Annotated in this window: 56 protein-coding genes and 1 pseudogene (2 of these 57 only partly in view); 34 read left to right on the forward strand and 23 right to left on the reverse strand. The window is 59.0% G+C overall.

The features are described from left to right. On the forward strand, positions 1-980 hold the 3' portion of the coding sequence (locus DKK66_RS11925) for an amino acid permease (protein ID WP_045847572.1). Its footprint begins 418 nt before the window's first position; only the last 980 of its 1398 coding nucleotides appear in the window; its start codon lies beyond the left edge, outside the window; the stop codon is at positions 978-980. Between the two features lie 78 nt (positions 981-1058). Here DKK66_RS11925 and DKK66_RS11930 read toward each other — a convergent pair whose 3' ends face one another. Beyond that, a complete protein-coding gene (locus DKK66_RS11930) occupies positions 1059-1613 on the reverse strand; it encodes a flavodoxin family protein (protein ID WP_045847571.1) in 555 nt (184 codons plus the stop codon). A 234-nt stretch (positions 1614-1847) separates the two neighbouring features. Continuing rightward, the gene (gene aceA, locus DKK66_RS11935; protein WP_045847570.1) at positions 1848-3146 is read right to left on the reverse strand and encodes an isocitrate lyase; all 1299 of its coding nucleotides are present in this window, start codon (positions 3144-3146) and stop codon (positions 1848-1850) included. Positions 3147-3600: 454 nt separating this feature from the next. On the opposite strand from aceA, the gene grpE reads away from it, so the two are divergent. The 3 genes from grpE (at position 3601) to dnaJ (ending at position 7457) form a co-directional block, all read left to right on the forward strand. Beyond that, a complete protein-coding gene (grpE, locus tag DKK66_RS11940; protein WP_045847569.1) occupies positions 3601-4146 on the forward strand; it encodes a nucleotide exchange factor GrpE in 546 nt (181 codons plus the stop codon). Positions 4147-4279: 133 nt separating this feature from the next. Next, on the forward strand, positions 4280-6199 hold the full coding sequence (gene dnaK / locus DKK66_RS11945) for a molecular chaperone DnaK (RefSeq protein WP_131358320.1): 1920 nt from the start codon (positions 4280-4282) through the stop codon (positions 6197-6199). A gap of 130 nt (positions 6200-6329) precedes the next feature. Then, positions 6330-7457 (forward strand): molecular chaperone DnaJ, encoded by a 1128-nt coding sequence (dnaJ, locus tag DKK66_RS11950; protein ID WP_062787550.1) that lies wholly within the window; start codon positions 6330-6332, stop codon positions 7455-7457. A gap of 144 nt (positions 7458-7601) precedes the next feature. Here the strand turns inward: dnaJ and DKK66_RS11955 are convergent, their stop codons facing one another. Next, positions 7602-8711, reverse strand: coding sequence for a porin (locus DKK66_RS11955; protein ID WP_131358323.1), 1110 nt, complete (start codon positions 8709-8711; stop codon positions 7602-7604). Between the two features lie 608 nt (positions 8712-9319). Here DKK66_RS11955 and hemB point away from each other — a divergent pair. Together hemB and DKK66_RS11965 are read left to right on the forward strand one after the other, a co-directional pair. Continuing rightward, complete coding sequence (gene hemB, locus DKK66_RS11960; RefSeq protein WP_131358326.1) at positions 9320-10324, forward strand: porphobilinogen synthase; 1005 nt, start codon at positions 9320-9322, stop codon at positions 10322-10324. Positions 10325-10389: 65 nt separating this feature from the next. Next, on the forward strand, positions 10390-10599 hold the full coding sequence (locus DKK66_RS11965; RefSeq protein ID WP_045847565.1) for a hypothetical protein: 210 nt from the start codon (positions 10390-10392) through the stop codon (positions 10597-10599). A gap of 32 nt (positions 10600-10631) precedes the next feature. On the opposite strand, the gene DKK66_RS11970 is transcribed toward DKK66_RS11965, so the two are convergent. Then, on the reverse strand, positions 10632-11537 hold the full coding sequence (locus tag DKK66_RS11970; RefSeq protein ID WP_045847564.1) for a LysR substrate-binding domain-containing protein: 906 nt from the start codon (positions 11535-11537) through the stop codon (positions 10632-10634). Between the two features lie 202 nt (positions 11538-11739). Here DKK66_RS11970 and DKK66_RS11975 point away from each other — a divergent pair, with 202 nt between their 5' ends. From DKK66_RS11975 to DKK66_RS12045, 15 genes are all read left to right on the forward strand, one after another. Further along, the gene (locus DKK66_RS11975; protein ID WP_305014944.1) at positions 11740-13308 is read left to right on the forward strand and encodes a BCCT family transporter; all 1569 of its coding nucleotides are present in this window, start codon (positions 11740-11742) and stop codon (positions 13306-13308) included. Further along, complete coding sequence (locus DKK66_RS11980) at positions 13305-14270, forward strand: alpha/beta hydrolase (protein WP_131358332.1); 966 nt, start codon at positions 13305-13307, stop codon at positions 14268-14270. Before DKK66_RS11975 ends, DKK66_RS11980 begins: the two co-directional genes overlap by 4 nt. Before the next feature lie 153 nt (positions 14271-14423). Further along, positions 14424-15542, forward strand: coding sequence for an aromatic ring-hydroxylating dioxygenase subunit alpha (locus tag DKK66_RS11985; protein ID WP_131358335.1), 1119 nt, complete (start codon positions 14424-14426; stop codon positions 15540-15542). 173 nt (positions 15543-15715) lie between these two features. Beyond that, entirely contained in the window at positions 15716-16681 is a 966-nt protein-coding gene (locus DKK66_RS11990; protein ID WP_131358338.1) for a PDR/VanB family oxidoreductase, read from the forward strand. Positions 16682-16901: 220 nt separating this feature from the next. Continuing rightward, positions 16902-18101: a glycine C-acetyltransferase gene (locus DKK66_RS11995; RefSeq protein WP_131358341.1), complete on the forward strand. Its 1200-nt coding sequence runs from the start codon at positions 16902-16904 to the stop codon at positions 18099-18101. 62 nt (positions 18102-18163) lie between these two features. Further along, positions 18164-19189: an L-threonine 3-dehydrogenase gene (gene tdh / locus DKK66_RS12000; protein WP_045847559.1), complete on the forward strand. Its 1026-nt coding sequence runs from the start codon at positions 18164-18166 to the stop codon at positions 19187-19189. A 252-nt stretch (positions 19190-19441) separates the two neighbouring features. Further along, entirely contained in the window at positions 19442-20185 is a 744-nt protein-coding gene (locus tag DKK66_RS12005; protein WP_165494161.1) for an ABC transporter substrate-binding protein, read from the forward strand. Between the two features lie 116 nt (positions 20186-20301). Beyond that, positions 20302-21192 (forward strand): glycine--tRNA ligase subunit alpha, encoded by an 891-nt coding sequence (gene glyQ / locus DKK66_RS12010; RefSeq protein ID WP_045847557.1) that lies wholly within the window; start codon positions 20302-20304, stop codon positions 21190-21192. 6 nt (positions 21193-21198) lie between these two features. Further along, positions 21199-21633: a surface-adhesin E family protein gene (locus DKK66_RS12015; RefSeq protein WP_045847556.1), complete on the forward strand. Its 435-nt coding sequence runs from the start codon at positions 21199-21201 to the stop codon at positions 21631-21633. 3 nt (positions 21634-21636) lie between these two features. After that, on the forward strand, positions 21637-23697 hold the full coding sequence (gene glyS, locus DKK66_RS12020) for a glycine--tRNA ligase subunit beta (protein ID WP_062787562.1): 2061 nt from the start codon (positions 21637-21639) through the stop codon (positions 23695-23697). A gap of 107 nt (positions 23698-23804) precedes the next feature. Further along, complete coding sequence (gene gmhB, locus DKK66_RS12025) at positions 23805-24341, forward strand: D-glycero-beta-D-manno-heptose 1,7-bisphosphate 7-phosphatase (protein ID WP_045847554.1); 537 nt, start codon at positions 23805-23807, stop codon at positions 24339-24341. Positions 24342-24370: 29 nt separating this feature from the next. Further along, a complete protein-coding gene (locus tag DKK66_RS12030; RefSeq protein WP_045847553.1) occupies positions 24371-25141 on the forward strand; it encodes a 1-acyl-sn-glycerol-3-phosphate acyltransferase in 771 nt (256 codons plus the stop codon). Next, on the forward strand, positions 25101-25811 hold the full coding sequence (locus DKK66_RS12035; protein ID WP_062787564.1) for a M48 family metallopeptidase: 711 nt from the start codon (positions 25101-25103) through the stop codon (positions 25809-25811). The genes DKK66_RS12030 and DKK66_RS12035 overlap by 41 nt, the downstream gene beginning before the upstream one ends. A 70-nt stretch (positions 25812-25881) precedes the next feature. Further along, on the forward strand, positions 25882-26271 hold the full coding sequence (gene gloA, locus DKK66_RS12040) for a lactoylglutathione lyase (protein WP_131358347.1): 390 nt from the start codon (positions 25882-25884) through the stop codon (positions 26269-26271). A 95-nt stretch (positions 26272-26366) separates the two neighbouring features. Further along, on the forward strand, positions 26367-27767 hold the full coding sequence (locus DKK66_RS12045) for a sodium:proton antiporter (protein ID WP_131358350.1): 1401 nt from the start codon (positions 26367-26369) through the stop codon (positions 27765-27767). Positions 27768-27809: 42 nt separating this feature from the next. Here the strand turns inward: DKK66_RS12045 and ypfH are convergent, their stop codons facing one another. Continuing rightward, positions 27810-28496, reverse strand: coding sequence for an esterase (ypfH, locus tag DKK66_RS12050; protein WP_131358353.1), 687 nt, complete (start codon positions 28494-28496; stop codon positions 27810-27812). Positions 28497-28643: 147 nt separating this feature from the next. Here ypfH and mpl point away from each other — a divergent pair, with 147 nt between their 5' ends. Then, positions 28644-30029, forward strand: coding sequence for a UDP-N-acetylmuramate:L-alanyl-gamma-D-glutamyl-meso-diaminopimelate ligase (gene mpl / locus DKK66_RS12055; protein WP_131358356.1), 1386 nt, complete (start codon positions 28644-28646; stop codon positions 30027-30029). Positions 30030-30056: 27 nt separating this feature from the next. Here mpl and DKK66_RS12060 read toward each other — a convergent pair whose 3' ends face one another. The 12 genes and pseudogenes from DKK66_RS12060 to queC form a co-directional block, all read right to left on the reverse strand. Next, on the reverse strand, positions 30057-30980 hold the full coding sequence (locus tag DKK66_RS12060) for a PAS domain-containing protein (RefSeq protein ID WP_165494162.1): 924 nt from the start codon (positions 30978-30980) through the stop codon (positions 30057-30059). Positions 30981-31081: 101 nt separating this feature from the next. Further along, positions 31082-31594: a PilZ domain-containing protein gene (locus DKK66_RS12065; protein WP_045847498.1), complete on the reverse strand. Its 513-nt coding sequence runs from the start codon at positions 31592-31594 to the stop codon at positions 31082-31084. Positions 31595-31617: 23 nt separating this feature from the next. Beyond that, positions 31618-32460: a phosphoserine phosphatase SerB gene (gene serB, locus DKK66_RS12070; RefSeq protein WP_131358361.1), complete on the reverse strand. Its 843-nt coding sequence runs from the start codon at positions 32458-32460 to the stop codon at positions 31618-31620. 93 nt (positions 32461-32553) lie between these two features. Continuing rightward, positions 32554-33018 (reverse strand): DoxX family protein, encoded by a 465-nt coding sequence (locus DKK66_RS12075; RefSeq protein ID WP_131358364.1) that lies wholly within the window; start codon positions 33016-33018, stop codon positions 32554-32556. Between the two features lie 70 nt (positions 33019-33088). Further along, positions 33089-33838: a DNA-binding domain-containing protein gene (locus tag DKK66_RS12080; RefSeq protein WP_045847496.1), complete on the reverse strand. Its 750-nt coding sequence runs from the start codon at positions 33836-33838 to the stop codon at positions 33089-33091. Then, positions 33828-34658, reverse strand: a complete 831-nt coding sequence (locus tag DKK66_RS12085; protein WP_131358367.1) for a DUF692 domain-containing protein — start codon at positions 34656-34658, stop codon at positions 33828-33830. Before DKK66_RS12085 ends, DKK66_RS12080 begins: the two co-directional genes overlap by 11 nt. 43 nt (positions 34659-34701) lie before the next feature. Next, the gene (locus tag DKK66_RS12090; protein WP_045847494.1) at positions 34702-34950 is read right to left on the reverse strand and encodes a DUF2282 domain-containing protein; all 249 of its coding nucleotides are present in this window, start codon (positions 34948-34950) and stop codon (positions 34702-34704) included. 109 nt (positions 34951-35059) lie between these two features. Then, a complete protein-coding gene (locus DKK66_RS12095) occupies positions 35060-35326 on the reverse strand; it encodes a DUF2282 domain-containing protein (RefSeq protein ID WP_045847493.1) in 267 nt (88 codons plus the stop codon). Between the two features lie 253 nt (positions 35327-35579). Continuing rightward, positions 35580-36209: a 7-carboxy-7-deazaguanine synthase gene (gene queE / locus DKK66_RS12100; RefSeq protein WP_131358370.1), complete on the reverse strand. Its 630-nt coding sequence runs from the start codon at positions 36207-36209 to the stop codon at positions 35580-35582. 2 nt (positions 36210-36211) lie between these two features. Then, positions 36212-36577, reverse strand: coding sequence for a 6-carboxytetrahydropterin synthase (locus DKK66_RS20670; RefSeq protein WP_269429349.1), 366 nt, complete (start codon positions 36575-36577; stop codon positions 36212-36214). A gap of 9 nt (positions 36578-36586) precedes the next feature. Beyond that, positions 36587-36940: pseudogene (locus DKK66_RS20675) on the reverse strand (6-pyruvoyl tetrahydropterin synthase family protein); the annotation flags it as partial. Between the two features lie 304 nt (positions 36941-37244). After that, positions 37245-37949 carry a 7-cyano-7-deazaguanine synthase QueC gene (gene queC, locus DKK66_RS12110; RefSeq protein ID WP_131358377.1) on the reverse strand — a complete coding sequence of 235 codons (705 nt, stop codon included), beginning with the start codon at positions 37947-37949 and terminating at the stop codon, positions 37245-37247. Between the two features lie 171 nt (positions 37950-38120). Between queC and DKK66_RS20170 the strand changes: the two genes are divergently transcribed. Together DKK66_RS20170 and DKK66_RS12115 are read left to right on the forward strand one after the other, a co-directional pair. Continuing rightward, positions 38121-38258: a hypothetical protein gene (locus DKK66_RS20170; protein ID WP_165494163.1), complete on the forward strand. Its 138-nt coding sequence runs from the start codon at positions 38121-38123 to the stop codon at positions 38256-38258. A gap of 7 nt (positions 38259-38265) precedes the next feature. Further along, positions 38266-39180, forward strand: coding sequence for a diacylglycerol kinase family protein (locus DKK66_RS12115; RefSeq protein WP_165494164.1), 915 nt, complete (start codon positions 38266-38268; stop codon positions 39178-39180). 7 nt (positions 39181-39187) lie between these two features. Here the strand turns inward: DKK66_RS12115 and DKK66_RS12120 are convergent, their stop codons facing one another. The 4 genes from DKK66_RS12120 to DKK66_RS12135 all read right to left on the reverse strand — a co-directional run bounded on the left by DKK66_RS12120 (position 39188) and on the right by DKK66_RS12135 (position 42533). Then, positions 39188-39871 (reverse strand): type 1 glutamine amidotransferase domain-containing protein, encoded by a 684-nt coding sequence (locus tag DKK66_RS12120; protein ID WP_131358383.1) that lies wholly within the window; start codon positions 39869-39871, stop codon positions 39188-39190. 75 nt (positions 39872-39946) lie between these two features. Next, complete coding sequence (nemA, locus tag DKK66_RS12125; RefSeq protein ID WP_131358386.1) at positions 39947-41041, reverse strand: N-ethylmaleimide reductase; 1095 nt, start codon at positions 41039-41041, stop codon at positions 39947-39949. A gap of 33 nt (positions 41042-41074) precedes the next feature. Further along, positions 41075-41815, reverse strand: coding sequence for an NADPH-dependent oxidoreductase (locus DKK66_RS12130; RefSeq protein WP_131358389.1), 741 nt, complete (start codon positions 41813-41815; stop codon positions 41075-41077). A 103-nt stretch (positions 41816-41918) separates the two neighbouring features. After that, positions 41919-42533 (reverse strand): TetR/AcrR family transcriptional regulator, encoded by a 615-nt coding sequence (locus DKK66_RS12135; protein ID WP_131358392.1) that lies wholly within the window; start codon positions 42531-42533, stop codon positions 41919-41921. A 549-nt stretch (positions 42534-43082) separates the two neighbouring features. On the opposite strand from DKK66_RS12135, the gene DKK66_RS12140 reads away from it, so the two are divergent. Genes DKK66_RS12140 through DKK66_RS20490 form a run of 6 tightly spaced genes read left to right on the forward strand, consistent with a single transcriptional unit; the run spans position 43083 to position 49352 of the window. After that, positions 43083-43718 carry a GspH/FimT family pseudopilin gene (locus DKK66_RS12140; RefSeq protein WP_165494247.1) on the forward strand — a complete coding sequence of 212 codons (636 nt, stop codon included), beginning with the start codon at positions 43083-43085 and terminating at the stop codon, positions 43716-43718. Further along, positions 43715-44329 carry a type IV pilus modification protein PilV gene (pilV, locus tag DKK66_RS12145; protein WP_131358399.1) on the forward strand — a complete coding sequence of 205 codons (615 nt, stop codon included), beginning with the start codon at positions 43715-43717 and terminating at the stop codon, positions 44327-44329. The genes DKK66_RS12140 and pilV overlap by 4 nt, the downstream gene beginning before the upstream one ends. Positions 44330-44337: 8 nt before the next feature. After that, a complete protein-coding gene (locus DKK66_RS12150) occupies positions 44338-45303 on the forward strand; it encodes a PilW family protein (protein ID WP_165494165.1) in 966 nt (321 codons plus the stop codon). Continuing rightward, positions 45285-45830, forward strand: coding sequence for a PilX N-terminal domain-containing pilus assembly protein (locus DKK66_RS12155; RefSeq protein WP_131358402.1), 546 nt, complete (start codon positions 45285-45287; stop codon positions 45828-45830). The genes DKK66_RS12150 and DKK66_RS12155 overlap by 19 nt, the downstream gene beginning before the upstream one ends. A gap of 11 nt (positions 45831-45841) precedes the next feature. Next, entirely contained in the window at positions 45842-48946 is a 3105-nt protein-coding gene (locus DKK66_RS12160) for a pilus assembly protein (RefSeq protein WP_165494166.1), read from the forward strand. 7 nt (positions 48947-48953) lie between these two features. Next, on the forward strand, positions 48954-49352 hold the full coding sequence (locus tag DKK66_RS20490; protein ID WP_131358408.1) for a type IV pilin protein: 399 nt from the start codon (positions 48954-48956) through the stop codon (positions 49350-49352). Positions 49353-49475: 123 nt separating this feature from the next. Here the strand turns inward: DKK66_RS20490 and yiaY are convergent, their stop codons facing one another. Next, entirely contained in the window at positions 49476-50627 is a 1152-nt protein-coding gene (gene yiaY / locus DKK66_RS12170) for an L-threonine dehydrogenase (RefSeq protein WP_082086495.1), read from the reverse strand. Between the two features lie 641 nt (positions 50628-51268). On the opposite strand from yiaY, the gene gabT reads away from it, so the two are divergent. The 3 genes from gabT (at position 51269) to DKK66_RS12185 (ending at position 55200) form a co-directional block, all read left to right on the forward strand. Next, positions 51269-52534, forward strand: a complete 1266-nt coding sequence (gabT, locus tag DKK66_RS12175) for a 4-aminobutyrate--2-oxoglutarate transaminase (RefSeq protein ID WP_131358411.1) — start codon at positions 51269-51271, stop codon at positions 52532-52534. 211 nt (positions 52535-52745) lie between these two features. Then, positions 52746-54146, forward strand: coding sequence for a GABA permease (gene gabP / locus DKK66_RS12180; protein WP_045847475.1), 1401 nt, complete (start codon positions 52746-52748; stop codon positions 54144-54146). 388 nt (positions 54147-54534) lie between these two features. Next, the gene (locus DKK66_RS12185; RefSeq protein ID WP_131358414.1) at positions 54535-55200 is read left to right on the forward strand and encodes an OmpA family protein; all 666 of its coding nucleotides are present in this window, start codon (positions 54535-54537) and stop codon (positions 55198-55200) included. A gap of 79 nt (positions 55201-55279) precedes the next feature. Here DKK66_RS12185 and DKK66_RS12190 read toward each other — a convergent pair whose 3' ends face one another. After that, positions 55280-56200 carry a LysR family transcriptional regulator gene (locus DKK66_RS12190; RefSeq protein ID WP_062787629.1) on the reverse strand — a complete coding sequence of 307 codons (921 nt, stop codon included), beginning with the start codon at positions 56198-56200 and terminating at the stop codon, positions 55280-55282. A 3-nt stretch (positions 56201-56203) separates the two neighbouring features. Here DKK66_RS12190 and DKK66_RS12195 point away from each other — a divergent pair, with 3 nt between their 5' ends. Then, positions 56204-56431: the 5' portion of a hypothetical protein gene (locus DKK66_RS12195; protein ID WP_131358417.1), read on the forward strand. The gene runs 18 nt beyond the window's last position; the window shows 228 of its 246 coding nt (coding positions 1-228); its start codon is at positions 56204-56206; its stop codon lies off the right edge, out of view.

Here is a 56431-nt window from a genome sequence, read left to right on the forward strand (position 1 = left end):
TGCCCGATGCGCTGACAGCTGCAGCCGGAGCGGTTCCGGGCAAGGATACCTTGTTCAATCTGCCTGCCTTCACCATCGCGATGCTGATTACTGCCTTGCTGGCCTTTGGCATCAAGGAATCCAAACGCGTCAACAATATCGTGGTGCTGATCAAGGTGGCCGTGGTGCTGATGTTCATTGCCATCGGCGTGTGGCATGTCAAACCGGCCAACTGGAGCCCGGCCCTGCCTTACGGCATGAATGGCGTATTCCATGGCGCGGCCATCGTGTTCTTCAGCTTCCTGGGTTTTGACGCAGTGACTTGTGCGGCGGAAGAAGTGAAAGACCCGGCGCGCGACATTCCCAAGGGTGTGATCTGGTCGCTGGCCATCTGCTCCATCCTGTACGTGATCGTGTCCGCCATCATGACCGGCATCGTGCCTTACGCGCATTTCGCCGGTATCGACCACCCGGTATCGCTGGCGCTGCAAGTGGCCAAGCTGGACTGGTTTGCCGGTTTTGTCGATCTGGGTGCCATTCTGGGCATGCTGACCGTGATTCTGGTGATGACCTACGGCCAGACCCGCATCCTGTTTGCCATGAGCCGCGACGGTTTGCTGCCGAAAATCTTCTCCGAAGTGAACCCGAAATACGGCACGCCGTACAAGGCCACCTGGCTGATCGGCACCATCATCGCCCTGATTGCCGGCTTCATTCCGCTGCATACCCTGGCCGAACTGGTGAACATCGGTACGCTGGCTGCCTTCTCGCTGATTGCCATTGCCATCATCAAGCTGCGCAAGACCGAGCCTAACCTGCCGCGCAAATTCCTGTGCCCGGGTGTGCCTTATGTTCCGGCACTGGCCGTCATCTTCTGCGTATTCCTGATGGCGCAACTGTCCATGCTGACCTGGCTGTGCTTTGTGGTGTGGCTGGTGATTGGTCTGGTGGTGTACTTCGGTTACTCGCGCAAGAACTCCCACTTGCACAAGCAGGCCTGATTCCGTACTTGCTTCGGTACCTGCCAAAGAAAAAGCCACCTCGTGAGGTGGCTTTTTTGCATCTGCAGCGCTGAAAAATCAGCCGCGCAGTTTGGCGGCGATGGCAGCCACGCGTGCGCCGTATTGCTTGGCGGTGTCCAGGTCACCCTGCGGGATTTCATCCACGCTGGCATCAGCCGGGGACTGTACCAAGAGGCCAACCGAACCACCCAGATTGTTGATGTCAGTACGCTGGGCGGCCTTGGTATTGCTCGGCAGCAGACCCAGGCTGACCCAGATGCCACCGTGTTGCGAAGCCAGGGTTTGCAGGGTGATCAGGGCAACCTGCTTGTCGCCGTTCAGGCTGGCACTGTTGGTGAAGCCGCCGAATACCTTGTCTTGCCAGGCGCGGGTGAACCAGGCCTTGGAAGTGGCATCGGCAAATTTCTTGAACTGCCAGCTCGGGCTGCCCATATAAGTGGGCGCGCCAAAGATGATGGCGTCGGCTGCTGCCAGCTGGTCCCAGGCGCTGTCCGGCACATTGCCTTCGGCGTCGATGGCAACAAGCTCGGCATTGGCACCGGCAGCCACTTGCTGGGCAACACGTTGGGTATGGCCGTAGCCGGAATGATAGACAACGACAACCTTGGTCATGGTGAATCCCTTTGCTGGAGATGAAGCGGGAAGGGCTGGCTTGCCGTGACCGACAGTCCAGCCAATGAAGAATAGCAGCGTCCAGTATAGTGATTGTTCGTGTCAGGACTAGTCGCTTTTGATGAATTGATTGTTTAGCCAGATTTAATAAATGGCTGCAGGAAAACAAAACGCCCGCGAGCGCAAGGCTGGCGGGCGTGGAGGGCAGAGCTGGCATGCAGCTCCTGTCACTGCTTAGTGGAACTGCTCTTCTTCGGTGGAGCCGGTCAGCGCGGTTACGCTGGATTGGCCGCCTTGAATCACGGTGGTGATATCGTCGAAGTAGCCGGTGCCCACTTCTTGCTGGTGGGATACGAAGGTGTAACCACGTTCGCGGGCGGCGAATTCCGGTTCTTGTACCTTCTCAACATAAGCCGACATGCCGCGGGCAACGTAGTCTTGTGCCAGGTCGTACATGTTGTACCACATGTTGTGGATACCAGCCAAAGTGATGAACTGGTATTTGTAGCCCATGGCACCCAGTTCGCGCTGGAACTTGGCGATGGTAGCATCGTCCAGGTTCTTCTTCCAGTTGAAGGACGGCGAGCAGTTATAGGCCAGCAGCTTGCCCGGATGCTTGGCGTGAACGGCTTCGGCAAACTTGCGGGCAAATTCCAGATCCGGGGTGCCGGTTTCGCACCATACCAAGTCGGCATAGTCAGCGTAGGCCACGGCGCGGCTGATGGCTTGTTCCAGACCCTTCTTGGTCTTGTAGAAGCCTTCTGCAGTGCGCTCGCCAGTCAGGAAAGGCTTGTCGTTGGCATCGTAGTCGCTGGTGATCAGGTCGGCAGCTTCCGCATCGGTACGGGCAATCACCAGGGTCGGCACGCCGTATACGTCAGCAGCCATACGGGCTGCGATCAGCTTCTGGATGGCTTCCTGGGTCGGAACCAGCACCTTGCCGCCCATGTGGCCGCATTTCTTGACAGAAGCCAGCTGGTCTTCGAAGTGAACGCCACCGGCACCGGCGCGGATCATGGCCTTCATCAGTTCGTAGGCGTTGAGCACGCCGCCGAAACCGGCTTCGGCATCGGCCACGATGGGAGCGTAGTAGTCAACAAAGCCAGGCTGGCCTTTTTCAACGCCCTTGGAGTGCTGGATTTCATCGGCACGGGTGAAGGCGTTGTTGATGCGCTCTACCACCTTCGGCACGGAGTCCACCGGGTACAGGGACTGGTCCGGGTACATGGCGGAGTATTCGTTGTTGTCAGCAGCCACTTGCCAGCCGGACAGGTAGATGGCCTTGATGCCGGCTTTTACCTGCTGCATGGCCTGACCACCGGTCAGCGCGCCCAGACAGTTGATGTAGGGTTCGTTGTTGACCAGGTTCCACAGTTTCTCGGCGCCTTGGCGGGCCAGGGTGTGTTCCACTTGTACCGAACCGCGCAGACGCTCTACGTCGGCAGCGGTGTAACCACGCTTGATACCTTTCCAGCGCGGGTTGGTGTCCCAGTCATGTTGAATGGCGGCGATACGTTGTTCGCGAGTAGTCATGTTCAAACCCTTCTCGAATAGTTTTCTCTGCAGAGCCGGTAAATTCCGGCAGTCCTCTGGCCAAATGACATTCCGGTTTTTCCGGACTGATTTTGTTGACAACGGTTTATGTCCATTGCCCCTTATGACCACCGGATGCCCGTGGCTGACGGCTCTTCCGGGTGGGTCACTTAGCATGTGTGAGCCATTATATGCACAAAAAAAATCGCTTGTGTGCAGTGCAACACCGAAAAAAAACCGATGTTCAGAAGATAACAATCATGGCTAAAACCGAAGGTGATAATGCGCGCATTTTGTTGCAGTTGCGAAAACAAAAGTCCGAAAACGCGCAGGCTGGTGAGGCCCGGTAACAGGCGCTGTTACCGGGGGGCAAGACAAAAGACTTGAATTCCTCGCGATAGACCTTATCTGAGGTCGGGACATTGTTAAAAGCCGACTTTTTTGAGGTCTTGCCATGCAGGAAAACCAGAACAACACGAACAACGAAGCCGTCGTTGAAGACGTGAACAACGCCGCTGCCAGCGAACAGCAAACAGAGCAAACCGTGGAACAGCGCATTGCCGAACTGGAAGCCCAGGTGGCCGATCTGCAGGATCAACTGCTGCGCAGCCGTGCAGACCAGGAAAACCTGCGTCGCCGCAATGCCGAAGAACTGCTGAACACCCAGAAATACGCCATCAACAAGTTTGCCCAGGAACTGGTTCCGGTAAAGGACTACCTGGAAATGGCGCTGCTGGACCAAAGCGGTCAGATCGACACCCTGAAGATGGGCGTGGACATGACGCTCAAGCAGCTGGTGGCTGCCTTTGACAAGGCACAAATCAAGGAAATCAGCCCGGCTGTGGGCGACAAGCTGGATCCGCATCAACATCAGGCGATGAGCGCGGAAGAGTCCGACGCAGAAGCCAATACGGTGTTACGGGTGCTGCAAAAAGGTTATCAACTGGCTGAGCGCACGCTGCGTCCGGCCATGGTGATCGTGGCCAAAGCCAAAGGCTGACACGAAAACCATAAAAAGGTTCTTGGCCGGCTCTTGAAAAAGACCACATAGCCAATACCTATGAACGCAACAGGCCTCGGCTATCAGCTTGCTGGCCGTAGTCGCAACGAATTCAGATATAAAGGAATAGAAGATGGGCAAAATCATTGGTATTGACCTGGGTACGACCAACTCCTGCGTAGCCGTAGTTGAAGGTGGCAACCCGAAAGTAATTGAAAACGCCGAAGGTGCACGCACCACGCCTTCCATCATTGCTTACATGGAAGATGGCGAAATCCTGGTGGGTGCACCGGCCAAGCGTCAGGCAGTCACCAACCCGAAGAACACCCTGTACGCAGCCAAGCGCCTGATCGGCCGCCGCTTCGAAGACAAGGAAGTACAAAAAGACATCGACCTGATGCCTTTCCAGATCATGAAGGCCTCCAATGGCGACGCCTGGGTGAAGGTACGTGACCAGGAACTGGCTCCGCCGCAAATCTCCGCAGAAGTACTGCGCAAGATGAAGAAGGCTGCCGAAGACTACCTGGGTGAAGAAGTGACCGAAGCGGTAATTACCGTACCGGCTTACTTCAACGACAGCCAGCGTCAGGCCACCAAGGATGCCGGCCGTATTGCCGGTCTGGAAGTAAAGCGCATCATCAACGAACCGACGGCTGCTGCGCTGGCCTTTGGCCTGGCCAAGCAGGAAGGTGACCGCAAGATTGCCGTATACGACCTGGGTGGTGGTACGTTCGACGTGTCCATCATCGAAATCGCCGACGTTGACGGTGAGCACCAGTTCGAAGTGCTGTCCACCAACGGTGACACCTTCCTGGGCGGTGAAGACTTCGACCAGCGCATCATCGATTACATCGTGACCGAGTTCCAGCGCGAACAGGGCGTGAACCTGAAGAACGACGTAATGGCTCTGCAACGTCTGAAGGAAGCTGCTGAAAAGGCCAAGATCGAGCTGTCCAGCGCCACCCAGACCGAAGTGAACCTGCCGTACATCACCATGGATGCCACCGGTCCGAAGCACCTGGCGATGAAGATTACCCGCGCCAAGTTCGAAAGCCTGGTTGACGACCTGATCACCCGCTCCATCGAGCCGTGCCGTGTTGCGCTGAAGGACGCTGGTGTATCGCTGTCCGATATCACCGACGTGATTCTGGTAGGTGGCCAGACCCGTATGCCGAAGGTACAGGATGCGGTGAAGGAATTCTTTGGCAAGGAACCGCGCAAGGACGTGAACCCGGACGAAGCCGTGGCCGTTGGTGCTGCCATTCAAGGTTCGGTACTGTCCGGCGATCGCAAGGACGTGCTGCTGCTGGACGTGACGCCGCTGTCGCTGGGTATCGAAACCCTGGGTGGCGTGATGACCAAGCTGATCCAGAAGAACACCACCATTCCGACCAAGGCATCGCAAACCTTCTCCACTGCGGATGACAACCAGACTGCGGTGACCATCCACGTGCTGCAAGGCGAGCGTGAAAAGGCTGCGGCCAACAAGAGCCTGGGTCAGTTCAACCTGGGTGACATTCCGCCGGCTCCGCGTGGCATTCCGCAGATCGAAGTGGAATTCAACATCGACGCCAACGGTATCCTGCACGTATCGGCCAAGGACAAGGCCAGCGGCAAGCAGGCCAACATCACCATCCAGGCTTCTTCCGGTCTGTCGGAAGAGGAAATCCAGCGCATGGTGAAGGATGCCGAAGCCAATGCCGAGGAAGACAAGAAGCTGCACGAACTGGTGACCGCGCGTAACCAGGCTGAAGGCCTGATCCACAGCGTGAAGAAGTCCCTGTCCGAGCATGGCGACAAGATCGACGCTGCTGAAAAGGCCAAGATCGAAGACGCTGTCAAAGCTGCTGAAGAAGTGGTGAAGGGCGAAGACAAGGCAGTCATCGAAGCCAAGACCGAAGAACTGGCCAAGGCCAGCCAGAAACTGGGCGAAATCATGTATGCCCAGGCACAGCAGGCTGAAGCTGGTCAGGGTGCTGCCGATGCCGGCAAGGCCAAGGACGAAGGCGACGTGGTGGATGCCGAGTTCGAAGAAGTAAAAGACAAGAAGTAAGCCTGCGGCTTGCTGATTGAACGAGGCACAGGGAATGGCGGAGACTGCTCCACCGGCCTCTGTGCCTTTGCCATGTTAAGAAGATCATTGCCTGCCGTACCGGTTGGTCACGGCCAGAGAGTGAAACACCATGTCCAAAAGAGATTTTTATGATGTACTCGGCGTCAATCGCGATGCTTCCGAGGATGACATCAAAAAGGCTTACCGCAAGCTGGCGATGAAATATCACCCGGACCGCAATCCGGACAGCAAGGAAGCCGAAGAAAAGTTCAAGGAAGTCAAAGAGGCGTATGAAATCCTCTCTGACAGCCAGAAGCGCAGCGCCTACGACCAGTTCGGCCATGCCGGGGTAGACCCGCAGGCCGGTGCAGGCGGTGGTGGTGCCGGCTTTGGTGGTTTTGGCGATTTTGCCGATATTTTCAGCGACATCTTCGGCGGCGGCCGTGGTGGCGCTGGTGGTGGTCGTTCCAATGTCTATCGTGGCGCAGACCTGCGCTACAACCTGGACATCACGCTGGAAGAAGCCGCCCGCGGCTGCGAAAAGCAGATCCGCATTCCTTCGCATGAAGACTGCGAAGTATGCCATGGCACCGGTGCCAAGCCGGGCACCCAGCCCAAGACCTGCTCCACCTGCGGTGGTCATGGTCAGGTACGCATGAGCCAGGGCTTCTTCTCCATCCAGCAAACCTGCCCGACCTGCCATGGTACCGGCAAGCAGATTACCGACCCTTGCACCAGCTGCCATGGCGCGGGTCAGAAGAAGACCAACAAGACGCTGAACGTGAAGATTCCGGCTGGCGTGGACGAGGGCGACCGCATTCGTCTGTCCGGCGAAGGCGAGCCTGGTCAGAACGGTGGCCCGTCCGGTGACTTGTATGTGGTGACCCACATCAAGCAGCACGCGGTGTTCCAGCGTGACGGCATGGACCTGCACTGCGAGATGCCGATTTCCTTTGCCACGGCAGCGCTGGGCGGCGAAATCGAGATTCCCACGCTGGATGGCATGGCCAAGGTGAAGATTGCCGCCGAAACGCAAAGCGGCCGGGTATACCGTCTGCGTGGCAAGGGTGTGAAAGCGGTACGTGGCACCGATTATGGCGATCTGCACTGCCATGTGGTGGTGGAAACCCCGGTCAAGCTGACCGAGCGTCAGAAAGAGCTGCTGCGCGAATTCGATGCCATCAGCCAGGGCGATGTGGCGACTCACAATCCGCGTTCCAAATCCTTCATGGACAAGCTGCGCGATTTCTTCGAATAAGTGCTGCCAATGATGGAAAAACAGACGGAGCCTGCGGGCTCCGTTTTTTATTGGCTGCGCACTATTCGGCCAGAATGAAAAAAGCCACCGCGGCAGGGCGGTGGCAAATGACTTTCTTCAAAGGAACCAGCCAGTGGGCAGTGCTTAGAAGTTGTGCTTCAGCATCACCCAGGTAATGGTGGCCTTGTCCTGAGCCCAGCCCATTGCGGTTTGCGCGCCCTTGTCTTCCTTCACCTGGCCGTAACCGGCTTCAAACATGGTGCGCTTGCTCAGGCTGTAATCCAGAGCGGCAGCCCATTGCGTAGCACCCCAGTCCTGCGACTGGCCGTCAACCTTGACGCTGCTGCGCTTGGAGTAGACGAAGGACGGCTTGAAGGCACCGATGGTGTAGGCAACATTCACGGCCCAGACATTGCTGGTCAGCTTGTTGGCACCGGTATTGGCAACGGTGGTACTGGCGATGCCGGCAACGGCCTGGCTGCCATCGCTATTGGTTGCCCAGGCATTGCCCCACAGGCTGCTGCGTTGCAGGGTGGCAGCCAGATACAGATTGTTGGCGTCGTAGCCGAATTCAACGCGGTGAATGCCGCTGTTGTGGTCTGCCACGGTGTTGTACTTGGCCATGTAGGCGTAAGCACCGAAGAAACCGGAATTGGCGTAGGCCAGACGGGTACCCAGGGTGTTGCCGGTTTTCTTGCCACCGGAAACCTGTGCTTCGCCGGAGCCAAGCTGAACCATGGCATTGAATCCGTTCAGGTCCGGGCTGTCGTAGCGCACGCCGTTTTTCACGCGGCCATCACCATAGGCACCGAATACATCCGTACCTTCGTACAGCGGGAAGGCAATGCCGGTGCTCGCATCGCGACGCGGGCCGTACAGGTTGTCGGTGGACTCGGTTTCAGCCAGTACGTCGTCGATGTAGCCCAGACGCAGCTTACCGAAGTTGCCCTCAACACCAACAAAGCTGGTGCGGTTGGCGAAGGTGCCGGCACCGGTGCCGCTGGTGGCAACGCCATCCACGTTCATGCCGGTTTCAACCTGCCAGATGGCTTTCAGGCCATTGCCCAGGTCTTCGTTACCCTTGAAGCCGATACGGCTGGCGAAGTCGTCCACACCAGTGCTCGACTTGAAGCTGGTGTCGGTGCTCTTCATGCTGTCCAGGCCAGCACGGATTGAACCGTAGATGGTGACGTCGGCATGAGCCAATACCGGCATGGCTGCAGCAATGGCGGCAGCGAGTACGAGTTTTTTCATTCCTCTAAATCCTTTAATAGTAATTTCTGTGTCCGCCTGATCTGTTGGCAGGCTGGCTGCGGTTCTGGTCAAGCCATGTAAAAACTTGATTTCACCGACGGGGCTGAGTGTGCGAAACGGCTGAGAGGGCGTCAACGAACATTTATTAACAAAGCAGCGGGGTGTCCGTGCTTGCTGGCGGGCTGCTGTGTCTATTCAGCAATGTTTTTTCTTGTAAAAACCTTTAAAAAACATATTGTTAAAAATATTTGATGAAGTTTCATCCTGTCGCAAATATTTGTTTCCAATCATTGATCCACGATTGAAACATCTGTTTCATCGTGGTTTTTCCCTGTTGCATTTTGGCAAATCGGACAGTTTTTTCATGAAAAATGCAGCTTTTGCACAACAAATATTACGGCTTGCCATGAGTCCGCAGAATGATTGATATGATTTTTATGCATGGCTATTCTGCGAGGTTCGATCAGCCAGGCGGAAATGGGAAGGTAGCCCTTGTTGCGGACGGATACCCGCCAGTGCCGACGGCAAAATGGCGAATGGCGCTGCCAGTCCGCAGCAACAGGCGTACAATTCCGCCCATCGCCATTGTCCCTTGTGATGGAAACACCATGATTTTTGCCAACCGCTATTTCCCGGCCACCCGCATGCGTCGCATGCGCAAGGATGATTTCTCTCGTCGCCTGATGCGTGAAAACGTGCTCACCACCAATGATCTGATCTACCCGGTATTCGTGCTGGAAGGTGAGAACCGTGAACAGGCCGTGGCGTCGATGCCGGGGGTGGTACGGCAAAGTCTGGACAAGCTGCTGTATACCGCCGAACAGGCGGTGGAGCTGGGTGTTCCGATGCTGTCGCTGTTTCCGGTGATTGAAACCGGCAAGGATAATGCGGCGCAGGAGGCTTACAACCCGGATGGCCTGGTGCCCACCGTGGTGCGCGCACTCAAGCAGCGCTTTCCCGAGCTGGGGGTGATGACCGACGGTGCGCTGGACCCGTATACCGTACATGGTCAGGATGGCCTGATTGATGACAGCGGCTATGTCCTGAACGACGAAACCACCGAAGTGCTGATTCGTCAGGGCCTGTGCCATGCCGAAGCCGGGGTGGATGTGTTCGGCCCGTCCGACATGATGGATGGCCGTATTGGTGCGCTGCGCGATGCGTTTGAAGAAGCCGGTTTCATTCACACCAAGATCCTGGCTTACTCGGCCAAGTATGCATCGGCTTTCTACGGCCCCTTCCGCGATGCGGTTGGTTCGGCAGGTAATCTGGGCAAGGCCGACAAGTACAGCTACCAGATGGATCCGGCCAATCTGGACGAAGCCATCCAGGAAGTGGCGATGGATCTGGAAGAGGGTGCCGACATGGTGATGATCAAGCCGGGCATGCCGTATCTGGACGTGATTCGCCGCGTGAAAGACACCTTCCGCGTGCCAACCTACGCTTACCAGGTATCCGGTGAGTACGCGATGTTGAAGGCCGCATTCCAGAATGGCTGGCTGGACGAGGAAAAGTGCATGATGGAGAGCCTGATGGCCTTCAAGCGTGCCGGGGCCGATGGCATTCTGACTTACTTTGCGCTGGATGCAGCGCGTGTGCTGCGTCGCGGCTGACTTTTGCTTGCCACCGTCCGGATGCCTGCCGGACGGTGGCAAGTGAACCCCTGAAGGAAGAGGCCATGGATATTCTGCACTCCACCTGGTTCTGGCTGTTTGTCATCGTGGCACTGGTGATGTCCACCATCGGCTCGCTGGCACGTCTGTCCAAGGCCCCGCCACCGGTTGATTTGCCCGGCGTCAAACCGCAGCCTTATGCGGATGATGACGAGGAGCAAGACGCGGACACTCCTGCCGGGCATACGCCGCCCAGCTTGCGCAAGCCCAAGTAGTGCTGCTCCCCATCGGACATGGCTGGCTGTCATCAGGCCAGCTTGCCCTGCCCGAAATAGTGCTGGAAGAATTCCACACACACCCGCAGCTTGGCCGAACTGGCCAGCTTGTCCGGATACACCGCCCAGATGTCTGCCTGCAGGTAGTAGTCGGGTAACACCTGCACCAGTTCACCCCGTTCCAGTTCGCCTGCCACGTCCCATAGCGAACGCAGCATGATGCCGTGCCCCTGCAAGGCCCATTGGTGCACCACCTCGCCATGGTTGGCGGCCAGGGCACCTTGCACGCGGATGCTGTGCTCGCCGTGCGGACCGGTCAGCCGCCATACCCCGAAGGGATGATCCCTTTCCTTGATCACCAGGCAGTTGTGCTGCATCAGTGCTTCCAGTCCGGTCGGGTGGCCGTGTCGCAACAGGTAGTCCGGTGAAGCGCACAGGATGCGCCGGTTTTCCACCAGCTTGCGGGCCAGCAGTTGCGGGGCAATTTCGTTGCCCACCCGGATGTCCAGATCAATGCCTTCCTGTGCCAGGTCGATCAGGCAATCGGCCAGTTCCAGCCGTATGCTCAGCTCAGGGTAATGTCGTGCCAGCTCGCCCAGTGCCGGTGCCAGGTGAACCCTGCCAAAGCCGAAGCTGCTGCTGATGCGGATAATGCCGCGCGGCTGCTGTTGGGCGCTGCCAATCTCCACGCTCATCTGTTCTACATCCTGCAGTATCTTTCCCGCCCAGCCGTGGATGCGTTCTCCTTGTTCTGTCAGTGCTATGCGCCGGGTGGTGCGGTTGATCAGGCGACAGCCCAGGCTTTGTTCCAGCACGCGGATGCGCTTGCTGACATAGGCCGGTGAGGCAGCCATGGCTTCGGCCGCCGCAGTAAATCCGCCCTTGCGTACCACCAGGCAAAAAACACGCAAATCTTCCAGCTGCAGCAAATCCTTCATGTTTCGTGTCTTCTGTATGCACAGAGCTGCCAATTATCCCGGCTTGCTTTTCCGCCATGCTAGCGCTCGGTGTCACCTTGCATTACGGCGAAAGAACAGAGGAGGGCGGGATGAAGGCTTACGGGATTGCAGTCATTACGGCGGATGGCAGCGGGCAAGTACTGCTGCCGGCAGGATTGCACTGGCAGGAGGCGTCATGAACATGAGCAAACCAAACCGGCGGGACATGCCACTGGCTCTGGTCAGCCTGGTGATTGTTTTTGCGATGGTGATGGTCATGATCTTCATGCCGCAGGCATCCATCGCAGTTGCAGACCGGTTGATGTACTGGTGTACCACGCTGTTTGCCTCGCCCATCCTGTTGTTTGCCTTTTGTTCGGTCCTGTTTGTCATCTGGCTGGGGATGAGCAAGTACGGGCTGATCCGGCTGGGTGAAGGCGGGCCCGACTATTCCACCTTGTCGTGGATTTTCATGTTTATCATGTCCGGCATGGGTTCGTCGGCCTTGTACTGGGGCTTTCTGGACTGGGCGTATTACTACCAGACCCCCGGCCTGAACCTGCCCCCGGCGTCACCGCAAGCGCTGAAATACAGTGTGGCGTATTCCCTGTTTCATTCCGGCCTGAGTGCCTGGGCCATGTATGCCGTGGGCTCGGTTGCCATGTGCTACTACTTTCATGTGCGCAAGAACAAGGGACTGAGCCTGGCTGCCATTGTCGGCAGCATTACCGGTCGCAAGCCTGATGGTGCCTTGGGCCGGCTGGTGGATTTGCTGTTCATGCTGTGCATGTTTGGCGCATTGACCATTTCCCTGGTACTGACTGCCACCACCTTTACCCGTCTGTTGTCCACCCTTACCGGCATCCCGGACAATTTTGTCACGCAGCTGGTGGTGATTCTGTCGGTTGCCGTGCTGTTCACCCTGTCATCCTGGGTGGGCATGGATGGTGGCATGAAGCGTCTTAGCCAGATGGTGTGCTGGGGCGTGCTGGCGCTGGCTGCTTATGTGTATCTGCTGGGGCCTACCCATTTCATTACCAGTAATGTGTTGTCCAGCCTGGGCCTGATGCTCAGCAGCTTTATCGACATGAGCTTGTTTACCGACCCCTTGGGCGACGGCAAGTTTACCCGTGAGTGGACCGTATTTTACTGGCTGTGGTGGATTTCCTATGCGCCGGGCGTAGCCTTGTTTGTCACCCGGGTATCCCGTGGCCGAACCATCCGTGAGGTGTTGCTGGCCATGATGTTGGGTGGCTGTGCCGGTATCTGGTTTGTTTACGGCGTGCTGGAAAGCTATAGCGTGCACAGTTTCATCACCGGCCTGGTGGCGGTGCCGCAGGTATTGCAGGATCAGGGAGGGGAATCGGCCATTGCACAGTTGCTGGCGTTGTTGCCGGCTGGCCGTGTGGTGATCGCATTTTTCCTGGCCGTGATGGCGATCTTTCTGGCTGCACACATGGATGCGGTAGGTTACGCCGTTTCCGCTACCTGTACCCGCAATCTGGCTGAAGGCGAAGACCCGTCCCCTGTCGATCGCTTGTTCTGGTGCGTCATGCTCACCCTGGTACCGCTGGCCATGATTTTTGCCAAGGCACCACTCAATACCATGAAGACCACGGTGATTGTGACGGCCATTCCCTTTGCCATCATCACCCTGGTCAAGGTGTATGGCCTGCTCAAGTGGCTGCGTGAAGATTACGGCGATGTTCCGGCACATCGGATAGGCGAACAGCCTCCTCCTGAAGTGGCCAGCCAGCAATCCGGTTCATGAGTGTGGCCATGGCGCGTGCTTATCAGCTTTCTGCAGAAATGCAGTCTTTTGTAAACCAGAGTGCCCTGTTTCAACCCGTCGATGACAGCCTGATGCAGATGCGTGTGGCCTACGACGCCCTGTGTCGGCATTTCACGCCGCCGCTGCCGGATGGCGTGCAGCTTGAAGACCATGTTCTGCCGGTGGATGGACGGCATATTCCGTTGCGCTTGTACCGGCCAGCTACAGCCACACCGCCAGCCGGCTGGCCCTGTGTGCTGTACCTGCATGGCGGTGGCTGGGTACTGGGCGGTCTGGATTCACACGCCTTTATCGCAGCATTGCTGGCGCAGGAATGTGCTGCAAGCGTGCTGGTGGTGGACTACCGCCTGGCACCCGAGCATGTCTTTCCCGCCGCTTTCGACGACTGCCTGGCCGTGTGGGACTGCTTGCGCGTGGAAGGCCGGGCACTGGGCATCAACCCCGCTCGTGTTGTCGTGGCCGGGGATAGTGCCGGTGGTAATCTGGCGGCTGCGCTATGCCTGGCGACACGTGGCCGGCAAGGGCCGCCGTTATGCGGGCAGGCACTGATTTATCCCGCACTGGCGGCCGTACCGACTGAGCCAGCAGCAAGCGAACATGCGGATGCCCCGTTGCTTGGCCGTGATGACATGGCCTACTACCTGGCGCAATACGCGCCGGATCCGGCCACACATGCCGACCCCCGTCTGACACCGCTGGCGGTCGCCAACCTGCAAGGCATGCCCCCCGCCTTTGTAGCAGTGGCGGAATACGACCCGCTTCGTGACGATGGCCTGCTCTACGTCCGGCGCCTGCAGGCTATTGGTGTTGCGGCGCAGTGCCACCTGGGCCGTGGCCTGCTGCATGGTTGCCTGCGCTTCTGGCAGCAGGGGCCGGAGACCGCCCGCATGGTCCGCGCACTGTCAGCGGCCATCACTCGCATGCTTGCTGACCAGACATGACATGGACAGTCATGACATGGGCTGCAGCGCGTTGCCATGTGGCGCTGCGCCACCATCCCCTGGCCTTGCCATGCTGATTCGCAAGGCATGACCGGACAAGAAAAGGGCAGGTATTCACAGCCCTGTGACGACCCCAAGCAGAGGAGAACATCCATGAATGACTACACCACATTAAGCCCGGATTTCTGTGCTGATCCCGAACGCGCCTGGACTCTGCCAGCCGAGTATTACACCTCGGACAAGGTCTATCAGTTCGAAAAGGAGAAGATTTTCGCCCATAGCTGGATTTGCGTGGCGCATGGCAGTGAACTGGCCGAATCCAACGACTACATCACCCGTGAGGTGGCCGGTGAAAACATCATTGTGGTGCGTGGTCGGGATGGCGTATTGCGCAGCTTTTATAATGTCTGCCCGCATCGGGGTCACCAACTGCTGCAAGGTAGTGGCAGGGCCAAGAACGTGATTACCTGTCCCTATCACGCCTGGACCTTCAAGCTGGACGGTCAGCTGGGGCATGCCCGCAATTGCGAGAACGTGGTCGATTTCGATGCGGACAAGGCGACTTTGTCGCCGCTGAAAGTGGAGGAGTATGCCGGTTTCGTGTTCATCAATATGGATCTTGCAGCCGGTCCGGTAGAGCAGCAATTGCCCGGCCTGGCCGACAGCCTGCGCAAGGCATGCCCGGTGATCGACCAGTTGCATTTGGCTGCCCGTTTCGTCACGGCAACGCCAGCCAACTGGAAAATCATCGTCGACAACTATATGGAGTGCTACCACTGTGCACCGGCCCATCCGGGCTTTGCCGACTCGGTACAGGTGGACAAATACACGCACACCCTGCATGGCAACTGGTCACTGCAGTTTGGGCTGGCCCGCTCCTCCGAGAAGTCTTTCAAGTTTGACGCCTCGGTCAAGGACCCCAGTTTCAGCGGCTACTGGGCCTGGCCTTGCACCATGTTCAACGTCCCGCCGGGAGCCGACTTCATGACGGTGATTTATGAATTCCCGGTGGATGCCGAAACCACCTTGCAACACTACGACATCTATTTTCGCAACAAGGAACTGACTGCCGAGCAGCAGGCACTGGTGGAATGGTATCGCACGGTGTTCCGGCCGGAAGACCTGCGGCTGGTGGAAAGCGTGCAGCGCGGGCTCAAGTCGCGTGGCTATCGTGGTCAGGGGCGCATCATGACCGACCGCCAGCGCAGCGGCATCAGTGAGCATGGCATTGCCCACTTCCATCACTTGGTGGCACGCCAGCATCAGGACTGATTCCACCTGCGGCGGCGCCGCCAGGCGGTTGCCGCCGCTGCCGTGATGAACCCTGTGAAATTGCAAAATCCAATGCTGTGCCGATAGCACGTGCATGCCCGGGGCCAATGCTGTCCGGCCTGCAGGATGGGCATGCTCTTGCACGGCTCAGTCAACCCCGAGCATGAATCGACATGAGCCTTCAGTCCCCGAATATGAATGTCCGCGTGGTGCGGATCGAACAAGCCAGTCCGCAGATCAAACGCTTTACTTTGCAGGCCGCAGATGGTGGCCCGCTACCGGCCTTCAGTGGTGGCAGCCATATTATTGTGCAAATGCCCACTGCCAGCGGTCTTATCCATAATGCCTACTCGCTGCTTGGCTCGCCTTTTCAGCTGCAGCAATACCAGATTGCCGTGCGACGCGAGGAAGCTTCGCGTGGTGGCTCGGCCTTCATGCACACACATGTGGCGGAGGGGGACATCTTGCAGATATCTCCACCCAACAATTTATTCCCGCTACATGCCACGCCGGGGCGGCAGATTCTGATTGCCGGAGGCATCGGCATTACGCCCTTCATGTCGCAGATGGAAGAGCTACAGGCCAGCGGCGCAGCGTTTGAACTGCACTATGCCTTTCGCAGTCGCGAGCAGGCGGCCTTTGTCGACGAGCTGGCGGCGCGTTACGGCGCGCACTGCCATTTTCATGATGCTTCCCAGGGCGAGCTGTGCAATGTCACTGCCTTGCTGGCGCAAATGGGTGAACAGGACCACGTCTATGTCTGCGGGCCGCAGTCCTTGATTGAGGCTGTGCAGCAGGCCGGAGGAGGGCAGGGCATTCCGCCCGCCCGCCTGCATTGGGAGCAGTTTGCTGCCAGCACTTCGGGTGGTGCGGCATTCATCGTGGTGCTGGCCCGTTCCGGGCGCGAAATCCCGGTGGCGGCAGAACAAACCATCCTGCAAGCCATCGAGTCGGATGGTTCGGTGGCGGTGGATTGCCTGTGTCGCGAAGGCGTGTGCGGTACCTGTGAGGTGGGCATTGTTGAAGGCGAGGCCGAGCACCGCGACCAATACCTGAGTGAAGAAGAAAAACAGGCACAAAACAGCATGCTGATTTGTGTGTCGCGCGCCAGAGGCAGCCGTATCGTGCTGGATCTGTAAAACCATTCAATGACGTACACGCTTGCTGACCGGGGGATGGTGACAGTATCCCGGAACGGGGCATCGGCATGGTGACAGCCGGCCCGTGATTTCCTTGACAACTGTCACTGATAATGCCGGATACGCTGGGCTAGAATGGATGACAGTTTCCGGCGCGCGGTGATCCCGCTGCGACTGCAGTCCCGGCGCCTCACGATTGGCCTACAAGGACATCCCTGCCATGAACCATACCTATCTTGCCCACCTGGAAGCCACGCTGGCCCAAATTCGCGCCGATGGATTTGAAAAGCCGGAACGGGTGATTGCCACCCCGCAGCGCTCCGATATCGCGCTGGCTGGTGGTGCGCATGTGCTCAACTTCTGTGCCAACAACTATCTGGGGCTGGCTGATGATGCCCGCCTGATCGACGCCGCTAAGCGCGGGCTGGACGACTATGGCTATGGCTGCGCCTCGGTGCGCTTCATCTGTGGTACCCAGCAGGTGCACAAGGATCTGGAGCAGGCCATTTCCGGCTTCCTCGGCACCGACGACACCATCCTGTATTCCAGCTGTTTCGACGCCAACGGCGGCGTGTTCGAAACCCTGCTGGGCGAAGAGGACGCGGTGATTTCCGACGAACTGAACCACGCTTCCATCATTGATGGCGTGCGCCTGTGCAAGGCCAAGCGTTTCCGTTACAAGAACAACGATATGGCCGATCTGGAAGCCCAGCTGATTGCCGCCGAAGCGGCCGGTGCGCGCTTCAAGCTGATCGTGACCGATGGCGTGTTCTCCATGGACGGCATCATTGCCGACCTGAAAACCCTGTGCGAAGTGGCCGGCCGCCATGGTGCGCTGGTGATGGTGGACGACTCGCATGCCGTCGGTTTCATCGGTGAAAACGGTGCCGGTACACCAGAGCTGTGCGGCGTGGCCGACAAGGTGGACATCTACACCGGCACCCTGGGCAAGGCGCTGGGTGGTGCTTCCGGTGGCTATGTATCCGGCCGCAAGCCCATCATCGACCTGTTGCGTCAGCGTTCGCGCCCCTATCTGTTCTCCAACAGTCTGGCCCCGGCCATTACCGCTGCCAGCCTGGAAGTACTGAAGCTGATCCAGTCCGAAGGCCAGCAGCTGCGCGCCCAGCTCAAGCGCAATGCCGAGCTGTTCCGCAATGAAATGTCCGCCGCCGGTTTCACCCTGGTGCCGGGCCAGCATCCCATTATTCCGGTGATGCTGGGTGATGCCCGCCTGGCTGGCGAAATGGCCGCCCGCCTGCTGCAGGAGGGCGTGTACGTGATCGGCTTCTCTTTCCCGGTGGTGCCCAAGGGCAAGGCGCGCATCCGTACCCAGATGTCCGCCGGTCACACGGTGGAACAGGTACAGCGTGCCGTGGCCGCCTTCATCAAGGTGGGCCGTGAACTGAAAGTGATCGACTGATCCTCCCTAACTCTGCCCGCTGGCCACAATGCTGGCGGGCGTCGCACAGACAGGCAAACGCAATGAAAGCACTCTCCAAACTGAAATCCGCTCCCGGCCTGTGGATGAATGATGTGCCGCAACCGGAAATCGGCCATAACGACCTGCTGATCAAGATCAGCAAAACCGCCATCTGCGGCACCGACATCCATATCTGGAACTGGGACGAATGGGCGCAGAAGACCATTCCGGTGCCCATGCATGTGGGTCATGAATACGTGGGCGTGGTGGCCGCCATGGGCTCCGAAGTGCGCGGTTTTGAAATCGGCCAGCGCGTGTCCGGCGAAGGCCACATCACCTGCGGCCATTGCCGCAACTGTCGTGCCGGTCGCCGTCATCTGTGCCGCAACACCGTGGGTGTGGGCGTCAACCGCGAAGGCGCCTTTGCCGAATACCTGGTGATTCCGGCCTTCAATGCCTTCCCGATTCCGGACGACATTTCCGATGATCTGGCCGCCATCTTCGACCCCTTCGGCAATGCGGTGCATACCGCGCTGTCCTTCAATCTGGTGGGCGAAGACGTGCTGATCACCGGTGCCGGCCCCATCGGCATCATGGCGGTGGCCATTGCCAAGCACGTGGGTGCACGCCATATCGTGATCACCGACGTCAACGACTACCGCCTGGAACTGGCACGCCAGATGGGTGCCAGCCGTGCAGTGAACGTGGCGCGTGAAGACCTGAAGCAGGTGATGAGCGAACTGCACATGTGTGAAGGTTTCGACGTGGGCCTGGAAATGTCCGGCAACCCGCAGGCCTTCCGCCAGATGCTGGAAACCATGAACCACGGCGGCAAGATTGCGCTGCTGGGCATTCCGCCGGCCAATACCGCCATCGACTGGAACCAGGTCATCTTCAAGGGCCTGGAAATCAAGGGCATCTATGGCCGGGAAATGTTTGAAACCTGGTACAAGATGGTGGCGCTGATCCAGTCCGGGCTGGATATCCGCCCCATCATCACCCACCACTTCAAGGTGGATGACTTCGAGCAAGGCTTCGCCACCATGCTGTCCGGTCAGAGCGGCAAGGTGATCCTGGACTGGAGCTGATTCCCTGGCCTGCCCGGCGTGTCTGGCAGGCAGATGACAAGGCCCGGCAAAGCCGGGCCTTGTCATTGCTGCGCTGGCTGGCGCAGATTCGCTTTGCTGCTGGGATATGGCATGAATATTTCATGCCAATTAATTAAAATGACATGGTTTGTCCCTGCTACGTCTCGCTGGTCATCTTGCTGACATCCGGCTTAACTACGCTGTCTGTCCGCCAGGTAAGGATGAGTAAAGTACATGGGTAACAGGGGCTGGATGCACCGATGGGTTCTGCTGTCATGCTGGGCCGTACTGTATGCGTTGCCTGCGCTGGCTGATTCCCGTGTTCTGACCATCGGGGTAGAGGCACTGGACTACGCGCCTTATTACTATCTGGACAGCAATGGCAATTATCGGGGGCTGGCGCGAGATGTGCTGGATGCCTTTGCACGCAGCCGGGGCTATGTATTTGTCTACAAGCCGATGCCGCCTGCACGGCTGATGTCTGCCTTTTTGTACGAGCAGAATGTCGATTTCAAATTTCCCGATCATCCGCGCTGGAGTGTGGACGCCAGGCGTGGCGTATTGCTCAGCTATAGTCTGCCACTGGTGACGCTGACTGAGGGCCTGCTGGTGCGTGCGCCGCAGCAGGCCTTGAAGCTGGAACAGCTGCACGATATGGCGACGCTGACCGGGTTTACCCCGGTTGCTTATCTGGACCAGGTGCACAGTGGCCAGATCCGGCTGACAGAAAACAGCTCGCAGCAGGGGCTTGTGCGGCAGTTGCTGGTTGGGCGGGTGCAAGCGATTTATCTGGACTGGAATGTAGGCATGCGCATGGCCCGTTCCATGGGCGCTGCCAGCCAGCTTAAACCGGCACGCGAATTGCCAGTGGACCGGGTGCCGCTGATGCTGTCATCCACGCACAATCCGGAAATCATCGATCAGTTCAATCAATTCCTGCTGCAGCAAGCAGGTACATTGTCGCGTTTGAGACGGCATTATCATTTGTCCGAATAAGCTGGCTTTTCATGCAATGCACAACGCGGCGTGTGTTCAGGCCGTCTCCTTGCTTTGCGCCGTGGGCTCTAGGCGGTAGAATCGACCTTTGACTTTTTACTCGCTACCCCACGTCTATGCTTACCTTCCAGGAAATCATCCTTACCCTCCAGAATTATTGGAACGAGCAAGGGTGCGTCATCATGCAACCCTTCGACATGGAGGTGGGCGCCGGTACCTCGCATCCGGCCACCTGTCTGCGCGCCATTGGCCCGGAGCCGTGGAACGCTGCCTATGTACAACCGTCGCGTCGTCCCAAGGACGGTCGCTACGGCGAAAACCCGAACCGCCTGCAGCATTACTACCAGTTCCAGGTAGCGCTCAAGCCGTCGCCGGCCAATATCCAGGAACTCTACCTGGGCTCGCTCAAGGTGCTGGGGATCGACCCCACCGTGCACGACATCCGCTTTGTTGAAGACGACTGGGAAAACCCGACGCTGGGTGCCTGGGGTCTGGGCTGGGAAGTCTGGCTGAACGGCATGGAAGTCACCCAGTTCACCTACTTCCAGCAAGTGGGCGGCCTGGACTGCAAGCCGGTACTGGGTGAAATCACCTACGGTATCGAGCGTCTGGCCATGTATCTGCAAGGCGTGGAAAACGTGTACGACCTGCTGTGGACGGTCTACCCCAACGGTCAGCGCGTGACCTACGGCGACGTATACCACCAGAACGAAGTGGAGCAGTCCACCTACAACTTCGAACACGCCAATGTGCCCAAGCTGTTCGAACTGTTCAGCTACTACGAATCCGAAGCCAAGCGCCTGCTGGACATTCCGCTGGCGCTGCCGGCTTACGAAATGGTGCTCAAGGCCGGTCACTGCTTCAACCTGCTGGATGCCCGTGGTGCCATCTCGGTGACCGAACGTGCCACCTATATCGGCCGGGTACGCACCCTGTCGCGTGGTGTGGCCCAGGCTTACTACGCCGCGCGCGAGGCACTGGGTTTCCCCATGTGCCCCAAGGCCTGACCGGCCATGAAAACACGGATCAGTCTGCTTCTGGCCCTGCTGTCCCTGCCCGCCATGGCGGCAGAACCTGACTGGGGCGTTTACCAGCAAGGTTCCGCGCTGGAACTGTCGATGGACCGTAATTCCATCTGGGTGGAAAAGGACGGACTGGTCCATTTTGTGAATCAGGAGCGCTTTAGCGAACGTCAGTACGACAAGGCTACCGACATCAAGTATTTCATCCGGCGTACCAGCGGCTATGCCAGCTGCAGCAAGCAGCAATACACCTTTGTCGGTTTCGAATATGCCGACAAGCGTGGCCGCCAGCTGTATTCCACCATGTTCCCGGTACAACGTTTTGCCTGGAAATGGCAGTCGGTGGAACAAGGCTCGGTTGCCGACACCATGCTGCAAGTCGTGTGCTATCTCGCCAAATCCGCTCCGCACAAGAAACCTGAATAAATCATGAACGCCACCCTGCTTATCGAGTTGCTCACCGAAGAGCTGCCGCCCAAGGCGCTGGAAAAGCTGTCGCACAGCTTTGGCCAGACCATTACCGAAGAACTGAAAAAACTGCAGTTTGTGGCTGCTGATGCCGCCGCCACCGTGTTTGCCTCGCCGCGCCGCCTGGCCGTGCAAGTCCCGGCCGTGCTGGCCGTGCAGCCAGACCAGAAAATCGTGCGCAAGGGCCCGGCCGTGGCCGCCGGCATGAAGGATGGCCAGCCCACCCCGGCACTGGCCGGCTTTGCCCGCTCCTGCGGCGTGGAGGTTTCTGCGCTCACCACCATGAGCGATGGCAAGCAGGACGTATTTGCCTATGAAAGCACCAAGACCGGTGAAGCTCTGTCCGCAGTACTGACCGACATCGTCGCACTGGCGCTGAAAAAGCTGCCGATTCCCAAACTGATGCGCTGGGCGGACTACGACTACCAGTTCGTCCGTCCTGTGCATGGCCTGATCATGCTGTGGGGCGAAACCGTGATTGACGGCAGCCTGCTGGGCCTCACCAGCCGCAACGCCACCCGTGGTCACCGCTTCCTGTCATCGGGCGATGTATTTGTCGAAAAAGCCGACGACTACGCCCGCGTGCTGTTCGAGCAGGGCAAGGTACTGGCCAGCTTTGATGCCCGCCGCGAGCTGATCAAGAAGCGCCTGGCTGACGCCGCCGCCGTGCATGGTGCCACCATTGCCGCCGACGACGCGTTGCTTGACGAAGTGACTGCGCTGGTGGAATGGCCGGTGGTACTGGAAGCCGGTTTTGAAGCCGAATTCCTCAAGGTGCCGCAGGAATGCCTGATCCTGACCATGCAGCAGAACCAGAAGTACTTCCCGCTGCTGGACGCCAAGGGCAAGCTGATGAACCGCTTCCTGCTGGTGTCCAATCTGGAAACCGCCGATCCCAGCCACATCATCCAGGGTAACGAGCGCGTGCTGCGCGCCCGTCTGTCCGATGCCAAGTTCTTCTTCGAGCAGGATCAGAAAGCCCGTCTGGAAACACGTCTGGCCAAACTGGCCGAAGTGGTTTACCACAACAAGATCGGCAGCCAGCTGGAACGAGTGGAACGCCTGCAAGCGATTGCCGGCCAGATTGCTGCCCAACTGGGCGCGGACCAGTCCGTGGCCGAGCGTGCCGCCTTGCTGGCCAAGGCCGACCTGGTCACCGACATGGTGGGTGAGTTCCCCGAGCTGCAAGGCGTGATGGGCATGTACTACGCCCAGCACGACGGCGAAAGCGAGGTAGTTGCCGCCGCCATCGAAGGCCACTACCACCCGCGCTTTGCCGGTGACAGCCTGCCGCAGGGCGACATTGCCACTGCCGTGGCACTGGCCGACAAGCTGGAAGCCATTGTCGGCATCTGGGGCATCGGCCTGATTCCGACTGGCGACAAGGACCCGTACGCACTGCGTCGCGCGGCCCTTGGCGTGCTGCGCATGGCACTGGCAGCCAAGCTGGACCTCAAGGCCCTGCTGACGCTGGTGGCTGCCGCCTTCCCGGCAGGCAAGCTGTCCGCCACCACGGCTGACGAAGTGTTTGCCTTCATGATGGACCGCCTGAAGAACTACCTGGCGGCCGACTATCAGGCTGACGAAGTGGAAGCCGTGTTGGCGCTCGCTCCGTCCACCCTGAACGAAGTACCGGCCGTACTGGCTGCCGTGGCTGCCTTCAAGGCACTGCCGGAAGCCGCTACCCTGGCCGCCGCCAACAAGCGGGTGAAGAACATCCTGAAGAAGGTGGAAGGCGAAGTGGGTTCGGTGAACCCGGCCTTGCTGAGCGAAGCCGCCGAGCAGGCCCTGTACGCTGCCGTGACCGAGCTGGCACCGCAGGTGGACGCCAAGTTTGCCGCCCACGACTTTGCCGGTGCGCTGGCGCAGCTCTCCAGCCTGAAGGCACCGGTGGATGCCTTCTTTGATGGTGTGATGGTGATGGCGGACGACCTGGCCGTACGTGCCAACCGTATCGCCTTGCTGGCCCGCCTGGCGGCCCTGTTCAACCGCGTGGCGGATATCTCGCTGCTGGCGGATTAAGCGTCTGGCCGGCCCGTGACGGGCTGGCTGGCGCAGTTATTGCCTGTATCAATCCGGCAGGGGCGCGTGTTTACCGGCCGGATTGATGCTCCCTCCCAAGGAAAACCATGAAACTTGTCATCCTGGATCGCGACGGCGTCATCAATGAAGACCGCGATGATTTCGTCAAGAACACCATGGAATGGGTACCGCTGCCGCACAGTCTGGAAGCGATAGCCAACCTGACCCAGGCAGGCTGGCGCGTGGTGGTGGCCACCAATCAGTCCGGTCTGGCGCGTGGTCTGTTCGATGTGCATGCGCTCAACGCCATGCATGAGAAGATGCACCGCCTGGTGGGTCAGGCCGGTGGCCGTATCGATGCCGTGGCCTATTGCCCGCACGGACCGGATCACGGCTGCGAATGCCGCAAGCCGTTGCCGGGCATGGTGCTGGAGCTGGCCGAGCGCTTCAATGTCAAATTGCAGGGCCTGCCGCTGATTGGCGACAGCCTGCGTGATCTGGAGTCGGTGGCGGCTGTTGGCGGCCAACCCATCCTGGTGCGTACCGGCAAAGGCATGAAAACCCTGGAGAAGGGTGGGTTGCCCGAAGGCACGCTGGTGTTCGACGACCTGTTTGACGCGGCAGAACACCTGATCAATTCCTGAAGTGGTTTGTTGTGAGGCTGAATTAACCCATGATCTGGATTCGTAACCTGATTTACTGGCTGTTGCTGCTGATTGTCACGCCGCTGTGCTTTCTCGGCCTGTTCATTGCTGCGCCACTGCCGCGCCGTACCCGCCATGTGTTTGGCGAGAGCTGGGCCAAGATCATGCTGTGGCTGCTGGTGCATGTGGTGGGGCTGAAATACAAGGTGATCGGGGCGGAAAACATGCCGTCGGTGCCCTCCATCATTTGTTCCAAGCACCAGTCCGGCTGGGAAACCCTGGCCTTGCAGAAAATCTTCCCTTCGCAGATTTACGTGGCCAAGCGCGAGCTGCTGTGGCTGCCCTTCTTCGGCTGGGGCCTGGCCTTGATGAACCCGATTGCCATCAACCGTTCCGACCGTGCCCGCGCCAACGACCGCATGCTCAAGCAGGGGCTGGAGCGCAAGAAGCACGGCTTCTGGATTACCGTGTTTCCGGAAGGCACGCGTACCAAGCCGGGCGTGGCAGGCAAGTACAAGCATGGTGCGGCACGCATGTCGCGCCAGCTGGACATGCCGCTGGTGCCGGTGGCGCACAATGCCGGCGAATTCTGGCCGCGTAATGCCTTCCTGAAATATCCGGGCGAAATCACCGTGGTGATTGGCCCGGCCATCTATCCGCAAGACGGTGTCGGCCCCGAAGCCATGACCCAGCAGGCGCAGCAGTGGATTGAAGCGCGCCAGCAGGAAATCGGCGGTGTCGGCCCCTTTGCCCATCCCGATGACAAGCGCCGCCGCCTGGACCGTCCTGCCGCTGCCTGATGGCGCGGTGGATGTGCACCTGGTACGCCGGGTGCGCAAAAGCATCGGCATCCGCATTGCCGATGGCCGGGTGGAGCTGATTGCCCACCCGCGCGTTACCCATGCCCGCCTGCACGAGGTGTTGCAGGCGCGGCGTGACTGGATTGCCCGCCATGTGCTGATGCAGCGGGAACAAAAACAGCAACTGTCCGATCAGACAGGTTTAACCTTGCTGGGACGGCCCATCAGCCTGCAGCGGGTAGCCGGAATGCGGCGCAGTGCCAGGCTGGATGGCGATGTACTGCAAGTCTCCGGCGTAGCGCCGGATGACGAGGCCGGCCTGCAGGCCGTGGTTTCCGGCTGGCTCAAGCGCCAGGCACAGTTGCTGTTTGCCCAACGCATGGCGCAGATGCAGTCACACTGTCCGCGTCCGCCCGGCAAGCTTTCGCTGTCATCTGCCCGTACCCGCTGGGGGAGTTGTACCGCCCGGGGCGATATCCGCCTTAACTGGCGACTGGTGCAGGCACCGCTCGCCATCATCGATTATGTGCTGGCCCACGAGCTGGCCCATTTGCAGCACATGAACCATTCGGCGGCCTTCTGGCAGGAAACCGCCCGCCTGTTTCCCGATTGGCAGAATGCACGTCATTGGTTGAAACAACAGGGTGCTAGCCTGTTCCGCTTTGGTTGACCCCGCGCCAGGTCCGGTGCGACCGGTCAGCCGGTGGCGGCCGCTCTTCAATCTCACAGGAGTCCACAACATGCAATTTCTGCACACCATGCTGCGCGTCGGCAATCTGGAACGTTCGCTGGCGTTTTATCAGGACGTGCTGGGCATGCGCCTGCTGCGCCGTCAGGATTACCCGGAAGGCCGCTTTACCCTGGCCTTTGTCGGTTACGGTGACGAAGCCGACCATACCGTGCTGGAACTGACCCACAACTGGGATACCGACAGCTATGAACCGGGTAACGCCTTCGGCCACATCGCCATCGGCGTGGAAGATGCCTATCAGGCCTGTGACGCGGTGCGTGCCAAGGGCGGCAAGGTGGTACGTGAGGCCGGCCCGATGAAACACGGCACCACCGTGATTGCTTTCGTGGAAGACCCGGATGGCTATAAGATCGAGTTCATCCAGAAGGGTAGTCTGTAAGGCTTCTGGCTGCATGGCCCGCGCTGTCGGGCAACAAGGGGCCGGAGACGCTGTTCCGGCCTTTTTCATGTATACGCGGTATTCACGGAGCTTCAATGCCTAACGCACTGCGCTATCTGCTTTTCCTGCCGCTGCTGACCCTGCCTGCGCTGGCACAGGCTGCCGACCTGGATGGCAGCACGCTCAGCCTGGCCTGGGTGCTGCCTTTTGCCGGCATACTGTTGTCCATTGCCTTGTTCCCCATTTTTGCACCGGGCTTCTGGCACCACCATTTCGGCAAGATCACCGCCTGCTGGACGGTTTTGTTCCTGCTGCCGTTTACCGCCAGCTTCGGGGTGAGTAGTTCCATCAGCCTGATCGTGCATGCGCTGGTGAGCGAATACATTCCCTTCATCATGCTGCTGCTGGCCCTGTATACCGTGTCGGGCGGCATTCTGGTAGGGGGCAGCCTGCATGGTTCACCCAGGGTCAACACCGCCATCCTGGCCATCGGCACGGCGCTGGCTTCCATCATGGGCACCACCGGGGCAGCGATGCTGCTGATTCGTCCCTTGCTGAAGGCCAATGACAACCGCAAGCACCGGGTGCATGTGGTGGTGTTTTTCATCTTCCTGGTGGCCAATGTCGGTGGCGGCCTGACTCCGCTGGGGGACCCGCCGCTGTTTCTGGGTTTCCTCAAGGGAGTGACGTTCGGCTGGACCTTCCAGCACATGCTGTTGCCGGTACTGGCTCTGTCTGCCGCCTTGTTGCTGGTGTTCTACTTGCTGGACAGCCATTTCTACCGCCGTGAGGACGAAGAATTCAAGCCGCATCACGATCAGCCCTTGCGTCTGTATGGCAAGCGTAATTTCTTCCTGCTGGCCGGTGTGGTGGGGGCGGTATTGCTGTCCGGATTCTGGCAGCCGGGTATTCACCTGGAACTGGCCGGTGTGCATGCCGAGCTGCAAAACCTGGTACGCGACGGCTTGCTGCTGTTGTTGGCGCTGGCTTCGCTGTGGCTGACGCCCAAGCAGGTGCGTGCTGGCAATGAATTCAACTGGGACCCGATTCTGGAAGTGGGCAAGCTGTTTGCCGGCATCTTCATCACCATCGGCCCGGCCATTGCCATCTTGCGTGCCGGTAGCAGCGGCCAGCTGGCGGCCCTGGTGCATGCGGTATCCGGGGCGGATGGCCAGCCGGTGAATGGCATGTATTTCTGGATGACCGGCTTGCTATCCAGCTTCCTGGACAATGCGCCCACCTATCTGGTGTTCTTCAATCTGGCAGACGGTAATGCCGTCACGCTGATGGGGCCGCTGGCGCAAACCCTGCTGGCCATTTCCATGGGTGCGGTATTCATGGGGGCCAATACCTATATCGGCAATGCCCCCAACTTCATGGTGAAAGCCATTGCCGAGCAGCGCGGCGTGGCCATGCCCAGCTTCTTTGGCTACATGTTGTGGTCGGTCAGCATCCTGCTGCCCTTGTTTGTCCTGATGACCTGGCTGTTTTTCTGAAGCAAGAACGGCGAGTCTCCGTGCTGGCGGCTCGCCGTGACATCAATGCGGTTTGATGCTGCCCTGTGGTGGCGTGGCGGACAGCGCCTCATCCCATACATGCTTGGGAATATGCGATTGCAGGTATTCCACCGCTTTTTCCAGCAGGTCTTCATGCAGCTGGTGGCCGACGAAAGGCTCGATTTCTGCCGTCACATCGCCACCCAGTGCAATCAGGTGTTCCGCTGCCCGCACGCTGTGTACATACGGAATCACCGGGTCTGCCTTGCCATGGAACAGGTGGATGGTGGTTTGCGGCAACGCACGCGCCGGCAGGCTGGCAAAGCGTCCGCTGAAGGCCAGCACCCGGCTGGCCAGCGCCGGGTAGGCTGCTGCGGCTTCCAGTGCCATGATGGCGCCCTGGCTGAAGCCCAGTAGCGCAGTGGCCGCATGCCCAAGGCCGCTCTGTTGTTGCCAGTACTCCACTGCGGCGACAAAGCCGGGCAGGGCGGCGGCTACCCGTTGCAAGCGGTTTTCCTCGGTGACGCCCTGTACCGAAAACCACTGGAACCCCTGACCCAGGTCACTCTCATCCGCTCCGGCTACGCTGACAATCAGCGCCTGCGGAAAACTCTTGCCCAGATAGCGTCCCAATTCCGCCATGCTTTCCGGGCTGCCGCCCACGCCATGGAACAGCAACATCAGTTGCACAGGGCTGGCCGGTTGTTGAATCACGATATCGTGGCGCATGCATTTTCTCCTGAACTGCCGGCCCGCTTGCCCAGCGTCTCCGGCTTGAATGATGGACGGGCCATGGGCCGCGTGTGAACAGAGTGAAATATAAGGCCAATGCAGCGTTATAATAGCCCCCTCGCGGTTAACACAGCATTCACTCACATGCACATCCACATTCTGGGCATTTGCGGCACCTTCATGGGCGGCATCGCTGCCATCGCCAAACAGGCAGGCCATACCGTTACCGGTTGCGATGCCAATGTTTATCCTCCGATGAGTACCCAGCTGGAGGCCATGGGCATCACCCTGACCCAGGGATTCGGGGCCGAGCAGCTGGAGCTGGGTGCCGACATGTATGTGGTGGGCAATGTAGTGACCCGTGGCAAGCCGCTGATGGAGGAAATCCTCAATCGTGGCCTGCCTTATATTTCCGGCCCGCAGTGGCTGGCGGAAAACGTGCTGCACGACAAATGGGTGCTGGCCGTAGCCGGCACGCACGGCAAGACTACCACCAGCTCCATGCTGGCGTGGATTCTGGAAGACGCCGGCCTGGCTCCGGGCTTCCTGATTGGCGGCATTCCGCAGAACTTTGGCGTGTCTGCCCGCCTGCCCGGTCATCCGGCGCAGGACCCGGCCAGCACCAGCCCCTTCTTTGTGATCGAAGCGGATGAATACGACACCGCTTTCTTCGACAAGCGTTCCAAGTTTGTCCACTACCGGCCACGTACAGCCATCCTGAATAATCTGGAATACGATCATGCGGACATCTTTGCTGATCTGGCGGCTATCGAGACGCAATTCCATCACCTGGTGCGCACCATCCCGGCACAAGGCCTGATTGTCAGCAATGGCCGCGAGGCCAGCCTGAGCCGCGTGCTGGAGCGTGGCTGCTGGACGCCGGTGGAAGCATTCGGCGTGGCTGATGGCTGGCAAGCGGGCGAGCCGGATGCCAATGGCCACTTCGATGTATTGCTGCATGGCCAGCTGCAAGGCCGGGTGGAGTGGACACTGATGGGCGAACACAACCGCCTGAATGCGGTGGCTGCCATTGCCGCCGCTCGCCACGCCGGGGTGGCCGTGCGCGATGCCATCGCTGCGCTGGCACGCTTTGACAATGTAAAACGCCGCATGGAAGTGCGCGGCAAGGTGGCGGGTGTCACCGTGTATGACGACTTTGCCCATCACCCCACCGCCATTGCCACCACGCTGGAAGGCTTGCGCCGCCATGTGGGGGATGCGCGCATTCTGGCGGTGCTGGAGCCGCGCTCCAACACCATGAAGCTGGGCACCATGAAAGACGCACTGCCTGCTTCGCTGGCACTGGCCGACCGGGTGTTCTGCTCGGCCGCCGGTCTTAACTGGAGCCCGGCTGAAGCTTTGCTGCCCATGGGGGACAAGGCGGAAACCCTCGACCAGCTGGATGCGCTGCTGGCCGCCATTCTGGCCGAAGCGCGCAGCGGCGATCATATCCTGGTAATGAGTAACGGCGGTTTTGGTGGCATTCACCAGAAACTGCTGGATGGTCTGATGGCAAAGCAAACCGTCTGAGCGCGGGCATGCAATGTCTTGCCTGACTCAGGCCAGGCGGCTGATCCGGTTGCGGCCAGCCTGCCGGGCTTGTTCCAGGGCGTCCTCCAGGCGCTGGAACATGGCATTGGGGGCGCTTTCCGCCGTCCGCAATGCACTCAGGCCGATACAGACTTCTACCGGACATTCCTGTCCCTGATTGCGATACATCAGTTGGCCCAGCACCTGCAGCAGGCGCTGGGCTACTTCCTGTGCGCCATCCAGGCTGGTATTGGGCATCAACACCAGAAAGGCATCTTCCCTTTGGTGTGCCACCTGATCGCTGTCGCGCGTTCCCTGTACGCACAGGCTGCCCGCCAGCCTCAGCAACTGGCGCCGTGCGGCGTCGTCATCCCGTGGTGGCAGATTGATGATTTGCACCAGCATGCCGGCAAGCGCACCGCCATAGCGCCGGATGCGGCCGGTTTCTGAATGGGCGTTGCCAAGAAGTTGCTGGATGCTGACCACGCCCATCAGCTGGTCATCCTCCAACTGGATTGATGTGTCCTGGTTCATGCTTTTCAACATATTGAGTGCGCGCTGCAGCAGTTGGTGTTCCAGCTTCATCAACTGGCGCATCTGATGGCTTTCGCTACGGTCGCCAAAGCTGATGACCAGGCTGGTTTGCTCGGCCAGCTGGATTTCGCGCAAGGACAGTTGCACTTCAATCGGCCGACCGGTGGCGCTGATCAAGCGGAATGGCAGGTTGTAGATCATGCCTTGTTGCGCCAGCAGATTGCGCAGGGTGCTGCTGTCTTCTGCCTGGGGCAGGAACTGGCTGAACGGACGACCTTGCAGGTTGGGGTGGGGCATGGCCAGCAAGATGGCAGCCAGCTGGTTGGCGGCGATGATCTGGCCGCTGTCCGGCTGCACCAGCAACAGCCCACCCTGTACGGTGTCGATTAGCGTTTGGAGGGTAAACGGGCTGGCCATGGCGACATCCTTGCATAAGGGCGTGGCATAAGGGCGTGGTGCCGGGCATTCCAGTCTATTCCACTTGGCTGCCGATTGCAGTGGAATGCAGCGCAGCGGTTTCAGCGTTCCAGAATGGCCCGCCGATGCCGGCGAAACACCCAGCGTTCCCATAAGGGTTGGGTCTGTTCGTCCTGTGGCAGCTGCAAGCGGGCGATGATGGCGTAGGACTCGTCAGGTGTGGGGTGCTGTTCTTCGATATGCGCCGCCAGAAACAGCATCAGCGCCGAATCGGGATTGGGCATCAGGGCAATCTGTACCGCGTCGCCCACCCGCCAGGGGTGGTCGGACAGCCAGGCAATGCTGTCCAGTCCCAGTCGGCAGGGGGTGAGCGGCGGGCGGTCCGGATGATGGCCGAGCAGGGCAATTTCCAGTGCCAGGTCCAGCTTGGCTTCCAGACGCATCAGCATCGGGTCCGGTTCTTCCGGAGTCTCGCTCGGTGCGGCCAGCACCCGCAGCGCCAGCCGGGTTTCCCGCTGGCGGGCCGCAGAGCACTGCGCGTCGTTCAGCAATTGCACCTGCAAGGGCAGGTGGGCATCAAAGCTGGCACTGTCCAGTGCGGGCAGCAGGTGCATGGTGATCTCCCGGTGAGAGCGGATCAGGCTAACAGCTTGGCCACGCCGTCCAGTCCCACGACATTGATGGCGACATCGGCCTTGGCCTGTACCACCGGTTTGGCGCGGTAGGCCACGCCCACGCCGGCTTCACCCAGCATCAGCAGGTCGTTGGCACCGTCACCCATGGCAATCACCTGTTCCGGACGCAAGCCAAGTTCTGTGCGCTTTTCGATCAGCAGGCGCTGCTTGGCGGCGGCATCCACGATATCGCCCACCACGCGGCCGGTCAGCTTGCCGTCCACCACTTCCAGCTGGTTGGCGTAAGCATAGTCCAGTCCCAGTTGTTGTTTCAGCCGTTCGGTAAAGAAGGTGAAGCCGCCGGAAACCAGCATGAAGCGGATGCCGTTTTCCTTGCAGCGTGCCAGCAGTTTTTCCGCGCCGGGGCTCAGTTGCAGGCGTTCCTGATACACCTTTTCCAGCGCGCTTTCCGACAGGCCGGCCAGCAAGGCAACCCGTTCGCGCAGCGAGGCGGAGAAATCCAGCTCGCCACGCATCGAGCGTTCGGTAATGGCGGCTACTTGCGGCTTGATACCTTGCATGTCGGCAATTTCATCAATGCATTCGATGGTGATCAGCGTCGAGTCCATATCGGACACCAACAGGCCGAAGTCGGCCAGTTTCAGGCTGCTGTCGACAAAGGCAAAGTCATAGCCCAGGGTCTGGCAGCAGGCGCTGATGGCATCGCGGCTGGCCGGGTCGGCGTCTGCCAGTCTGGCCACGTCGGGGCTGGGCTGCTGAATGCCGCTGGCACCGGCCAGCGTGGCCAGTTCCTGCAGTTCGCGGCTGTCGAGACGGGGGGATTGAATGACGAGGGTGATGGACATGGGCGTACAAGCAGTCTGATGGGCAATACGCCATTATGCCACTTGCAGGCGGACAGCCGGAATGGGGATGTGTCCCCATCCGGCGCTGTGGCTTCAATGTCCTTTGCGACGCTGGCGCCAGCGTTGCCCGGCGGCATCCAGTGACAGGCATCCCGGGCCGAAGGCAAACAGTGCCAGCAGCAGCATGGCCCAGTAGTAATGGAACTGGCGGGTGACATCGGTAAGGTCCGGATAGCTGATGACGGCCATCAGGTTGACCACGAACAGCCCGGCGGCGGCAAAGCGGCCAAACAGCCCGACGACCAGCAGGCTGGAAAACACGGTTTCGCCAAAGGTGCCCATCACCGCAGCCAGCGCAGGCGGCAGCAGTGGTACATGGTAGTCATTGGAAAACAGCAGCAAGGTGGTATCCCAGTCCTCCAGCTTGGTAAGGCCGGACTTGAAAAATACATTTGCCACCCATAGCCGGAACAGCAGCAGCACCAGCGGGCGGGCAGCATGACTGGCTTGGTCGAACAGCTGCTGCAGTGGCAGCAGTTTTTGTCTGAGTACTTGCATGGTCGGTCTCCCGTGGAGTGGTCAAGCCGCGCCCCTCCGCCAGGCAGGCGGATGGTGAACAAGCCTTGGTTTACAGTTGGTAGTGGCTGAGCAGGCCGTCGGCAAACAGGCGGGCCAGCCCGGCTTGCAGGTCGAAACCGGCTTCTGCCGACAAGGCCCGCCCGGCTGCTTCTTCCAGCAGCAAGCCCTGTTGCAGGGCTAGCAATAGTGCAGCCATGCCTGCGGTTTGGGCTTGCACGCGGACCTTGCCTGCGTGGCGGCTGACCAGTGCCTGTTCGCCACCGGACTCAAGGTCTACATTCAGTGTCTGGCCAGGCTGGTGTCCTTGCCAGATGGCAACCACTGGCCAGGGCGATGACAGTGCGCGGCTGCTCTCGCTCAGGGTAAAGCGCAGCTGGCCGAATTGATCCGGATGGACATCCGCCAGCGCCGTCGCGGCCAGTGGCTGCTGGTCGATGGCGTAATAGCTGCGATGCACCGCCCATTCCAGCCGGGCGACATCAGCCAGATAAGGCAGGGTTTGCGCTGGTGGAAAACCTTGCAGGAAATCACCGAATGCTGCGCCATAGCTGTGCAGGTTGCCGCTGTGCGAGGCATGGCGCTTGCTGTATTCCCGTGCCAGCCCGGTGAAGAATTCCTCGCCGACGATTTGCCCGCATACCGGGTAGATCATTTTCAAGGTATCCATCAGGCCCAGCCGGTAGTTGTTGCGGTAAACCGCCAGCCCGGCCGCATTCAAGCCCAGTGTGTCATCCGGCTGCTGCTCTTGCCGGGCAATCAGTTCCAGCAGCTCGGCCTGCCAGCGTGCTTCAGGCGTCATGACGCGCTCCTTGCAGGATCGTGTCGGCCTTGGCGGCTTCGGCTTGCAGCGTGTCCAGTGGCGGAATGTCCAGATCCCACTCGATCAGCGTCGGGCGTGGGCCCAACTGCTTGATGACCTGGCCATACAGCTGCCATACGCCGGGGTGTACCGGCTGGCTGTGGGTATCCACCAGCATGCCGTCGCGTTCGCTATAGCCTGCCAGATGGATTTCGCCAATGGCAGCAGCGGGCAGGGCGGCCAGCACGGCCTGCACATCGGTTCCCAGATTGATGCCATTGACGTAGAGATTGTTGACATCCAGCAGCAGGCCGCAACCGGTGCGCTTTACCAGCTCGGCCAGAAACTCGCCTTCGTTCATTTCGTTGCCGGGGTATTCCACATAGCTGGACAGGTTTTCCAGCAAGACGGGCCGGCCCAGCGCGTCCTGGGTTTCCGCCACGTGGCTGGCAATCACCTCCAGCGCTGCCCTGGTGTAAGGAATGGGCAGCAGGTCGTTCACATAACGCTGCGCACTGTGGTTGAAGGACAGATGTTCCGACACTGCCGCTGGCTGGATGGCATCCACCAGCCGCTTGAGCGCAGCCAGATGCTCTCCGTCCGGGCGCACCAGCGAGCCCAGTCCCAGGCCCACGCCGTGCAGCGACAGCGGATAGTGTTCCGCCACCCGCTGCAACATGGCCAGCGGCATGCCGCCATCAAAGAAGTTTTCACTATGAACCTCCACCCAGCCCAGTGGCGGCAGGGTGTCCAGCACCTGGCGATAGTGGGGGGCGCGCAGGCCGATGCCGGCAACGGCAGGGAGGGTGGAGTGGGTCATGGTCTGGCTTCAGTGATCAAGGTTAAGAGAAGCGTGGCCGGGCTTACTTGCCCAGTTTTCCACCCATTTTTTCGCAGCTGCCCTTGGCGACATATTTCCAGTCACCGGGGTCCTTGTCCTTGGTGGCCTGACCTGCGCAGGAGTGGGCGCCGGAGGCGCAGTCGTTCTTGCCAGCCTGGGCAATGCCGAAACATTTTTCTTTTTCTGCGGCGGCAGCCGGGGTGGCGCTGAGGGCGCCCATGGCGACAACGGCACCCAGGGCGGAAGCGAGCAGGGCTTTGGAAGCATTCATGGTGGTTCTCCTTTGGGGTAGGTTCAAACGGGTTTTATGGTGAGCTGTATGTGCTGGGCAGGGTAGCCCGGCGGGCTACCCGGCGTGTGCATGGTTAGCAATAGACTGCTTATTGTTTCATTGGTGCCATGGTATTGCCACCCATTTGCTGGCAGCTGCCCTTGGCAACCAGCTTCCAGTCACCCGGGTCCTTGTCCACCATGGCCTGGCCTTTGCAGCCGTGTGCGCCGGTGGCGGAGGCACAGTCGTTCATGCCGGCCATGGCCACGCCATAGCATTTTTCCTGTTCTGCGGCCTGGGCGGGGGCCGCAGCCAGAGCAGCCAGGGTAACAACAGCGCCCATGGCGGAAGCAAGCAGAGTCTTGGAAGCGTTCATGTCAATCTCCTGTCGGGGGTAAGCGGCAAGTGCCGGGTTTCAGGAGTCAGTCGCACGGGCGGGGGCTTTCTTACACACTGGCAGAAAATATTTTGAAATTATTTGCATTTCGCTGCCATTGGCTGCTGTTGCAATAAGTTAAATGCTTTTCTGCCGGCCTGCTGCGTGACCGTCTCTGCAGCATCTGTCGGCATCATGGAGGGTTTCTTACACGATCAGGCAAAAAAAATCGGGCGACTGTGCGCCCGACGGTTTAACGGATGTTGACCACCTTGTGTGTCTGCACCGATAGCCGCCAGCGCGGGTGTGCCATGCAGTAGGCAATGGCGGCGCGGGTGTTGGCGGCCAGCTCCGGGCCATCCATCGCTTGCAGGTAGAAGGTGTCGAACTGCAAATGGGCGACAGTTTCCGGCAGCTGGGTGGCTTGCGGGTAAACCAGCTTCAATTCATTCCCGCTGGTTTGCAGCAGCGATGCGCCGGCCTTGGGGCTGACGCAGATCCAGTCAATACCTGCCGGGGCGGCGATGGTGCCATTGGTTTCCACTGCGATTTCAAAGCCTTCGGCGTGCAGGGCGTCAATCAGCGCGGCATCCAGCTGCAACAGCGGCTCACCACCGGTGCACACCACATAAGGTGTGCCGCCGCTGCCTGCCGGCCATTCGCTGGCAATGCGGGCGGCCAGTTCGGCGGCGGTGGCAAACTTGCCGCCATCCGGGCCGGTGCCGACAAAGTCGGTATCGCAGAACTGGCATACCGCCTTGCTGCGGTCTTCCTCGCGGCCAGACCACAAATTACAGCCGCTAAAACGGCAAAACACGGCGGCGCGGCCAGCTTGTCGGCCTTCACCCTGCAGGGTGTAGAAGATTTCCTTTACCGTGTACATCTTCATTCCCCTTGCAGCAGCGGCCAGCGCATATCGTCATGGAACAGCAGTGACACCCCCTGGTGGGCGTTTTCCATCAGGTCGATGCGTGCCAGCTCCGGTACCAGCGGCGACAGATGGGCATGCACCCATTCGGCCACCGACTGGCTGTGGCCGTCACGCACGCCAGCCAGCTTGTCCAGCGGGTTGTGGTCCAGCTGGCGGTAGATGGGCTTGAAGCGGTCTTTGACATCGCCAAAGTCCAGCAGCCAGCCCATGGTGCGGTCCAGGCTGCCGGTGAGCATCAGCCGTACCAGATAGCTGTGGCCGGTGTAGTTGCCATTGCTGTCGAACGGTACTGCGCTTTCAAAGCGCTGTTCTTTCCAGATGCGGAAGCGCTTGCCATCGAACTGGCTGCCCGCAGTATGGGTTTCGCGGACTTCCACCCAGGCCAGGCCTGTCAGGCCTGCGTCTTGCAGCGCGTGGTACAGCCAGGCGGCAATCACTTCACTGGTAGGGTTTTCCAGCCCGGCGATGTCATTGAGGTAGCGGTGATTCAGTCGCAGGAACAACGGTGCCCAGGCGGCTTCCAGCTGGGCCTGGCTGTGCTGGCGGGCATCGGCCACGATGCGCACGCCAAAACCGTGGCCATGCAGGCGGCCGCATTTGTGACCAGCCGGTACGTGGGGCAGGTGGTGGGCGGCCTCGAAGCTGGCGGCAATCCAGTGCAGCGCCGTGCCGTTTTCCAGCATCACGCCGCGTTCCGGTGCGCTTTGCAGCAGCAGGGCAGCAGGGCAGTTCAGCGCGTCCTTGATGTGCCGGGCCAGGCTCAGGTCGTCGCACTGTGGCAGTTGCTGGTTGAGGTCGGCATAGTCAAGCGGGGCCAGTACCTGGGCCAGCGCGGTGTGCAGTTCGGCCTGTTCGATGTGGGTGACATCGGCACGAGCCAGCACGCGGAAGCTGTGACCGTGCAGGCCGTTCAGGCGGTGTTCGTCACCGGCAACACGGCGGGCGGCTTCAAAGCGGCCACCGGCCAGCAGGCAGGATGCATGCATGTCAGGCCTCCTTGCTGCAGCGTTCGATCAGCGGGTCGGCCACGCCAGCCTCGGCAAAGCCCTTGGCGCGCAGCTCGCAGGAAGCACAATGACCGCAAGGCGGCACCGCGCCGTTGTAGCAGGTGTGGCTCCAGGCCAGTGCTTCCATTGCGCCTACTTGCTGCGCCAGGGTGACGGTTTCGGCCTTGCTCAGGTACATCAGCGGGGTATGCAGCTCGACACGGCTGTCCATGCCCAGTCGCACCGCCAGTTGCAGTGCCTGCAGGGTGTTCTCGCGGCAGTCCGGGTAGCCGGAGTAGTCGGTCTGTGCCACACCGGTGACGATGTGACGGGCACCGCGGGTGTAACCGAAGGCAGCGGCAAAAGTGAGGAAAATCAGGTTGCGGCCGGGCACGAAGGTGTTGGGCAGGGCGTCGTCGTCGCGGCTGCCTTCCTCCGGCGTAATGCTGTCATCGGTCAGCGCATTGCCACCGATGGCGGCGAAGGTGTCGATGGGTAGTACGGTCTGGCGCACGCCAGCCATGGCGGCAATCTTGCGCGCGCAGTCCAGCTCCACGCGGTGGCGCTGGCCGTAGTCAAAGGTGACGGCTTCCACATTGGCTGCGCCGAACTTCTGCAGCGCCCAGTACAGGCAGGTGGTGGAGTCCTGGCCGCCGGACAGCACGACCAGTGCTTTTTCCGCGGTCTTGGTGGTATTCGGTGTCATGGCGTGATCCATCGATAAACAGTCGAGGCAGTGGTGCTGGCGCAGCTTGCCCGGCCTTGCGCTGCAAGGTGCGGTTGCGGTGGCAGTACGCACGCGGGATCGGTCTCACCCGGCAGGTACTGGCAGCCAGAATGCGGCGCAGCAAAACCGCGTAATTTATCAGAAAACCGCGTGGCCAGCCAGTTGCCCACCGCGATTAGTGCATTGATTTTACTGACAGCTGTGCGGGTGGCCGTGCTGGCAGAGCAAGTCATGCTGGTGTCAAAAGCCGATGTTCTGTCTGATAATCCAACAGTTAATTTCCAATAGTCTCGTTATGGCTCAGACCCGGCTGGTTTTCATCCTGCATGGCCTGCGTTGTCCGCGCAGCCTGCCTGACCGCCTGTTGCAACGTTTTGCTGCACATTACCAGGTGGATATCCACATCACTACCTCGGCGGTCAGTGCCGAAGACATGGCCTTGCAGGCGGTAGAGCAGGGCTGTGATTACCTGATTGCCGTGGGGGGCGATGGCACCATCCACGAGGTAATCAATGGCGTGATGCGGGCGGATGCTGCCGCGCGTGAGCGGGTGGCGGTGGGGGCGCTACCGTTTGGCACCGGTAATGATTTTGTCCGTTCGCTGGGGGTGAGCGATTCACTGGAGCAACTGGAACAGCTGATTGCCAGCCAGCGGGTGCGTCGTATCGACCTGGGGCGGCTCAGCCTGCCAGGTGCTGACGGTGAGCGGGTAATCTGGTTTGGCAATATCGCCTCGCTGGGCATCAGCTCGGCCATTGTCCAGCAGGTGCGCCGTCTGCCCGGCTGGCTGCCGGCCAGCGTGGCGTTTTACCTGTCGATACTGCTGACCTTGCTGCGTTACCGGCCGCGCCGCATGCAACTGACGCTATCTGATGGCGAAGTCATCCGTGGTGATTTTCTCAGCTTGTGCGTGGCCAATGGCCGCTATTTCGGCAGCGGCCTTGGCATTGCGCCACTGGCGCGGCTGGATGATGGCCTGCTGGAAGTGGTGATGATCAAGCGCGGTGGCGGGCTGGACTTTTTGCGGCATCTGCCCAGCTTGCGCAAGGCACAGCCGGTGCTGGACGAGCGGGTGCGTTACCTGAGTGTGCGCAGCCTGCTGGTGGAGGGGCAGAACTGCCCGCTGGAGGTAGATGGCGAACTGGTAGGGCAGGCGCCGGCCCGCTTTACACTGGAGCCGGCGGTGCTGCGCTGCCTGTCCGCCCTCTGATTCAGAATCAGCCGTTCAGCCGGGCCAGCAGCTTGTCTGCCACCAGTTCGGACGAGGCCGGGTTCTGGCCGGTAATCAGCAGGCCGTCTTCGCGCACGAATACGCCCCAGTCCGGGCCTTTTTCATAAATGCCACCCTTGGCTTGCAGCGCGTCTTCCACCAGCAGCGGCACGATGTCGGTCAGCTGTACGGCATCTTCTTCCGTATTGGAAAAACCGGTGACCTTGCGCCCGGCCACCAGCGGCTGGCCCGCGGCATCACGCGCATTCACCAGCACGGCCGAGGCATGGCAGACGGCAGCCACCGGCTTGTTGGCGGCAACAAAGGCTTCGATCAGTGCAATCGAGGCGGTGTTGTCGACCAGATCCCATAGCGGGCCATGGCCGCCGGGGTAGAACACGGCGTCAAAATCATCGGCTTTTACGCTGTCCAGGGCTACGGTATTGGCCAGTACGGCTTGCAGGGCGGCATCCTGATTGAAGCGTTCGGTGGCCGGGGTACTGAAGGCCGGGTCGGCGCTCTTGGGGTCGATCGGCGGCTGGCCACCCTTGGGCGAGGCCAGGGTGATGGCTACCCCCTTGTCGGCCAGCGCGTAATAGGGTGCGGCGAATTCTTCGATCCAGAAACCGGTTTTGTGGCCGGTATTGCCCAGGGTGTCGTGGCTGGTGAGGACAAACAGGACTTTTTTCATGGTGTGCCTTCTCGTATGGTGTGGTCCGGGCGGCGCAGGCCAGCCCGGACAATTTTTGTCAGTGTTCAGTCAGGCTTACAGCGTCGGGTAGTCGGTGTAGCCCTTGGCATCGCCACCGTAGAAGGTAGAGGCATCCGGGGTGTTCAGCGCGGCACCGGCTTGCAGGCGTTCCACCAGGTCCGGGTTGGCGATATAGCTGCGGCCAAAGGCCACTGCATCGATATAGCCCTCGCCAATCAGCTTTTCCGCTTTTTCCGCGCTATAGCCACCGGCAGCGATGATCACGCCCGGATAGCGTTTGCGGATTTCCTGGCGGAAGGCTTCGCTCAGCGCCGGGCCACCGGCCCAGTCCGGCTCGGATATGTGCAGGAAAGCCAGCTTGCGCTTGGCCAGCTGTTCGATCACATACAGCGCGATGTCTTGCTGCTCGACATTGGACACGCCATTGAACACACCCAGCGGCGAAATGCGGATGCCCACGTGTTCGGCATCCCATTCAGCCACCACGGCATCCACCACTTCCAGCAGGAAGCGGGCGCGGTTTTCCACGCTGCCACCGTAGGCGTCGGTACGCACATTGGCTTCCGGCGACAGGAACTGGTCCAGCAGATAACCGTGGGCACCGTGGATTTCCACCAGATCGAAACCGGCGCGGCGCGCGTTGTCGGTGGCGCGGCGGTAGTCTTCCAGAATGTCGGCCAGTTCGGAAATTTCCAGTGCGCGCGGCTCATCGCAGGGCACGCGGGCCAGGCTACCATCCGGCTGGCGCACATTGGTGTTGCTCTCGGCGCGGATGGCGGACGGTGCTACCGGTGCTTCGCCATCCGGCTGCAAGGAGCGGTGCGAGATACGGCCGGTATGCCACAGCTGCAGTGCGGTCTTGCCACCGGCTGCGTGAACGGATGCATTCACCTTGCTCCAGGCGGCAACCTGTTCTTCGCTATAGATGCCCGGCGCACCGGCATAGCCCTTGGCGGTAGGGGAGATGTGGGTGCCCTCGGCAATGATCAGCCCGGCGCTGGCGCGCTGGGTGTAGTACTGCACCGACAGATCGGTGGGCACATCGCCCGGTTCGGTATTGCGCAGGCGGGTAAGCGGGGCCATGGCCACGCGGTTGTTCAGGGTGACGGCACCCACTTGCAGCGGGGTAAACAGTTTATCCAGACTCATTTCAGCTTCTTCCTGTAGGCAAAGACAAGTTGATCAACGGTCAAAACCAAAGCCCTGCTTGCGGGCGACGGGGGCGACTTCGGGGAAATACACGTTCTGGTAGTACTGTGCGGTATTGGCGCTCCACGGCAGGCCATCCGGACGGCCAATCTGCTGCCAGTAGCTGGCCAGCGTCTGGTCGTACTGGCGGATTTGTTCCGGCAGCTGTGCAGCCTGGTAGTGCTCGTGATGGACAAAGCTCTCGCGCGGCAGGCGTGGTTTGATGCTGCTGTCCTGATCAACATAGCCCAATGCCACACCAACAATGGGGAAGGTAAGCTCGGGCAATTGCAGTAATTCGATCATGGCCTGCGGGTTGCGGCGGATGCCGCCAATCGGCACCACACCCAGACCGGCAGCGCGGGCGGCGGTCATCAGGTTGCCCAGTGCAATACCTGCGTCCACGGCGCCGACAGCAAAGCCTTCCACGCTGTCCTGAATCACCTGTTCGGCACCGGCAGCTTCCACGCCAAGGCGGGTCTTGTAGAAATCCACCACCAGGGTGACAAATACCGGCGCCTGGGCAATCCACGGCTGGCCACCGGCGAGCGCGGCAATTTGCTGGCGGCGGGCTGCGTCCTGCACCACCACCAAGGACACCTGCTGGCCATTGATGGAAGTGGGGCCTTTCCAGGCAGCGTCCAGCACCGCATCCAGTACCTCGGCGGGGATGGGCTTGTCCTGATAGCTGCGAATACTGCGATGTTGCTGCATCAGTTCCAGTGTGCTGTTCATGAAGCATTCTCCCGTGTGGGTGAAAATAAATAGACCGGTCGTCTAGTTGATGTGTCAAAAATACCCGCCGCAGGGGCGGGTAGGATAAATCCGTGTTGCTGCGTCAGCCTGCCTGACAGTCACCGGGCTTGAGCATGGCGTCGGTCAGTGCCTGAGCCTGCAGCATTGGCTGCTGGGTGTGCTGCACCTTGAACAGCAGGGCGGAGCCCACCCACAGGCTGTACAGGCTGCCCGCGGTGTCTTCGGCCGACAGCCGGGTACACAAGCTGCCTTCCTGCTGGCCGCGGCGGATACAGTCGGCCAGGCGGACAATTACCCGGCCCATGCCTTCGGCCAAGGCTTCACGCATCGGTTCGGACAGGTCGGATACTTCTGCCGCCAGCTTGATGGCCAGACAGCTCTGATTGCCTTCTTCGCATTGCTGGTGGCGATCCAGCCAGCCGGAGAAATAACGCAGCAAGCAGCTGCGTGCATCGCCCTGGTTTGGGTCCAGCGCTTCCAGCAGGCGCGCATCGTAATGTTCAAAGTAACGCCGCAGCATTTCCACCCCGAAACCTTCCTTGGAACGGAAGTAGTGGTAGAACGAACCTTTGGGCACACCGGCACAGCCGAGGATTTCGGCCAGGCCTACGGCAGAAAAACCCTTGCCCAGGATGATGGACTCACCGGTGGCAAGCAGGTGTTCGCGGGTATCGGAAAACTGGCTGGGACGTGACATGGCGAGATAGTACTAGACCAGTCGTCTAGTTTGCAAGTTTTTTGTGGGTCTGCTGCGGCATGCAGGTTGCAATCGACGTGGTGGCAGCGTAGATCATGTACATGGGAGGAGCCTGCCCTCCGGATGACGACTTGCATTGATCCTGCCTGGCCGCTGGCAGCGGATGTGTTTTTAGCTCATTGACCAGCATGAGGGGAGGCGGCCTGAATTTATCTGGTATGTGATTAAGCAATCCTGTACGAAGGGATTGGGTCTCAAGCAGAAGAGAATTATGCCGCATGCGGCTAGGAACTTGGTTTGATAACAAGATGTGAATAATTTGATAAGAATTAAAGGGATTTTTCTTTTGATTTGCAATGCTTGGAATTGTCATCTATCAAATATTGATCAGACCGTTAAATATAAAATACTGATGTATCTTTGATTGCTTTGGGAAAATTCTTGTAAATAGTCTTTATCTATGTAAAATGCGTAGCATTGAAAAATTGTTTTGATAATGGAATTTCCGCTGGCTGTGTATCGCCATGCGACTTGCCCATGCATACCACCATGCCCCAATTTCCAGCAGGAAAAACAGTAGCGTCCCGCCAGCGACGACTGGGTTTTACTCTGGTCGAGATGATGGTGACGGTTGGTGTTGGCGCCATCATGATTGCGGTTGCCGTCCCCCAGCTCCGAACGCTGGTGGCCAGCAACAAGATCACCACCGAAGCCAACCGCATCGTGGCGGGTTTCAACTATGCCCGTACCGAGGCCGTGCGTCGCAATCAGCCGGTCTACATCTGCTCTGCCAATCTCAATACCAACAGCATGAGTATCAGCGGCTGCCTGAACTCACAAACCAGTAGCAAGTACAACTGGGGTTATGGGCAGTTGGTGTACGCCGACAATATCAGCACCGGCACCATGGGCAGCTATGACAGTGGTGAAGCCATCAAGAGCTTTTCCTTCTACGGCGAAATGAACAATGCATCGGCCATCAATCTGGTGATGTCCACCTCGCCGGTGGCTAGCGTCAACCAGTTGGCCTTTGGCAGTGATGGCCGCTTGCTGGATGGCAATAGCCGCAAGCTGTTGTTGCAAGACACCAGCAATAATCTGTGCCGCGTCATTCTGGTGAGTGGTTCCGGTCGCAGTAAGGCGTGTGATAGCAGTACCGACAGTAGTTGCGGAGCCTGCTCATGAAGAAAATGACCGGCTTCACCATGCTGGAAGTGCTGATGTCCATTCTGATTGTCGGTATCGGCATGCTGGCGCTGGCCGGCATGCAGGGCCGTACCCTCAAGACCGTGCGCGAGGCGGAGCAGCAAGGCGTAGCCGCCATGCTGGCTGCCGAAGTGGCCGATGCCATGCGTGCCAATTCCTATGCCAGCATCAATGCCAGCGGTAGCGTGACAGAAAACTGGACCAACTACGTGGAAACCAGTTACAGCGACCACACCACCGCCCCGGCCACCCTGTGCAATGCGGCGAGCGGTTCGCAATGCACCAATGCACAGATGGCTGCCTACGACCTGTACCAGTTCAAGAACAACCTGGCCACGGCATTCTCCGACAGCAGCCAGAACAATGTGCGGGCCATTATCTGTCGGGACAGCAATGCTTCGTCCACCATCAATTTCAACGATAGCAAACTGGGTGGTTGCACCGGTGGCACCAAGCTGATGATACGGGTGGCCTGGAAGGCCGCCATGGAAAAAACCGCCAATACCGCCCTGGGCAACAATAATGCCAACTCGTCAGCTTCCAGCACCACGAGCCGGGTATATGGCTATGTCTTGCAGTTTGAACCATGAGTAAATCCATGAAACGGATGCGCGGCTTTACCCTGATCGAGCTGATGGTGTCGCTTACCCTCGGCATGATCGTGCTGGGCGCAGTAGTAGCGGTTTATGTCAACAGCAAGCGCACGTTCAATGTGGTCAGCCAGCGTATCAGCATGCAGCAGGATGCACGCATTGCCCTGCTGCAGATTTCGCGCGATTTGCGTATGGCCGGCAGCTATGGCTGCGCCACGCTGGATGCCAACAATACGGCAGCTTCTCAGGCGGTGACGGTGGATACCAGTGCAGTGGCTTCCGCCTCGGTGTATCAAACCTTCATTACCAGTGGTGGCAGCTACCTGCCATTCGCGGCCTATGCTTCCGGCACGGCAAGCAGCTGGCTTAACGGACAGGCCGCCTCGTCAGGCATTGATGTACTGGCTGTGCAGTATGGCCGGGGTACTGCACAGGCGACAGCGATTGCCTCTGGCGGTGTTGCCACGTTTTCGGCCAACAGCAATAACCAGCGAACCTATACCGTCGGGCAGCAGTACTGGGTAGCCAGCACCTGCCAGAAAATCCTGCTGAAGAAAACCACTGCAGGCCTGGCTTCGGCCGGGGTATCGGTGAACGTGGGCAGTGTGACTTCGGGTGCCGACATCATGGACCTGGTATCCCGTGCCTATTTCGTCAACAGCAGCGGGGCGCTGGTGATGACCGAGCTGGGGCAGGGCGGTACCTTGCTAGGGCCGAACGAACTGATCAGCAATGTCACCAACCTGCAATACGAATACGGCGAAATTACCGATAGCACCAATTGCCTGGTGACTTACCGCAGCCGCGCGTCGGTGGGCAACTGGCGCAATGTGTCATCGGTACGTATCACCATGACGGTACGCAGCCAGAACCAGGTACCGCTGGCCAGCGGCAACAGCTTTGGCTACCTGACCCAGACTTACCAGACCACTGCCGCCATCCGGGGGAAGCAATGCTATCGCGCCAGCTGAATTCCCGGCTGCCCCATGTCCAGCGCGGGGCCAGCCTGATCGTGTCGCTCATCCTGCTGGCAGTGATTGCCCTGCTGGTGGTGTATGGAGCACACCCCCTGCTGACCGAACAGAAGATCGCCAGTAACCAGAACGACCGCACGCTGGCATTCCAGTTGGCCGAACTGGGGTTGAAAGCTGGTGAGAGCTATGTGGCCAGCAACAAGCCGACATCCAGTTCCTTTGTGGCGGCCTGCACAGGTGGTCTTTGCCTGCCCAGCCAGTCAGCAGGTGGCACCAATGCCTGGGAGCGCAGCAATGTGTTTACCGGGACTTATAACAATTCTTTGCAGTGCACTAGTTGCACTGTCAGCGCAGGCTCCGACAGCCAGCAAAAACCACGTTACATTGTCGAATTGCTGGACGGCAATTACACCGATGCCGTGACCGGTACCTCGGGTGCATCGCTGTATCGCATTACTTCTCGTGCCTGGGGCCGCAATCCCAATACCCAGGTTACCTTGCAAAGCTATTACGTCGTTTCCTGAGGCAGTTGCCCATGTCCCGTTCTGTTACTGTTTGCACGGCAGCTGTGCTGGCACTGTTTTCTGCCACCGTTTTTGCTGCAAATCCATACCCTACGGTTCCTTTGTATCTGGATCAGGTAACCGCCAAGCCTAATGTGGCCGTGCTGGTGGATGATTCGGGTAGTATGGTGTGTCAGCCTAGTGATACCAGTGGCTGCTCGCGGGATAAGTCTGTCAGTTTTGTGAATAACTCTACGACTTATGTAGCCAAAATGCGTTTGGCCAAAACCGCACTGAAGAGCCTGTTTTCCAATAATTTTGATATTGCAAGATGGTCGCTATTCAAATTCAGAACAATTATTCCGTCGACCTATACTGATGGTGGCTATGGTATTGCTTACACTGCTGGTAGCTCCAAGTTATTGGCTGACTGGAATGCAAGCAATGGTCTCAGTGCTTTTACCAGTGCTGTTAATTCTTTAGTGCCTGCAGGTAGTACGCCCAGTGCATCTGCATTTTATAATGTGATGCAATATTTTTATGGCAAGTCCAGTTATGGTGCAAATAGTTATCAACAAATCGTTGATGGTAATTATTATGGGAATCCCTATTTCTGGAATAGTGGTGTCTATAGCACAGTTTACTACGATTCTGGTCAGAGCTATACCAGCCCAATTCAGTATGTGTGCCAGAAGAATTTTGTCATTTTTGTTTCGGATGGTCAGCCCAATCAGGAGAATGGTGATATTCTCACCGCGACAGCGACAAATCCGAAAGATGGGCAGTCATACACCATTTCCAATTATGTAAATTCGAAAAATTTGCTGACAAATTATACTTCCACTGTGCGAAATACCACCGTGGTAAATTACGCTGCTTTTTATCATGACGCTGGTGTCGTGCCCAATGGTAAAACCAAAGACAACGAAGGCAATAATTTTGATGCAACCACCTCTCCACCCATAACCACTTATACCATTGGCCTTGGTCTTGCCAGCGGTGATACCGGTCGTACCGTATTGCAGGCCATGGCCGAGGCTGGTGGTGGGCAATATTTTGATACCAGCGACCAGACCTCGCTGACCAACGCCCTGCAATCCATTCTCAACAGCATCAAGACCCAGACTGCAACCAACGTACCTGTGGTGGCCAGCAAACCTACCAATCCTACCGATGCCATTCAGGCGACTTTTTACTCGGGTGACTGGTCTGGCCAGTTGCATGCCTACAGTGTCAGTAGCACGACGGGGCTTGCCAATCTGACTTCACCCATTCCGGTGCTGTTCAATTCTTCCAGTGCAACACGACTGGCCAATATTTTTACCAGCACCGGGGCCAGTGCCAGTGGTGCGCTGTACACCAGCGTTTCCAGTGACAGCAACCTGAACAGCTATCTTTCCGGTGGCTCGCCGTCTGGCTGGCGTAGCCGTGGCAGTGACAAATCCACCCCGTCTACCCTGGGCGACATCATCGACTCCACGCCTACGCCGTTTGGTACTACTGCAACTGCCGGTTTTGCGGTGGGAGCCAATGACGGCATGCTGCATGTATTTGGCCGCACCACCAGCAATTACACCGAAGTTTTTTCCTATATTCCGCGAGCCGTGACGGCGGCCAATTTGGCCTTGCTGGGTTCCACCACCTATGGCGGTGCTCAACCCCACCTGTATTTTGTCAATGGCAATCTGACCTTCAACAATGTCAGTGGCGGGGATAACCAGTTTTCTACCTCGACCACCTCGGTGTTGACCGGAGGCATGGCCCAGGGCGGCCAGGGGCTGTTTGCGCTGGATATCAGCAATACCGTGGCAAATCCTTCGCTATTGACTGGTGGCAGTGTATTCGGGGCCGGTAATGTGTTGTGGGACCATGTACCGACAGATTCTGGCTTTACCAATCTGGGTTATACCTTTGCCAAGCCGGTGATTGCCCAAGTCTATTATGGCGGGAAAAAGAAATGGGCGATGATTACCGGTAATGGTTATGACTCCACCAATAAAGCCACCACCCTGATGGTGATTGACCTGAAAACCGGTGCCATGTTGTACGAGATTGATACCGGTACCGCCAGCAATGGCCTGTCCTCCCCGGCAGTGCTGGATGTGGATGGAGACAAGGTGGCGGATTATGTTTATGCGGGTGATCAGTCCGGCAATATCTGGCGTTTCAAACTGCAAACCAGCAGCGTCACCACCCCCTCGGTCAGCAAGTTCTTTACCGCCCAGGCCAATCAGCCCATCGTGGCGGCGCCGGCCATTTATGCCATTCCGGGTGGTGGCTACATGGTATACGTCGGAACCGGTCGCATGATGTATGAAAACACCAGCTATAACGACCGTACCACGGTGTATCCGCAATCGCTGTACGGCATTTACGACGACCAGACCAAAACCAACCTGACTTACAGCAGTTCCACCTTTATTACCGATGCCGAGGTTGCCAATCTGAATGGCACTGCTTCCATTGACGGTTCCACAACCTCTACTGCTTCAGGAAAACTTGGCAGCAGCGTGGTATTTCGTGAAACCACTACTATTAAGGATGCAGCCACCACCGGTGGTTTGTCGGTGGGACCAAGTGGTAATCGCGCAGGCTGGGTGTTCAATATGAACAGCACAAATGGCGAACGCATGCTCTACCAGCCGGTGGTGGCATTGGGCAAACTTTACTTCACCACCCAGGTACTCAAGGGCAGCTCTTTGGTATGCAGCAATGTAAACCAGCAAAGCGGCTGGGTGATGGCACTGGACCTGATGACGGGTGGGGCTCCGTCGACACCTGCTTTCGACCTGAATGGCGATGGCAAGATCAATACCAGCACCACTTCGCCCGATGGTGACACAGTAAGTTTTACTGATAAAAAAACCAATATTCCGTCCGGCATCAATTACAACATCGGCATTCCGTCGGCGCTGTCCATTGCCTTTACCGTTACCACGGTGAATCTGGGAGACTACACTTCTACCGATGGCGGCCAGCTGGGTAGTTATCCTTATCCTTCTTCCACCAATACCAATGAAGTACTCACTTTCTATGTGGGCGGGACGGGGGGGAGTAACGGCAATGTGGCGGCGGGCAAGCTGATTCCCAAAGCCACGTCGGTGGGACGGCGTATTGGCTGGCGTGAAATTTTCTGAGGTGGCTATGAACAAACAGCAGGGTTTTACCTTGATCGAACTGGTTATCGTGGTGGCGATTGTCGGCATTCTGGCTGCCATTGCCTATCCGTCCTACACCCAGCATGTCATCAAGGGTAACCAGGCGGCCGCCAAGGCCAATCTGGTAGAGAATGCCCATTACATGTCGCGCTGGTATGCGGAGAAGGGTACTTACGCTTCGGCCACCCTGCCTTTGACCACCGCGCCCAGCAACGGCACCACGCTCTACAATATTGCCGCCAGCGGTACCACGGCGGATACCTTCTCGCTGGTGGCCACGCCGGTGAACGGCAAGTCCCAGGCTGGCACGGAAACCATTTCGATCGACCAGGACGGCAATATCCTGTATTGCAGCCAGACCAACACCGGTAGCTGTCATCAGTAAACAGCCTTGTTGCTGACGCTGGCAGTAGACGTCGCGTGCTACAAAGCAAAACCGCCAGTCCGTAAAGATTGGCGGTTTTTTTATATGGCCGGGGATGCTTACCCCGGCCAGCCCGGCAGGGGCTTACATCGCCCCTTCGAAAATGCTCTCGATTTCTGCCTGGCTTGCCTGACGCGGATTGGTCAGGCCGCAGGCATCTTTAAGAGCGTTACGTGCCAGCAGTGGAATGTCCTCCCGCTTGACCCCCAGTTCGCTCAGGCTGGCCGGGATGCCGATGTCAGCGGCCAGCTTGCGGATGGCCACCAGGCAGGCCTTGGCACCGGCTTCTGCCGTGAGTCCATTGGTGTTGACACCCATGGCGGCTGCGACGTCAGACAGACGGGCGGCCGATGTCTGCACATTGAACGCCTCCACATGCGGCAGCAGCAGGGCATTGCAGACGCCATGCGGCAGGTCGTACACCCCACCCAGCTGGTGTGCCATGGCATGGACATAGCCCAAGGACGCATTGTTGAACGCCATGCCGGCCAGAAACTCGGCATAGGCCATCTGTTCACGCGCTTCCAGGTTCTTGCCGTTTTCCACGGCGGTGCGCAGGTACTGGGAGATCAGCGACACTGCTTTGAGCGCGCAGGCATCGGTGATGGGCGTGGCGGCGGTGGAAACATAGGCCTCGATGGCGTGGGTGAGGGCATCCATGCCGGTGGCTGCGGTCAGGCCTTTGGGTTTGGCAATCATCAGGTCCGGGTCATTGACTGACAGGATGGGGGTGACGTTGCGGTCGACAATGGCCATTTTCACGTGACGTGCTTCATCGGTAATGATGCAAAAGCGGGTCATCTCGCTGGCCGTACCTGCGGTGGTATTGATGGCCACCAGAGGCAGCTGCGGTTTTTTCGAGCGGTCCACCCCTTCATAATCGGCAATCTTGCCGCCATTGGTGGCCACCAGCGCAATGCCCTTGGCGCAGTCATGCGGTGAGCCGCCGCCCAGCGAGATGACAAAGTCACATTTCTTTTCCTGCAATACGGCAAGGCCGGCTTCGACATTGCCAATGGTCGGGTTGGGCTTGGCCCCGGCAAAAATGGTGGCCTGGATATCCCGCTCGGCCAGCAAATCCCTGATACGGCCTGCGACGCCGATTTCATCCAGCACCTTGTCGGTGACAATCAGCGCATGGCGAAAGCCATAAGCCTGGATGGATTGAATGGCGTCTTTCAGGCAACCGGCACCCATGACGTTGACAGCAGGAATAAAGAAAGTCGTGGTGGTCACTGTGTTATCTCCTTGATTGACAGGCAGGTCTCTTGGCTGGACCGGCCCTGACTGCAGGCAAAAACAACGTGCATTGCATGACCGCTAGGTCACGGCTGCAGCCTATAGCGCGTTGGCCTGACTTCCCATTCGACTTTAGTTGCACGTCTTTCTACGCATTGTCAGCACCTTGATTTTGCGTTTTGACAGCATTTGTTCTGGCTGACTGTCAGGGCTGCTTCCTGTGTGCATGGCTGGTATGCCTGCTGCTGTGGAAGGGTGAATTCATGTTGTGACTCGGCTTGCTATTGGCATTTAACTTCAGATAGAGACAGTTTCCAGAAAGAGCCTGCCAATGCCTGTATCTGGCTGAAATTGATGTTTTTTTGTCAAAAACAACGCATTTTTTTCATCACTCTCAATCAGAAATTTCATTTTTTATTCAATGGCTTGCCCTGTCATCACCGGTGACTGCCTGCCACTTTTGCGTGTTTAAAATAATATTCATTGTGGCGTTTTGTTAAACGCGTGATTAGAATTGGTGCGCCGAGATGCAATGGAAAATCCAGTTGATACAAGGATTTGACAGCTTTGGATACTGTAGCCAGGTATCGACTGTTTAAAAAATTGCCACTCGTTTTGTCAATGACAGGAGAAACAGCATGAGCAACAAGGACCTGATGCAGCGCAAGGCGGATGCAACACCGCGTGGCGTGGGCGTCATGTGTACGTTCTTTGCCGACAAGGCCAAGAACGCCGAAGTATGGGATGTGGAAGGCAACCGTTATATCGACTTCGCCGGTGGTATCGGCGTACTGAATACCGGCCATCTGCATGCCAGGGTGCAGGCCGCCGTGGCCGAGCAACTGAACCGCTTCAGCCATACCTCGTATTCCATCATTCCCTACGAATCCTATGTCAGCGTGGCTGAAAAGCTGAACCAGCTGACACCGGGCAATTTCGCCAAGAAAACCGCCTTCTTCAGCACCGGCGCGGAAGCCGTGGAGAACGCCATCAAGGTGGCCCGCGCTGCCACTGGCCGTCCGGGTGTGATTGCCTTTGGCGGTGCCTTCCACGGCCGCACCATGCTGGGCATGGCGCTGACCGGCAAGGTGGCCCCGTACAAAATCGGATTTGGCCCGTTCGTAGGCGAGATCTACCACGCTGCTTATCCGAATGCCATGCACGGTGTGTCGGTTGAGGATTCGCTGGCCAGCATCGAAAAGCTGTTCAAGTTCGATATCGAAGCCAAGCGCGTAGCCGCCATCATCTTCGAGCCGGTACAGGGCGAGGGTGGTTTCAATATCGCACCGACAGAGTGGGTGGTGGCACTGCGCCAGCTGTGTGATACCCACGGCATCGTGCTGATTGCCGACGAAGTGCAGGCCGGCTTTGCCCGTACCGGCAAGCTGTTTGCCATGGAGCACTACCCGGTTGCCCCTGACCTCACCACCATGGCCAAGTCGCTGGCCGGTGGCTTCCCGCTGTCCGCGCTGGTGGGCAAGGCCGAGCTGATGGATGTGTCGGCTCCCGGCGCGCTGGGCGGCACCTATGCCGGCAGCCCGCTGGGCCTGGCTGCGGCCGGTGCGGTGATTGATGTCATCCGCGAAGAAAACCTGCTGGAGCGTTCCAACAAGCTGGGCGACTTGCTGAAGGAAAAGCTGCACAGCCTGAAACGCGACATTCCGCAGATTGCCGACGTGCGCGGCCTGGGTGCCATGGTGGCTGTTGAATTCAACCAGCCGGGCACGCACCAGCCGGATGCCGAATTCACCAAAAAGGTACAGACCAAGGCGCTGGAATCCGGCTTGATCCTGCTGACCTGCGGGGTGTACGGCAATGTGCTGCGTTTCCTGTTCCCGCTCACCATCGAAGACGAAATCTTCGCCGAAGCGCTGGCCAAGCTGGAAGCCGCGCTGAAGGCCTGATGCCGGATTGCCGCCTGGCTGGCCTGTGTGCCGGGCCTGGCGGCCCCGGTGTGCTGTAAGCACGGGCGTGCACCGCCGCTGCCTGCCGGTAGCGGCAGGGTGCCGCCTGTGTCCAAGAAGTAATGTGGGTCATTTCAAAAAACATAAAACAATAAAACGACATGACTGGCGGACCTGCCCACGCGGGCTGCCGGTTTTGGGAGAATCTTTCATGAGTGCTTCATCGCAAGGCTTGAGCCACGGGCTCAAGCAACGTCACGTCACCATGCTGTCCATTGCCGGTGTGATTGGTGCCGGCCTGTTTGTGGGTTCCGGCCACGCCATCGCTGAAGCCGGCCCGGCCGTGCTGCTGGCCTATGGCATGGCAGGCCTGCTGGTGGTGCTGGTCATGCGCATGCTGGGTGAAATGGCGGTTGCCTCGCCGGATACCGGCTCGTTTTCCACCTATGCCGACCGTGCCATCGGGCACTGGGCCGGTTACATCATCGGCTGGCTGTACTGGTGGTTCTGGGTACTGGTGATTCCGCTGGAAGCCAATGCCGCCGCCACCATTCTGCATGCCTGGTTTGCCAGCGTGCCGATGTGGGCCTTTGCACTGGGCATCACCATCTTGCTGACCATCACCAACCTGTTCAGCGTGAAGAACTACGGCGAGTTCGAGTTCTGGTTCGCGCTGGTGAAAGTGGTGGCCATCGTGGCCTTCCTGGCCGTGGCCGGTGCGGCCATGTTCGGCCTGATTCCGGGCAGCCAGGTCAGCGGTACTGCACGCCTGTTCGACCAGGGCGGCTTCATGCCCAAGGGCTTTGGTGCGGTGCTGGGTGCCATGCTCACCACCATGTTTACCTTCCTGGGTACCGAGATTGTCACCATTGCTGCGGCCGAGTCGGACAATCCGCAGCAGCAAATCACCAAGGCCACCAACTCGGTGGTATGGCGGATCAGCTTGTTCTACCTGGGTTCCATCTTCGTGGTGACCGCCCTGGTGGCCTGGAACGACCCGCAACTGGCCGCCCTGGGTTCCTACCAGCGTACCCTGCAGCTGATCGGCATTCCCAATGCCAAGGCCATTGTTGACGTGGTGGTACTGGTGTCGGTGGCCAGCTGCCTGAACTCCGCGTTGTATACCGCCTCACGCATGCTGTACTCGCTGTCCAGCCGTGGCGATGCCATCAAGATGTTTGGCGATATCGCGCCCAACGGCACCCCGCAAAAGGCGGTACTGGGTTCCATGGTGGTGGGCTTCATGACCGTGATTGCCAACTACCTGATGCCCAAGGAAGTGTTCGACATCCTGCTGGCCACTTCCGGCACCATCGCCCTGCTGGTGTACCTGGTGATTGCCATTTCCCAGCTGCGCATGCGTCAGCGCATGGAAGCCAATGGTGAAACCCCGGCCTTCCGCATGTGGATGTTCCCGACCCTGACCTGGATCGTGATTGTCTTTATCTGTGCCGTGGTGGTGTTGATGGCCATCCGTCCGGAACATCAGGTAGAAGTCATCAGTACCGGCCTGTTGTCGCTGGCCCTGCTGGTGGTGGGCTGGGTGCGCTCGCGCATGTACGGCACACCGTGGATGGGTTCGCGTGAAGCCAAGGTGGCCACACAGTCCTGATCAGACAGGTTTTCCGATCAAATCCCTTCCTTTGCCCTGTTCGACCCAGAGCATTACTTCCACCCCCGTCAGGGGGTTTTTTTTATGCAGCTTCTGGCCTGAGCAGACGTGTACTTTTGCTTACACAAGGCACACGTTTGCTTACACGGCTGGTTTGTCAGCGGTTCTATAATATGAATTAATGCAAACCGATGTGTCGCAGCCTGTCTCCGACCATCAGTGAACTTGTCTGCGCCCGCACTGCCTCAGGCAAATGCATGCGACATGCCGGATGGCACCTTGCCATGCATATCCAGCCTTACGACTGCAGACGGCAATCCACCGCCTGCGACGCGGACCCAACCCTGCCGGTGCCGTGCATGGCACGCATCGCAATGAGGAGATCACGATGAAAAACCTGATGACCACCCTGGTGGCTGTTGCCATCGCCTCGGCCAGCCTCAGCGGCTGTGCCAACATGAACGAAACCCAGCAAACCACCGGCACCGGTGCCGCCGTGGGTGCTGGTGTTGGCGCCTTGCTGGGCGCGCTGACTGCCGGTGGCCATACCGGTCGCAGCGCAGTAACCGGTGCTGCCGTGGGTGCGGCATTGGGGGCTGGTGGTGGTTATCTGTGGTCGCAGCATATGCAAAAGCAGAAAGAGGCCATGGAAAAAGCCTCGCAGGGTACTGGTGTCAGCGTGAGCCAGACCGCCGACAACCAGCTCAAGCTGAATATTCCGAGCGATGTCTCGTTTGACTCCGGCCGTTACGACATCAAGCCGAATCTGCGTCCGGTGCTGGACCGCTTTGCCACCACCCTGCAGCAAAACCCGGTCACCACCGTGCGCATTGTCGGCCATACCGACAACACCGGCAGCGATGCCATCAATAATCCGCTGTCAGTCAATCGTGCCAGCTCCACCCGCGATTACCTGGTCAGCCACGGCGTGGCTGCCAGCCGCATCAGCATCGACGGCATGGGCTCGCGTCAGCCGATTGCCGACAACAGCACCCTGGCTGGCCGTGCCGCCAACCGCCGTGTGGAAATCTTTGTCGGCGAAGCTGGCAAGTAAGCACTCAGCAAGCGCATCGCGCAGTCGGCAAAAAGCCCCCGCAAGGGGGCTTTTGCATGTCGGACAGGCCTGGCTGGTGTCAGCTGTTACGGCTTTGCTCCAGTGCTTGCAGAAAGTATTCCAGTACCAGATTGGGCCGTCGTCCCTTGCGCATGGCCACGTTCAGCGGAATGTCGTAACAGAATTGTTGCGGATGCAAGGGACGCATCACCCCTTGCGCCACCCAGCCGGCGGCAAAGTGGTCCGGCAAAAAGCCGATATAGCCGCCGGTGAGAATCAGAAAGGCAATGCCTTCCCGGTCTGACGCGGTGGCCGTGCAGTTGAGCGCATGGTGTTGCGCCATGGCGTCCACGGTCAGCCGGTAGTTGGGGGCGATGGCTTCGGCGCTGTGCAGCTCGTCCTGGCTGATATCGCTGTCGGCGCGGGCAAAGAAGGGGTGTTCGCGGCTGCAATACAGCAGCGAATGTTCTTCGTACAGCGGCAGGTAGTCCAGCCCGGACAGCGGGTTGATCAGCGGCACCACGCCCACGTGCAGGTGGCCGTCCTGCACGCCCAGTTCGATTTCGCTGGGGGTGGTCATGGAAATATTGATGCGCACCCCCGGCCCGCGCGCACTCAAGGATTTGAGCGCATGGGTCAGGTGCATGTGCGACTGGGTGACCAGATTGTTGATGATGCCGATGTTCAGCTCGCCGCGCAGCTGGTGGTGCAGCTGGTTCACCTCGGTGCGGAATTCCTCGATGGCCGACAGCATGGTCTGGCTGGCGTGCAGCACGGCCCGGCCTTCGTCGGTGAGGGCAAAGCCGGCGCGGCCACGCTGGCACAGGCAAATACCCAGCCGCTTTTCCAGATCGCCCATGTGCAGGCTGATGGCGGAACGGCTGATGCCCAGCACGCTTTCCGCAGCGGAAAAGCTGCCGCATTCGACTACGGTCTTGAACAGGCGCAGCAGGCGGATATCAAAATCGCTGACCTGGCCCAGGGATTTTTTTTTGCTCATCAGTTGAGTATTTTTGAAACTGAAGATAAGAAATTCGGGATTTATCTCAACATATCACCTGGTTCAAGCTATGCCAAGCAACAAGCTGCCCATGTACCAACGGGTGCCGGATGGCTGTTGCATGGTGTGGGGCTGCGCAGTGCTACCGGGCTATCCGCCATGATGTCGGCTGCGCCTTGCTGCATCTTGCTGCGCGACTTGCGTGCCAACAGCCGACATCGCATGATCGAC

This window comes from Aquitalea sp. USM4, assembly GCF_004328945.1.
Taxonomy (GTDB): Bacteria; Pseudomonadota; Gammaproteobacteria; order Burkholderiales; family Chromobacteriaceae; genus Aquitalea; species Aquitalea pelogenes.

Bases quoted from the DNA above. Each gene is read 5' to 3' on its own strand.
- dnaJ (WP_062787550.1), top strand. From the start codon at position 6,330: ATGTCCAAAAGAGATTTTTATGATGTACTCGGCGTCAATCGCGATGCT.
- DKK66_RS12030 (WP_045847553.1), top strand. From the start codon at position 24,371: ATGATCTGGATTCGTAACCTGATTTACTGGCTGTTGCTGCTGATTGTC.
- DKK66_RS11965 (WP_045847565.1), top strand. From the start codon at position 10,390: ATGGATATTCTGCACTCCACCTGGTTCTGGCTGTTTGTCATCGTGGCA.
- DKK66_RS12065 (WP_045847498.1), bottom strand. From the start codon at position 31,594: ATGCACCTGCTGCCCGCACTGGACAGTGCCAGCTTTGATGCCCACCTG.
- DKK66_RS12015 (WP_045847556.1), top strand. From the start codon at position 21,199: ATGAAAACACGGATCAGTCTGCTTCTGGCCCTGCTGTCCCTGCCCGCC.
- aceA (WP_045847570.1), bottom strand. From the start codon at position 3,146: ATGACTACTCGCGAACAACGTATCGCCGCCATTCAACATGACTGGGAC.
- DKK66_RS12190 (WP_062787629.1), bottom strand. From the start codon at position 56,200: ATGAGCAAAAAAAAATCCCTGGGCCAGGTCAGCGATTTTGATATCCGC.
- DKK66_RS11995 (WP_131358341.1), top strand. From the start codon at position 16,902: ATGAACCATACCTATCTTGCCCACCTGGAAGCCACGCTGGCCCAAATT.
- DKK66_RS12150 (WP_165494165.1), top strand. From the start codon at position 44,338: ATGAAACGGATGCGCGGCTTTACCCTGATCGAGCTGATGGTGTCGCTT.
- grpE (WP_045847569.1), top strand. From the start codon at position 3,601: ATGCAGGAAAACCAGAACAACACGAACAACGAAGCCGTCGTTGAAGAC.
- gloA (WP_131358347.1), top strand. From the start codon at position 25,882: ATGCAATTTCTGCACACCATGCTGCGCGTCGGCAATCTGGAACGTTCG.
- ypfH (WP_131358353.1), bottom strand. From the start codon at position 28,496: ATGCGCCACGATATCGTGATTCAACAACCGGCCAGCCCTGTGCAACTG.
- tdh (WP_045847559.1), top strand. From the start codon at position 18,164: ATGAAAGCACTCTCCAAACTGAAATCCGCTCCCGGCCTGTGGATGAAT.
- DKK66_RS12120 (WP_131358383.1), bottom strand. From the start codon at position 39,871: ATGAAAAAAGTCCTGTTTGTCCTCACCAGCCACGACACCCTGGGCAAT.
- DKK66_RS12005 (WP_165494161.1), top strand. From the start codon at position 19,442: ATGCACCGATGGGTTCTGCTGTCATGCTGGGCCGTACTGTATGCGTTG.
- DKK66_RS12085 (WP_131358367.1), bottom strand. From the start codon at position 34,658: ATGACCCACTCCACCCTCCCTGCCGTTGCCGGCATCGGCCTGCGCGCC.
- hemB (WP_131358326.1), top strand. From the start codon at position 9,320: ATGATTTTTGCCAACCGCTATTTCCCGGCCACCCGCATGCGTCGCATG.
- DKK66_RS11980 (WP_131358332.1), top strand. From the start codon at position 13,305: ATGAGTGTGGCCATGGCGCGTGCTTATCAGCTTTCTGCAGAAATGCAG.
- DKK66_RS20490 (WP_131358408.1), top strand. From the start codon at position 48,954: ATGAACAAACAGCAGGGTTTTACCTTGATCGAACTGGTTATCGTGGTG.
- queC (WP_131358377.1), bottom strand. From the start codon at position 37,949: ATGACACCGAATACCACCAAGACCGCGGAAAAAGCACTGGTCGTGCTG.
- gabP (WP_045847475.1), top strand. From the start codon at position 52,746: ATGAGTGCTTCATCGCAAGGCTTGAGCCACGGGCTCAAGCAACGTCAC.
- DKK66_RS12160 (WP_165494166.1), top strand. From the start codon at position 45,842: ATGTCCCGTTCTGTTACTGTTTGCACGGCAGCTGTGCTGGCACTGTTT.
- DKK66_RS12075 (WP_131358364.1), bottom strand. From the start codon at position 33,018: ATGCAAGTACTCAGACAAAAACTGCTGCCACTGCAGCAGCTGTTCGAC.
- DKK66_RS12095 (WP_045847493.1), bottom strand. From the start codon at position 35,326: ATGAACGCTTCCAAGACTCTGCTTGCTTCCGCCATGGGCGCTGTTGTT.
- DKK66_RS11930 (WP_045847571.1), bottom strand. From the start codon at position 1,613: ATGACCAAGGTTGTCGTTGTCTATCATTCCGGCTACGGCCATACCCAA.
- DKK66_RS12140 (WP_165494247.1), top strand. From the start codon at position 43,083: ATGCCCCAATTTCCAGCAGGAAAAACAGTAGCGTCCCGCCAGCGACGA.
- DKK66_RS11985 (WP_131358335.1), top strand. From the start codon at position 14,424: ATGAATGACTACACCACATTAAGCCCGGATTTCTGTGCTGATCCCGAA.
- queE (WP_131358370.1), bottom strand. From the start codon at position 36,209: ATGTACACGGTAAAGGAAATCTTCTACACCCTGCAGGGTGAAGGCCGA.
- DKK66_RS11970 (WP_045847564.1), bottom strand. From the start codon at position 11,537: ATGAAGGATTTGCTGCAGCTGGAAGATTTGCGTGTTTTTTGCCTGGTG.
- DKK66_RS12045 (WP_131358350.1), top strand. From the start codon at position 26,367: ATGCCTAACGCACTGCGCTATCTGCTTTTCCTGCCGCTGCTGACCCTG.
- DKK66_RS12135 (WP_131358392.1), bottom strand. From the start codon at position 42,533: ATGTCACGTCCCAGCCAGTTTTCCGATACCCGCGAACACCTGCTTGCC.
- DKK66_RS12130 (WP_131358389.1), bottom strand. From the start codon at position 41,815: ATGAACAGCACACTGGAACTGATGCAGCAACATCGCAGTATTCGCAGC.
- DKK66_RS12155 (WP_131358402.1), top strand. From the start codon at position 45,285: ATGCTATCGCGCCAGCTGAATTCCCGGCTGCCCCATGTCCAGCGCGGG.
- serB (WP_131358361.1), bottom strand. From the start codon at position 32,460: ATGTCCATCACCCTCGTCATTCAATCCCCCCGTCTCGACAGCCGCGAA.
- DKK66_RS12185 (WP_131358414.1), top strand. From the start codon at position 54,535: ATGAAAAACCTGATGACCACCCTGGTGGCTGTTGCCATCGCCTCGGCC.
- DKK66_RS11975 (WP_305014944.1), top strand. From the start codon at position 11,740: ATGAGCAAACCAAACCGGCGGGACATGCCACTGGCTCTGGTCAGCCTG.
- DKK66_RS11955 (WP_131358323.1), bottom strand. From the start codon at position 8,711: ATGAAAAAACTCGTACTCGCTGCCGCCATTGCTGCAGCCATGCCGGTA.
- DKK66_RS12080 (WP_045847496.1), bottom strand. From the start codon at position 33,838: ATGACGCCTGAAGCACGCTGGCAGGCCGAGCTGCTGGAACTGATTGCC.
- DKK66_RS12060 (WP_165494162.1), bottom strand. From the start codon at position 30,980: ATGGCCAGCCCGTTTACCCTCCAAACGCTAATCGACACCGTACAGGGT.
- DKK66_RS12115 (WP_165494164.1), top strand. From the start codon at position 38,266: ATGGCTCAGACCCGGCTGGTTTTCATCCTGCATGGCCTGCGTTGTCCG.
- glyS (WP_062787562.1), top strand. From the start codon at position 21,637: ATGAACGCCACCCTGCTTATCGAGTTGCTCACCGAAGAGCTGCCGCCC.
- gmhB (WP_045847554.1), top strand. From the start codon at position 23,805: ATGAAACTTGTCATCCTGGATCGCGACGGCGTCATCAATGAAGACCGC.
- nemA (WP_131358386.1), bottom strand. From the start codon at position 41,041: ATGAGTCTGGATAAACTGTTTACCCCGCTGCAAGTGGGTGCCGTCACC.
- gabT (WP_131358411.1), top strand. From the start codon at position 51,269: ATGAGCAACAAGGACCTGATGCAGCGCAAGGCGGATGCAACACCGCGT.
- pilV (WP_131358399.1), top strand. From the start codon at position 43,715: ATGAAGAAAATGACCGGCTTCACCATGCTGGAAGTGCTGATGTCCATT.
- glyQ (WP_045847557.1), top strand. From the start codon at position 20,302: ATGCTTACCTTCCAGGAAATCATCCTTACCCTCCAGAATTATTGGAAC.
- dnaK (WP_131358320.1), top strand. From the start codon at position 4,280: ATGGGCAAAATCATTGGTATTGACCTGGGTACGACCAACTCCTGCGTA.
- DKK66_RS12090 (WP_045847494.1), bottom strand. From the start codon at position 34,950: ATGAATGCTTCCAAAGCCCTGCTCGCTTCCGCCCTGGGTGCCGTTGTC.
- mpl (WP_131358356.1), top strand. From the start codon at position 28,644: ATGCACATCCACATTCTGGGCATTTGCGGCACCTTCATGGGCGGCATC.
- DKK66_RS12035 (WP_062787564.1), top strand. From the start codon at position 25,101: ATGACAAGCGCCGCCGCCTGGACCGTCCTGCCGCTGCCTGATGGCGCG.
- DKK66_RS11990 (WP_131358338.1), top strand. From the start codon at position 15,716: ATGAGCCTTCAGTCCCCGAATATGAATGTCCGCGTGGTGCGGATCGAA.